We start from the raw sequence: 57,671 nt of genomic DNA on the forward strand, positions 1-57,671 counted from the left end.
CTAACTGCGTATTGATAGTAAACAGAACCTGCTGGGTGGAAACCAATTGAGTCAAATGCTGTTTGAGTACTTCCCCAAGCTTGCTTAGAAGCTCCGGGAGCAGTAGTAGGTCTGGCCGCGCAAAGTAAATAATTATCTGTTTCAGCAGCATACGATTCTTCTGCTGTTTTTATTGCATCTATATTTGCCTTTGCCTCGGAAGTTTTTGCTTTATACTGAAACTTCCTATACTGCGGTATAGCAATTGCTGCCAGAATAGCAATGATTGCCACAACAATCATCAATTCAATGAGCGTAAAACCTTTGTTTTTCTTTCTTAATTCATGCCATTTTCTAAACATCTTAACACCTCCTTTAATTTTTTTATTTTTATTTATTTTATTTTCTTATCACCTCCTTTCTTTTGTTTTTCATCTCGTCTTTTTCATCTTGTTTGTCCATTTTTTAAATAAGCAAGTTTTGTGCCATTTTTTATTTTAGATTTTTAGTGGATTTTTGAGAAAGCAAATGGACTAAATTGACAAAATTTGTCACTTTTTTGGCAAGCCTTGTCAAAGACTTTGATTGTGTATATAGAAAAGGTTAAATTTTTGTAAGGAGGAAAACAATGAGAAAGGCTTTGTTTTTTGTGATTTCATTTGTATTTTTAAGTTTCAATTTGAATGCGGCTTCTTTTAAAATAGCTATTGTGGATCTGCAAAAGGCATTAAATCTTTGTGAGGCAGGAAAAGCGGCTAAAGCAAAATTGGCTAAAAAATTTGAGGCTATGAGGAGAGAGCTTGAGGCAAAACAAAAAGAGTTAGAAGAATTAAAAAAAGAATTAGAAAAACAAAGCTTGATGCTAAGTCTTGAGGCAAAAAGGGATAAGGAAAGGGAATATGAAAGAAAATTAAGAGATTTTAGAGATTTATATGAGGATTATAAAGAAGAGATGAATATAGCTGAGCTTGAAGCAGTAAAACCTATTTTAAATGATTTAAAGGAGACAGCTGAAGAGATTAGGAAAAAAGAAGGATATGTAATTGTTCTTGAAAAGAATACAGCTGGAATTATCTGTTATGAAAAAGAGGTAGATATTACTGATAAAGTTATTAAGCTTTATAACAAAAAATGGAAAGCAAGACAGAAAGGGGAAAAATAATGAAGTTGAAAGAAATTGCTGATTTCCTTCAAGCAGAACTTATCGGGGATGGTGATTTAGAAATTAGTGGTTTAGCTCCAATTGAAGAAGCAAAGGAAGGAGATATTACTTTTGTTGCTAATCCTAAATATAAAAAATACTTGGTAACGACAAAGGCTAGTGCTGCTATTGTATCTTTGGATGTAAAAAAAGCACCTATAGCATTAATTAGAACAAAAAATCCTTATTTAGCCTATGCCTTAATCGCACAGTTGTTTTATAAATGGCCATATGGATTTAAAGGTATAAGTCATCAAGCATTTATTGCAGAAGATGTATATTTGGGAAAGGATGTAACTGTTTATCCCTTTGTTTGTATTGAAAGTGGGGTAGAAATTGGTGATGAAACAATAATTTTTTCAGGTGTTTATATTGGGCCAGATGTAAAAATTGGAAAAAAAACTATTATTTATCCTAATGTAGTTATTATGGCCGCTTGTGAGATTGGCAACCATGTGATTATTCATAGTGGAGCAGTGATTGGTAGTGATGGTTTTGGGTTTGCTCCTGATGATAAAGGAAGATATGTAAAGATTCCTCAGTTAGGAAAGGTTAAAATTGAAGATGATGTGGAAATTGGTGCTAATACTACAATTGATAGGGCGGCTATAGGAGAGACAGTAATTAAAAGGGGGACAAAGATTGATAATCTTGTTCAGATTGCTCATAATGTGCAAATTGGTGAAGATAGCATTATTGTAGCTCAGGTAGGTATTGCAGGTAGTACAAAAGTAGGCAATAAAGTAACACTTGCTGGTCAAGTTGGTATTGTTGGTCATATAGAGATTGGTAATGGGGTGACAATAGGTGCAAAAAGTGGAGTGCCTAGGTCTGTTCCACCTGGTGTGGTTGTGGCTTCTGGTGTGCCAGCTATGCCATATCGGACATATCTTAAAACTATGTCAATTTTGCCTAAGTTGCCAGAAGTTGCGGCCAAATTAAAGAAAATAGAGAAAGAATTGGATGTTTTAAAAAATAAGGTTGGGGTGAAAGATGAAGAAGAGAACTCTTGATGTTATGGAGATTCAAAAATATTTACCCCATAGATATCCTTTTTTATTAGTTGACCGTATATTAGAGATAGAGCCAGGTAAAAGGATTGTTGGTTTAAAGAATGTTACATTTAATGAACCATTTTTCCAAGGTCATTTTCCTCAATCTCCAATCATGCCTGGTGTTTTAGTAATAGAGGCAATGGCTCAAGTAGGTGGTGTCTTAGCCTATCAATCTGCCCCAGAGGCAAAGGGTAAGTTGATTTATTTTGCTGCTTTGGACAAAGTAAGGTTTCGCCGTCCTGTAGTACCTGGTGATCAGCTAATCTTAGAGTTAGAGATGTTAAGGCAGGGTTCAAAGGTATGTAAGATGCGTGGAAAGGCTTTGGTAGATGGTCAAGTTGTAGCTGAAGGGGAATTGACTGCTATTTTAGCTGAATAAAATGAAAAAGATTCATTCTACTGCCATCATTGATAAATCAGCAGAGATTGCTGATAATGTAACTATTGGGCCATATTGTATTATTGGGCCAAAGGTAATTGTTGGTGAAGGTACGGTTTTAGGTTCTCATGTAGTAATCCATTCCCATACAAGAATCGGAAAATATTGTCAAATATATTCATTTTCCTCAATTGGTGCTCCACCTCAGGACTTAAAATATAAGGGTGAAGAAAGCTGGGTAGAGATTGGGGATTACAATATCATTAGAGAATATGTTACTATTAATCGAGGGACAGTTGCTGGTGGAGGAATAACCTCTGTTGGCAATTATAATTTAATTATGGCTTATGTACATATAGCCCATGATTGTAAGATTGGTAATCATGTAATTTTAGCCAATGTAGCTACTCTTGGTGGTCATGTTGAAATAGAGGATTATGCTATTGTAGGAGGTATTGTTGCTGTTCATCAATTTGTAAAAATAGGTGCTTATTCTATTATAGGTGGTGCATCAGCTACTGTAAAAGATATTCCTCCTTATGTTATGGCTTCAGGAAATCGAGTAAAATTATATGGTTTAAATGTTATAGGTTTAAAACGTCATGGATTTAAGTTGGAAGTGATTAATGCCCTTAAAAAGGCATATAAAATCTTAATTCATGCTCCAATTACCCTTAAAGAAGCTATTAAAAGAATTAAAGAAGATAATATTTTTTCTCTTCCTGAAGTTGCTCATTTTGTCAAATTTATTGAAAATTCTAAAAGAGGAGTTCCAAGACGGTGGGAGAAAAAATAGGTTTAATTGCAGGTAATGGTCAATTTCCTATTTTATTTGCTAAATCAGCCAAGGAAAATGGTTATAAAGTAATAGCTGTTGCTCATATTGGTGAGACAGAGCCTATTTTAAAGGATTATGTAGAGCAGATAGAGTGGATTAAGGTAGGTCAATTGGGAAAATTGATAAAGATTTTTAAAAAAGCAGGAATAAAAAAATTGGTATTGGCAGGAGGGATTAGTAAAAGGCGGCTTTTTACAGAAATTTTTCCTGATTTAAAGGCATTGAGTCTTTTAGCTCGTTTAAGACATAAGCATGATGATGCTGCATTAAGGGCAGTAGCTGAAGAGTTGGAGAAAGAAGGTTTTGTTGTATGTCCATCCACATTGTTTGTTCCCTCTTTATTAGCAAAAGAAGGTTGTTTAACAAAGAAAAAACCAACAAAAGAAGAAAAAAAGGATATTGAGTTTGGTTGGAAAATGGCAAAAGCTATTGGTGAATTGGATATTGGTCAATGTGTGGTTGTAAAAAGGCAAGTAGTAGTAGCAGTTGAAGCTGTTGAAGGGACTGATGAGACTATAAAAAGGGGAGGAAAATTGGCTAAAGAAGGGGCAGTAGTAGTTAAGGTAAGTAAGCCTCATCAAGATTTACGGTTTGATGTGCCAGCTGTTGGAAAGAAAACTATAGAGACAATGGCATCAGTAAAGGCAAAGGTGCTTGCTATAGAGGCAGAAAAGACTTTAATTTTTGATAAAGAAGAGATGATTTCAACAGCTAATAAATCAGGGATTAGTATTGTTAGTTTAAGAGAACTATAAATGCTAAAAGTAGGTGTTATTGGTGTAGGTTATTTAGGGCAATTTCATGCAGAAAAATATGCTCAATTGCCAGATGTAAAATTAGTTGGTGTAATGGATATAAAAAAGGAGAGGGCAAAGGAAGTAGCTAATCGTTTTCAATGTATTGCTTTTGATTCCCTTGAATCTCTTTTAAAAGAAATAGAGGCAGTAAGTGTAGTAGTACCAACAAAATCTCATTATGAAGTAGCAAGCATTTGTTTAAATAAAGGAAAGCATGTGCTTCTTGAAAAACCAATGACAGAAACACTTAAACAGGCAGATGATCTTATTGCCCTTGCCCAAAAAAAAGGAGTGGTTTTTCAAATCGGACATTTGGAAAGATTTAATCCTGCTGTAATTGCCCTTTTTAAATATTTAAAAAACCCTTTATTTATTGAATCTCATCGTTTAGGTTTTTCTTTAGAAAGAGGAATAGATGTAGATGTTATTTTGGATTTAATGATTCATGATTTGGATATTGTTTTAACTGCTGTAAATGCAAATGTTGTAGAAATTAGAGCAGTTGGAGTACCAGTAGTGTCTGAAAAAATAGATATTGCTAATGTGCGTTTAGAGTTTGAAAATGGCTGTGTAGCCAATTTAACAGCCAGTCGTATTTCTGGAAAGGATATGCGTAAAATTAGATTTTTTCAAAAAGATGCATATTTTTCCCTTGATTATATTAAAAAAGAATTAGTTATTGTTAGACGACAACAAGGTTTTTTACCATTTTCTTATAAATGTTTACATTTTGAAGGTGATCAATTAAAGGAAGAAATAATTAGCTTTATTAAAGCCATTAAAGATAATAAACCACCTGTAGTTTCTGCTCAGGATGGTCGTAGGGCACTTGCCTTAGCCCTAGATATTAATCAGCATATTCAAAAAAGGTTAAAATAATGGGAAATTGCATTTTTATGGTAGCAGGAGAAGCATCTGGTGATTTGTATGGGGCGCGTTTGATTGAGGCATTAAAAAAAGAATTGCCTGATATAGAGATTCGAGGAATAGGTGGGCCATGTATGCGTTCAGTAGGTCTTTATCCTGTTTATGAGGCAGAAAAACTTACAGTAGTTGGTATGACAGAAGTATTTTATCATCTAAAACATATCTATCTTGCATGGCAAAGGGCAAAAAAAGATTTTTTAAGCCATTCATTTAAAATTTTTGTTCCTATTGATTATCCAGACTTTAACTTGCGTTTGGCTTCATATGCAAAAAAATTAAATATTCCAGTGTTTTATTACATTAGTCCTCAAATTTGGGCATGGCGTAAAAATCGAGCTAAAAAGATTGCCTCTTTAGTAAAAGAAATGGCTGTTATTTTGCCATTTGAAGAAGCATTTTATCGCCCATTTGGAGTAAGGGCAGTTTTTGTTGGTCATCCCTTGCTTGATATCATGCCTCTTTCAGAAGTTAAAGATGAAAAAATAATTGGTATTTTGCCAGGAAGTAGACCAAGTGAAATAAGATATATTTTGCCAATTATGCTTGCTGCTGCTTGTTTAATTTATAAGAAGCGACCAGAATTTAAATTTATTTTACCAATAGCTCCAACTTTAAAAAAAGATTATTTGTATAATATTATTAAGAATGAGAAATTAAATGTTCCCATCGATTTAGTAAAAGATGAAAATTATAAATTAAGAAGGCGTTGTTGTTTTCTTATTGTTGCCTCTGGTACAGCCACACTAGAAACTGCCATTCTTTTAAAACCTTTTGTAATTGTTTACCGACTTTCATCTATAAGTTATATTTTAGGTAAAAGGCTTGTAAAAATTCCATATATTGGACTTGTAAATTGGGTGGCAGGCAAGAAGATAGTCCCAGAATTTGTTCAATATCAGGCAAAACCAGAATTAATAGCAAAAATGGTTCTTGATTATTTAGCTCATCCAGAAAAAATAAAAAAAATGAAAGAAGAATTGAAAAAATTACGTGCTTGCTTAGGTACACCTGGTGTTGCTGAACGAGTAGCAAAAAGGATAAAAAGGTTTTTAATAACATGATTCAGGTTTATTCTCGACTTTTAAAATGGGTCAAACCTTATTGGTTCTATCTCTTAATAGCTATGTTTTGTATGTTAATAGTGGCAGGAGCAACTGCAGCTACTGCCTATTTAGTTAAACCAGTACTTGATAAAATTTTTTTTGAAAAAAATTTAAAAATGCTTACTTTTCTTCCTCCTTTAATTGTTTTGCTCTATGCCATTAAAGGTATTTTTTGGTATTTACAGACTTATCTTATGAATTATGTTGGGCAAAGAGTTGTTTGTAATTTAAGGGAAAAACTTTATACCCATATACTTGAATTGCCACTCTCTTATTTCCAACATCATCATACTGGTTCACTTATGAGTCGTATTCTAAATGATGTTACTTTAATTCAAGGAGCAGTTTCTGGGGCAGTAACACGACTTTTTTGCGATACTTTTACTATTATTGGTCTTATTGGTGTAGTATTTTATCGAGATTTTATACTTGCTACTATTACTATGATTGTATTTCCCTTAGCTATTATGCCTGTTTTGCGGATTGGAAGAAAGATAAGGAAAATCAGCACTTCTTCTCAAGAGGAAATGGGAGAACTTTCTTCTCTTTTAAATGAAACATTTTCAGGAGCAAGGATTGTTAAGGCATTTGGTATGGAAGATTATGAAAAAAAACGATTTCAAAAAATTAATAATAAACTCTTTCGTTGGTATATGCGGGCTATAAGTATGCAGGCTATAAGTTCACCTCTTATGGAATTTTTGGGAAGTATTGGGATTGCTACAGTTATAGGTTATGGTGGCTATCAGGTAATTAAAGGGGTTTCTACTCCTGGAAATTTCTTTTCCTTTATTGCTGGTGTGATGATGCTTTATCGACCAATAAAGGGATTAAGCAATGTTTATAATACAGTTCAACAAGGAGTAGCAGCTGCTATTAGAGTTTTTGAAGTCCTTGATACGGAAAAGGAAAAAAAGGATGATGCAGGAATAGAATTACCTCGTTTTAAAGATTCAATTATATATAAACAAGTTTGGTTTAAGTATCCTGGAGAAGAAGAATGGGTATTAAAAAACCTCAATCTTGTTATTAAAAAAGGCGAAAAAGTAGCTTTAGTAGGGCCAAGTGGGGCAGGCAAGACAACAATTGTCAATCTATTACCTAGATTTTTTGATACAGATAAAGGAAGGATTATCATTGATGGTCATGATATTAAAGCAGTAAATTTACGTTCTTTAAGGTCTCAAATTGCTATTGTCAGTCAAGATACTATTCTCTTTAATGATACAGTTAAAAATAATATTCGTTATGGACGTCCTGATGCTACAGATGAAGAAATCATAGCTGCTGCTAAAGCAGCATATGCTTATGATTTCATTAAAAAACTTCCTCAGGGATTTGATACTATCATAGGAGAAAAAGGTATTAGGCTTTCAGGTGGAGAGCAACAGCGGATTTGCATTGCTAGAGCAATTTTAAAAAATGCCCCAATTTTAATTTTAGATGAAGCTACTTCTTTTCTAGATACAGAATCTGAAGCAATGGTGCAAAAAGCTTTAGAAAATCTATTAACAGACCGCACTGCTTTAATCATTGCTCATCGTCTTTCCACCATTGTCAATGCAGATAAGATTGCTGTAGTCAATAATGGTCATATTGTTGAAGAAGGAAAGCATAAAGAGCTTTTAGCCAAAAATGGATTTTATGCAAAGCTTTATAAGATACAGTTTAAAAAGGAATGAAAAAAGATTTTTTAATTACCAAATCGCCTCAAGAATTATTCAAGTTATATTCTTTATTTCCTCAAATGGAAAAAGAAACTGTCTTTTTAGAAGAGGCATTGGGTCGTGTATTAGCTGAAGATACATCAGCCTCTGAAGATTTGCCAGGTTTTAAAAGGGCAACAATGGATGGATATGCAGTGAAAGCTAAAGATACATTTGGTGCTTCAGAGAGTGCTCCTATTTGGTTAAAAGTGATTGGTGAAGTAAAGATGGGTGAGATACCTGAATATAAATTAAATAGAGGAGAGGCAGTAAAAATATATACAGGAGGTATGTTACCAGAAGGGGCAGATGCTGTTTTAATGTTAGAATATACTCAAATTATTGATGAGGAGACAATAGAAGTCTTAAAGCCTGTTGCTCCTCTTGAAAATATTATATTAGCAGATGAAGACTTTAAAAAAGGAGAATTGATATTAAAAAAAGGTCATAGATTAAGACCTCAAGATATTGGAGTGTTTGCAGCATTTGGTCTAAACTATGTTCCAGTTTATAAAAAGCCTACTGTAGCTATCATTTCAACAGGGGATGAAGTAGTACCTATAACAAAAAAACCTAAATTGGGAGAAGTGCGAGATGTAAATACATATACACTTTCTGCTTTAGTAAAAGAAAGTGGAGGGATACCTTTACCAATGGGTTTAGTAAAAGATGATTTAAATCTTTTAAAAAAAATTTGTAAAAAAGCTATTGAAAGTGCAGATGTAGTATTGCTTTCAGGAGGAAGTTCTATTGGGATAAGAGATTTTACTTTAGAAGTAATTTCCTCTTTTCCTGATAATGAAATTTTATGTCATGGGGTGGCTATTAGTCCTGGTAAACCTACAATATTTGCAAGAGTAAAGCAAAAGGCTATATGGGGATTACCTGGTCAGATAACTTCAGCTATTATTGTTTTTATGGTTTTAGTAAAAAAATTTCTTCAATGGATAAGTGGTGAGACAGAGATAATTTTAAAAGAATTTAAGACAATAAAAGCAAAAATGGAAGTAAATATAGCCTCAGCACAGGGTAGGGAAGATTACATAAGGGTAAGAGTATTTAAAAAAAATGGTATTTATTTTGCCAAACCAATATTAGGAAAATCAGGTCTTATTAACACTTTGATAAAAGCAGATGGATTAATAAAGATTGATTTAAATGCAGAAGGTTTGGATAAGGGAGAGGAAGTGGAGGTGATTTTGTTTTGAAACGCCACATTTATCTTAAAATGAAACCTTTAAAAGAAGCACAAAATCTATTTTTTTCTGCCTTTAATTTTGATAACTATCTAAAAAAAGAAATTATTCCGACAAAAGAAGCATTGGGAAGGGTAACAGCAGAGCCTATTTTTGCCAGATTTTCTTCTCCTAATTTTCATTGTGCTGCCATGGATGGTTATGCTGTAAATGCTTCTATGACTTTTGGTGCTACTTTAGAACATCCAAAAAGACTTTTAATAAATAAAGAAGCATTTCCAATAAACACAGGTTATCCTTTACCAGAAGGGACAAATGCTGTCATTATGATAGAGGATATTGTTGAGGATGGTGAAGAGATAGAAATAAAAAAGGCAGTTTATCCCTGGCAAAATGTAAGAAAAGTAGGAGAAGATATTGTAGCTACTGAGCTTATTTTACCTCCCTTTCATCGTATTACTCCTTATGATATTGGTGCCCTTTTAGAAGCAGGTATTTTTGAAGTTTCTGTTAAAGAGAAACCAAAAGTGATTATCATTCCAACTGGCAATGAGATTGTCCCTATTGAAGTTGTAATGAATAGGGGAATCAAAAAAGGAGAGGTAATAGAATCAAATTCTTGGATGCTTAAGGCATTACTAGAAAGTGTTGGGGCTTTGTGTGAAATATGGCCAATAGTGCCAGATGATTATGAAATGCTAAAAGAAGCAATAAAGAAATCAGTTGATTCTAAAGCTCATATAATTGTTATTTTGGCAGGCTCATCAGCAGGTAGTAAGGATTTTACAGCTACAGTGCTAGAAGAACTGGGTGAGGTATTAGTGCATGGTGTAGCAATGATGCCAGGAAAACCTACTATTTTGGCTAAAATAAATGAAAAACCTGTTATTGGGAATCCTGGTTATTCTGTCTCTTCAATAATTTCTTTTGAAAAATTTGTTTTACCTTTACTTTCTATTATGCAGGGTTTTTTTTATGAAAAAAGACCCCAAATAAAGGTATTTTTAAGTAAATCTGTACCTTCAAAATTAGGGATAGAGGAATTTTTGCGTGTAAAAATAGGAAAAGTTAATGATAAAATTATAGCTACTCCTTTACCTCGTATGGCAGGCTCAATTACTACCCTTACAAAAGCTCATGGCATTATTCAAATCCCTGCCCAAGCTGAAGGTATTAATGAAGATAAAGAGATAGAAGCAGAACTGCTTGTGCCAGAGGAAGAAATTTTAAACACTATTGTTATTATTGGAAGTCATGATTTGACTATAGACCTTTTAGCTACAGAATTAAAAAAGAAAAATCCTTTTTTAAACATATCTTCTAGCAATGTGGGTAGTCTTGGTGGATTGATAGCTTTAAAAAAAGACAAGGCTCATCTTGCCACTTCTCATCTTTTTGACCCAGAAACAGGTATTTATAATTTAACTTATATTGATCGTTACTTAAAAGATATACCAGTAAAAGTAATAAACTTAGTTATTCGTCATCAAGGGCTTATTGTCAAAAAGGGTAATCCTAAAGGTATAAAGGGGATTGAAGACCTTACTCGATCTGACATTGTATTTGTCAATAGGCAGAAAGGAGCAGGCACACGCATTTTATTAGATTATAAACTGGCTCAATTGGGTATTAATCCTAATCAGATTAAAGGCTATGAACATGAAGAATTTACCCATATGGCTGTAGCAGTAGATGTTTTAAGTGGTCGAGCAGATGTAGGATTGGGTATATATGCAGCAGCAAAGGCATTAGATTTAGATTTTATTCCAATTGCCATTGAGGAATATGATTTAGTCATTCCAGAAAAATTTTTTCATTTAAAAAAGATTCAAACTCTATTAGAAATAATTAATTCAAAGTCCTTTAAACAAGAAGTAGAAAAAATGGGGGGATATGAGACAAAAAAAACAGGGATGATAAAGAATTAAATGGAATTAGATATTAAAAAAATTAAACAATCACTTTGGCATCATTTATATAAATTAGCTGAAGAGATTGGAGAAAGAAGCATTTATAAATATTCCAAATTAAAAGAAACAGCCAATTATATTATTTCCTGCTTTAAGGAATTGGATTATCAAGTTGAGACTCAACAATATGATTTTATGGGAAAGATACTAACAAACATAATTGCTATGCCAAGATGCTTAATAAAAAATTACATAATTTGTGCACATTATGATAGTGTAGCAGGCTCGCCTGGTGCAGATGATAATGCTAGTGGTATTGCTGTTATATTAGAGCTTGCCAGGCTTATAAGAGAGATTGATTTAAAAGAAGTGCCTGTTAAATTTATTGCCTTTACTGCTGAAGAACCACCTCTTTTTGGTACACATTATATGGGAAGTTATGTTTATGCAGAAAGGGCAAAGGCTAATAAAGAGAAAATAGATGGAGTAATTTGTTTGGAAATGGTTGGCTATTTTACTAATAAAGAAAAAAGCCAAAAGTTTCCTTTTCCATTACAATTTTTTGGCTATCCAAGGATTGGAAACTTTATTGCTGTAATTGGAAATAGGCGTTCTAAAGAACTTGTAGAAAAAATTGTTTCTGCTTTTAAACTAAATCCTGCGTTACCTGTAGAATCATTAACTGTACCAGGTAATGGCTACATTCTCTATCCTGTTCGTCTAAGCGATCATGCCAATTTTTGGGATAAAGGTTATAAGGCAATTATGCTTACTGACACTGCCTTTTATCGAAATCCAAATTACCATACTAAATATGATAAACTTGAAACATTAAATTTAGATATGATGACAGAATTAGTAAAAAGTTTGATGTATTTTATTTTAAAAGTCCAATGAATGTTTCTTGACAATTAAAAGCGCTGTGTTATTTTTGGGCAGCTAATTCAGATAGAGGTTTAAAAATGGAGAAAATTGATTATAAGGCAACACTTAATTTACCTAAAACTTCCTTTCCAATGAAGGCTAATCTTAAACAAAGAGAACCTGAATTTTTAAAAAAATGGGAAAAAATAAATATTTATCAAATGATAAGGAAGGCTTCAAAAAATAGACCTCTTTTTATCTTGCATGATGGCCCTCCTTATGCAAATGGTCATATTCATATGGGTACAGCTTTAAATAAAGTATTAAAGGATTTTATTGTTAAGTCTAGACAGATGCTTGGTTTTGATTGTCCTTTTATTCCAGGTTGGGATTGTCATGGTTTACCTATTGAACATAAAGTTGATCAAGAACTTGGAGAAAAAAAGAAAGATATGACTCCTTTAGAAATCAGAAAACGTTGTCGTGCATATGCAGAAAAATATATCAATATTCAACGTGAGGAGTTTAAACGGCTTGGTGTGTTTGGTGAGTGGGGAAAACCTTATATTACTATGGATTTTAAATATCAAGCAACAATTGTGAGAGAATTTGGTAAATTTTTAAAAAGTGGAAATGTTTACAGGAGCAAAAAGCCTGTTTATTGGTGTGCACATTGTCAAACAGCCCTTGCTGAAGCAGAAGTAGAATATTATGATGAAAAGAGTCCTTCTATATTTGTTAAGTTTCCACTTGTTTCTGATATAAGTAGAATTTATCCAGAATTAAAAGGAAAACCTATTTCAATTCTTATTTGGACAACTACTCCCTGGACATTGCTGGCAAACTTAGCTATTGCTTTAAATCCTCAAGCAGATTATGCAGCAGTGGAAGTGAATGGAGAAGTTATGATCTTAGCTGAAAGGCTTGTTCCTTTATGTTTTGAAGAGTTTGGAATAAAAGATTATAAAATTTTAACAAGACTCTCTCCTTTAGAATTAGAAAAAAAAGAGGCAAAACATCCTTTTTTAAATAGACATTCTATTTTAATTCTAGCAGATTACGTTACTTTAGACACAGGTACAGGTTGCGTACATATTGCTCCTGGTCATGGTCAAGAAGACTATGAAAGTGGTTTAAAATATGGTCTTGAGATTTATGCTCCAGTAGATGAAAAAGGTTGTTTTACAAAAGATGTACCGTTTTTTGCTGGTCAATTCGTGTTTGATGCCAATCCTCTTATTAATAAAAAATTAAAAGAAATTGGGGCACTAGTTTATGAAGATGAATTAATTCACAGTTATCCACATTGTTGGCGCTGTAAAAAGCCTGTAATCTTTCGAGCTACTGAGCAATGGTTTATCTCTGTAGAAAAAAATCAATTACGGGAAAAGGCACTTTCTGCCATTGATAAGGTGAAATGGATTCCAAAATGGGGAAAAAATCGTATTCGTTCTATGGTAGAGGTAAGACCTGATTGGTGTATTTCTAGACAAAGAGTTTGGGGAGTGCCTATTACTGTTTTTTATTGTAAAAATTGTGGAGAGATATTAAAAGACGAAAAAGTTATTGAACATATTGCTAAAATATTTGAAAAAGAAGGGGCAGATGCCTGGTTTAAGTATGAAGAAAAGGATTTATTGCCATCTGAAACTAAATGTCCTATCTGTGGTTATGAAGAATTTAAAAAAGAAATAGATATCTTAGATGTTTGGTTTGATTCAGGCATAAGTCATGTGGCTGTATTAGATGAGCATCATTATTGGCCAGAACAGCGCTGGCCAGCAGATTTATATCTTGAAGGTAGTGATCAACATCGTGGTTGGTTTCAATCTTCCCTTCTTACTTCTGTTGGTACACGTAATGCACCTCCTTATAAAGCAGTTTTAACTCATGGTTTTGTCGTAGATGGAGAAGGAAGAAAGATGTCTAAATCTTTGGGAAATGTTATTTATCCAGAAGAAATCATTAATCAATATGGTGCTGAGATTTTACGCATGTGGGTAGCTGCTTCTGATTATCAAGATGATATTCGTCTTTCACAAGATATTTTAAAACAATTGGCTGAGGCCTATCGACGTATTCGTAACACTGCTCGCTTTTTATTAGGAAATCTTTATGACTTTTCTCCAGAAAAAAATTTTATACCATATCAACAAAGACTTGAATTAGACAAATGGATATTACATCGTTTACAATGGCTTATTGAAAGATTGCGACGTGCTTATGAAAATTATCAATTTCACATAATTTATCATAGTTTGCATAGTTTTTGTGTCAATGATTTGAGTGCTTTTTATTTAGATGTTTTAAAAGATAGGCTTTATTGTTCTTTTCCAGATTCTTTAGAAAGACGTTCAGCTCAAAGTACTCTCTGGGAAATCCTTGAAGTTATTGTGCGTTTGATGGCACCGGTTTTAAGTTTTACTGCTGAAGAAATTTGGCAGCATTTACCATCTATAAGAAATCGCAAAGAAAGTGTATTTTTAACCACATTTCCTGAAGTAAGACAGGAATATCAAGATGAAGCATTGATTGAAAGATGGGAAAAATTGCTTTCTGTAAGAAATGAGGTTTTAAAGGCTTTAGAAATAGCTAGAAAAGAAAAATTAATAGGTCATTCTTTAGATGCAGAGGTTTCAATAGTTGTTCCAAATAACTTAAAAGCTTTAATGGAAAAATATTTGGAAGAATTACCTACTATTTTCATAGTTTCACAGGTGAAATTAGTAAATGAATTAGAAACAGTTACCTTTAAAAGCGAAGAAATGCCTGGATTAAATATTATGGTGAAAGCTTGCAATTATTCAAAGTGTGAACGCTGCTGGCAAAGGAAGGAAAGTGTTGGTAAAGATAAAACATATCCTGAATTATGTGAAAGATGCATACAAGTAATGAAAAGATTAAAAAATGAATATTAAAATGTTTTTTATTATAATTGGTGCTACATTATGCCTTGACCAAATAACAAAATGGCTTGTTATAAATAATATTCAACCTTACAAAGAAATAATAAAAATTAATTCATTTTTAAATCTAGTACATATTCGCAATACAGGTATGGCTTTTGGTCTTTTTTCTGGAAAGGGAGACCTTGTTCAAGTTTTTTTTATTATATCTAGCTTAATAGCTGTAATAGCCCTTTCCTATTATCACTTTACTTCAAAAATTTTTTTTCTTAAGACAGTTGCCTGTAGTCTTATTATTGGAGGCGCTTTAGGTAATCTTATAGACAGATTATTTTATGGCAATGTAATTGACTTTATTGATTTTCATATCGGAAAATACCATTGGCCAGCTTTTAATATAGCTGATAGTGTCATTTCTATAGGTGTATTTTTGCTTTTTCTTTGTTTTTATCGTGAGAGGGATTAATAATGCATCCAATTTTTTTTCGTTTAGGACCAATTACTATTTATACTTATGGTATTTTTGTGGCAATTGGTTTTTTAGCTGCTTTTACTTTGATTTTAAAAGAAGCAAAAAAAGAAAGTCTTTCCTCTAATCTTATTTCTGATTTAGTTTTTTGGATGGTTATTTCTGGGATTATAGGGGCAAGACTATTATATGTTATTTATGAATTTCCTTCTTTTTTAAAAAAACCTTTGACAATATTTGCACTTTGGAAGGGGGGATTGGTTTTTATAGGAGGGATAGTGGGAGGACTTTTAACTATGATAATTTATGTTAAGCGTAAAAAATTAGATTTTTGGCAATTAGTTGATATATTTGCACCAGGATTAGCTTTAGGAGAGGCATTTGGGCGAATTGGCTGTTTTTTTGCTGGTTGCTGATATGGAAAACTGGCCCACGTGCCTTGGGCTGTTGTTTTTAAGGATCCAAATTCTTTAGCCCCTCTTAATATTCCTCTTCATCCTACTCAACTTTATCATAGTTTTTCTTGTTTTTTAATTACAATTATCTTAATTTGGCAAAAACATCGCCAATTTAATATTCATCTTTTTAACCCAGATAAACCTTATGGTCAAATCTTTGCTCTTTATCTTATCCTTCATAGTATCCATAGAATCATTGTTGAGTTTTTCAGAGGTGACTATCGTCCTCTCCTTTTTACTGGATTTTCATTTACTCAAGGATTATCTGTATTACTTATCATTACTGGCCTTTTAATCTATATTAAAAAAAGATGAAAGCATTAGCTTTATTTTCTGGTGGATTGGATAGTATGCTTTCTGTTTTAATCTTGCGAAAACAGGATATTTTTGTAGAAGGTGTATATTTTGAGACACCTTTTTTCACAGCAGAACGAGCTATAAAAAGTGCAAGAAGGATAGATTTACCTTTACGAATCATAGATATTACTGATGAAATGCTTAAAATTATTAAGGTTCCTAAATTTGGTTATGGTCAAGGCTTAAATCCATGTCTTGATTGTCACCTTTTTATGTGCAAAAAGGCATGTGAAATAAAAGAAAAAGAAAGCTATGATTTTATTGTCACTGGTGAAGTATTAGGACAACGTCCATTAACACAAACAAAACAAGCCCTTTTAATAATTAGTAAAAATTGTCCCTGTAGTGATTATATAATTAGACCATTAAGTGCAAAGGTTTTGCCTTTAACTATTCCTGAAATAATGGGTTGGGTAGATCGGGATAAATTTTTTGGTATAAAAGGACGTTCTAGGAAAGAACAAATAAGACTTGCAAATGAATTTGGTCTTAAGGACTATCCTTCACCAGCAGGTGGTTGTCTTTTAACAGATAAAAATTTTTCAAAAAGATTAAAAGATTTGTTTGAATATCAAGAAAATATTTCCCGCAGGGATTTGGAATTGTTAAAAATTGGTAGGCATTTTCGTTTAAATTCTAAAACAAAGGCTATTGTAGGACGTAATCAAAAAGAGAATAAAACTATTATTTCTTTAAGTCTCCCTAAAGATACAATTATTCAAGTTACTGGTTATCCAGGTCCAGTAGTTTTATTGCCAAATGGAGGAGATGAAGAAGGAGAATTAATTGCTAAATTATTAGCAGCAACTTATAGCGATGCTCCAGAAGGGAAAGATGTTAAAGTAAGAATAAAAAAAGAAATGAATATAAAAATAGAAACTGCTCAATCTTTATCAAAAAATGTTTTACGTAAATACCTTATTGGTCATCTTGACATTGAATAGTAAAAATGTTAATTTTTGAATGTGGGCCGTTAACTCAGTTGGTAGAGTATCGGCCTTTTAAGCCGAGAGTCGCAGGTTCGAGTCCTGCACGGCCCACCATGTCCCCATCGTCTAGCCAGGTCCAGGACACCGGCCTTTCACGCCGGCAACAGGGGTTCAAATCCCCTTGGGGACGCCATTTTCTTCCCTCCTTGACAATAAATAAATGCTGTGGTTTTGTGAAGAATAATGGGGTAAAATTTTTTATGTTCTCTAAGTTTTGGCAATGGTTATTGTTAATTCTTGCCACATACAATATAAGTTTTGCTAGTAATGCAATTCTTAAAGATATTATTGTTACTACCTCTCATAAAGAATTGTTAGTTTATTTTACTGTTGAAGGCTGTTTTACTCGTAAAATGGAAGAAGCTATCTTAAATGGTATTCCTATAACCTTTACCTTTGATATTGTATTAGAAGAAAGAAAAACATTTTGGCCAGATAAAAAAATTGTTGATTTTAAGATTTATCATACCATTAAATATGATCAACTAAAAGGTGTTTTTATAATAGAACGTTCGGAAAAATTGGGAGAAATTACTTCTAGAGATTTTATTTGGGCAAAAAAATTAATGGCTGAAGTTGAAACAGCAGTGGCTCCTTTGTCTTCCCTTAAAAAAGGACATAAATATAAATTAAGCCTTAAAGCAAAATTAAAAAAAGTAAAATTGCCCCTTTATCTCCATTATATTTTCTTTTTTACTTCTATGTGGAATTTTGAAACAGATTGGTATAAAGTAAATTTTGTTTATTAGATGAATATAAAAGAATTAAAAAAGCGTAAAAGAGAAGGAATTCTTATCCTTTTTCTGATCCCATTAATTGGATTTTTGATCTATATTGAAGGAAGGCTTTTTAGTTTAGATTTTGAAGTTAGTTCTAGTAGTATCCTTTTTTTTATATTAGTTAATATCAACATCATTCTTCTTCTATTATTAGTCTTTCTTGTATTTAGAAATCTTGTAAAGTTAATTGCTGAACGAAAAAGGGGCATTATTGGTAGTAAAATTAGGACAAAACTTGTATTGATTTTTGTCAGTTTTTCTCTTTTACCTACCATTATTATCTTTGGTATTGCTGTTAAATTTGTATTTTCTGCTTTTAATTATTGGTTTGATAAAAGAATTGAACAAGCTATTACAAAGGCTCTTGAAGTAGGTCATTTCTACTATCAACAAACAACAGAAAACATTTTAAATTATGCCAAATTTCTAGAAAAAGAAATTCTAAAAGAAGGAAACTTTGATTTTGATACAGAAGAAATCAGAAAAAAACTAGAAGAGTATGATTTAAATCTTTTTCAACTTTATGATAGTGAACAAAAATCTATTTTCATATTATTACGAAATCCCCTTCAAGGAAATTTTGATTTTAAAACTGAAATAGAACAAATGTTAAAGGAAAATAAACCTCTTACTTTAATTAAATCCTTACCTCAAGGTGAGCTTGTTTATGGAATTATTCCTCTTTTTCTTGAAAATCGACAGATTGGAACGTTGGTTATAGGTAAATGTCTCCCTCTATCATTGGTAAATAAGCTTGAAACAGTAAGAAAAAGTCTTGGTGATTATAAACAATTAGCTTTAGTGGTTGCTCCTTTAAAGATTAGTCTTCTTACCATATTTTCCATTGTTACTTTATTATTATTCTTTATTGCAACTTGGGTAGGTTTTCATTTAGCCAAAGCAATAACTACTCCAATACAGGCATTAGTAGCAGCTACACAAAAAGTAGCTCAAGGAAATTTAGATGTACGCGTTGAAACAAAAGCTAAGGATGAAATAGGGATGCTAGTCAGCTCTTTTAATACAATGATGGATGATTTAAAAGCTGCTTATTTGGAAATAGAAAGACGTCATAAATACACTGAAACTATACTAAAAAATATAAAGACTGGTGTTATTTCAACAGATGCTTCAGGTCGCATTACTACAGTAAATTTGGCAGCAGAAGCCATTTTAGGCATAAAAACAGATAAAATAATAGGGAAAAATTTTGAAGAATTAACAGTAAGATTTCCTGAATTAGGTGAGATAATTGAAGCAATAATCAATAGAGAGAAAGAAAGAATAGAGAAACAAATAAGACTAAAAATAAAAGATCAAGTTCTTACTTTATTAATAAGTGCTACTCTATTACGGGATAAGGAAGGCAGACCTTTAGGTATAGTTTTTGTATTTGATGATATTACTCAATTGGAAAAGATGCAGCGAATGGCTGCTTGGAGAGAGGTAGCTAGACGTATTGCGCATGAGATTAAAAATCCACTTACTCCTATTCAGCTTTCTGCCCAAAGATTACGTCGTCGTTATGCTGAAAGATTGGGTGAAGAAAGTATATTTAATGAATGTACAAGAATGATTGTAAAACAAGTAGAAGAAATAAAAAGAATGGTAAATGAGTTTTCTAATTTTGCTAGATTACCAGAAGTTACACCTACTTTAAATGACCTTACAGAGGTGATTGAAGAAGCAATAAGTGTCTATCGCACTGCTCATCCTCACATTGTTTTTAAATTTGAAAAAATTAATAAATTGCCTGTTTTTCTTTTTGATCGAGAACAGATGAAAAGGGCATTGCTCAATTTGCTTGATAATGCTGTTGCCTCTATTAAAGATCGAGGTCAGATAGATATTGTTACATTTTATGATGCTGGACTTAAAATGGTTAAAATAGAGATAAAAGATACAGGCGAGGGCATCCCTTCAGAGTTAAAAAATCGTTTATTTGAACCCTATTTTTCAACAAAAAAGACAGGAACAGGGCTTGGTTTGACGATTGTACATACTATTATTTCTGATCATCATGGTTTTATCCGTGTAAGAGATAATGAGCCTAAAGGTACTGTATTTGTCATTGAACTTCCAGTAAGGAGATGATAATATAAAAATCAAGATGGCTTATCTTGTACTTGTTGTAGATGACGAGAAAAGTATTTGTGAGGCATTGACAGGGATCCTTTCTGATGAAGGTTATGAAGTCATTACCGCTTTTAATGCTGCTGAAGCGTTTAAAAAAGTAGAAGAAGAGATTCCAGATATTGTTCTGTTAGATATCTGGTTACCAGATATAGATGGGCTTGAAGTTTTACGTCGTCTAAAAAAAGACTATCCTTATCTTCCAGTAATTATGATTTCTGGCCATGGTAATGTAGAAATAGCAGTTAAGGCGATGAAGCTTGGTGCTTACGATTTTATTGAAAAACCTCTATCATGGGAAAATACTATTCCACCAGTAATGAATGCTTTAAAGATGTCTTCTCTGCGAGAGGAAAATATTGCTTTAAAAGGAAAAGCATTAAAATGTGAACTTATTGGCGAAAGTGAAGCAATTAAAAAAGTAAAGGAATTGATCAAAAAAGTAGCACCAACTAATGCGTCAGTACTTATTAGAGGAGAAAATGGTACAGGTAAAGAGTTGGTAGCACGGGCTATCCATTATTATAGTCGTCGTGCTCATGGGCCATTTGTGCCAGTAAATTGTGCAGCTATACCAGAAGAATTAATAGAAAGCGAATTATTTGGTCATGAAAAAGGTGCTTTTACTGGCGCTCATACTCGAAAAAAAGGTAAATTTGATTTAGCTCATGGTGGCACCCTTTTTTTAGACGAAATTGGTGATATGAGTTTGAAGACACAGGCAAAGGTGTTGAGGGTGATTGAAGAGCAGAGGTTTGAGCGTGTAGGAGGTACAAAGACTATAGAAGTGGATGTGCGTATTGTAGCAGCAACAAATAAAAAATTGGAAGAAGAAATCAACGCAGGAAATTTTAGAGCAGACCTTTATTATCGTCTTAATGTTGTACCAATAGAAATTCCACCACTGCGTGAGAGAAAAGAAGATATTCCTTTGTTAGTTGAAGAATTTTTAAAAGAATTTGCGACTGAAAGTCATTTAGGTTTAAAGGAAATTGAGCCAGAGGCTTTAGAATTACTTAAACAATATGATTGGCCAGGCAATGTAAGAGAATTAAGAAATATTATTGAACGGTTAGTGATTATGACACCAGGTGCTGTTATTACAGCAAAGGATATTCCAGAAAGTATAATTCAACGAAAAAATAATCTGGATCTTTTCTCTTTAAACAATTTTAAAGAGGCAAAAGCACTTTTTGAACGTGAATTTTTGCGCAAAAAACTTCAAGAGTTTAAAGGTAATATAACACTCACAGCCCAAGCTATTGGGCTTGAAAGGAGTTATCTTCATAAAAAATTAAAATTTTATGGATTACAATAATATCCAATTTTCACCAAATATTTCTTTTAATTTTTCTCTCATTCTTTTTTGATGAGTGCCAGGCCAATAAATGCGTTTACATTTGGGACAGAATTTAAATTGAGAAAAGCTATGAGCAACATATTCAGGAATAGTTAATAATAATTCATTTTTTTCCTTTTTAACAAGTGGAGTATTGCAAACAATACATCGGGAAAATAAATAATAAGGTTTTAAATTATATTTGTTTACAATCTCTTTTAATTGTTCTGGCCATTTATCTGATTGTACAAAATAAACTGCTTTTCCTTTTAGATGTCGGCAATTTTTCCATTGACCTCGACGTGTCAAAAAGATATAACCATTTTCTAAATAATAAAAAAGGATATGAATTTCTTTTATGTTGGCATAAATTGCATCATAACCTAAAATACGAAGCCAGCGAGCAAGTTTACCGAGCATAATATCTACTAAAAATTTTTCCATGCTAAAATTTTTACTATAATCGAATAATTCTGCAAATTGTTATTTGACATTTAATTCAAAAATTGCTAATGGTTGAATATGGCAAAAAGAAAAGTTCAGATTTTAAGAATTGAAAATTTTCCAAACAATCAATTTTTTGAGCATCTTTTAAAAGGTACACAGTTTTTCCATAATCAAAATTATGAAAGGGCGATAGAGGAGTGGTCTGCTGCTATAAAATTACGTTATCTTGAGCCAATAAATTTAGAAAAAATTGAAGGGAGAAGAATTTTTGGCAGTACTTTAGAAATTTTACCTTTTATTTATTTTCTTTATGCTATCCATAGCAATTTCCTTACAGGAATAGGAATAGTGAAGGGTGAGGATATTACAAAAAAACTTATTTTTAGAGAGGGTGCTTTAGTATTTGCCAGTAGTTCTAAAAAAGAGGAGAGGATAGGAACTTTTATTCTTAAGAAAAAGATGGTTTCACCAGAGCAATTAGAAACATTGGCTAAAGAGGCAAAAATACGTGGTAAAAGATTGGGAGGTTATTTAGTAGAAAAGAATTTCATTTCTATAAAAGTATTAGAAGAAGTTTTAACACTTCAGATTCAAGAGATTGTAAGTGATATTTTCTCTTGGGGAAAAGGGCAGTTCTATTTTGCTGAAGGTTTTATAAATGAAGAGCCTATTGTGCATTATGCTCCATTAGAAATTGCTTTAATTGCAGCAAGAAGGTGTCTTAGTTTTAACCGTTTTCGTGAACAAATTCCTAATAATAAAGTAATTTTTCGTCTTTCCCCTTATGTTGAAGAAGAAAGAGAAAAAATTATGCAGCAATTAGATGCAAATGAGCAATTTATTTTTTCTTTAATAGATGGAACAAGAAACATAGATCAATTGATTAAATTTAGTGGGGGTGATGAAGTATCTGTAATAAATATTTTATATCGTTTTTTAGTTAGGGGTTGGATAAGAAAGACTAGAGAAGTAGGAGAGTATGAAGATAAAGAATTTGCTGAATTATTAAAGGTTTTAGAAACATTGTTTGATATTTTTAAAGTTATAAATCAGTCTCTTACTAATGAAATGGGAATAAAGGCTCAGGAGGTGATAAGAAGAGCAAGGAAGTTATTAGAACCGGATCATCAAAAAATTTTTTTCGACCTTTCACTTGAAGAACCCGATAAATTAAATATGAGAATTATATTTAAAAATATTGCTACACATTTTCCTGCTCCACAACAAAGGTTGATATTTATAGATGCCTTTCAAGAGCTTTATTTAAAAATTTTAGAGGAGGCTGAAAAATTTTTAGGTAGAAGAATTATTCAAGAAATCGTTCGAGAGATTCAAAAAACAAAAGAAGATATTGAGAAATTTTATATACATACTGCTTTGAAGTCCCGTATATTAGGTGTTTTAGATACAATCGTAAAAAAATTTTTCTAATATTGGAGGCATTTTATGAAACTTGCATCTGATATTTCCCAAATTGTTCTTTTACTTTCTTTAACATTAACTGTCTATTTAGTTATTCTTATAGTTTTTTATTATGCTAGAGGGAAATATAAAGGGGGGATAATTGAGAGTGTTATTAATCTTATTATTGCTACTATAGGATTTTTGCTTGTTTCTGATACAGCTCTCTTTCTTGCATCAACTTATGATTTTGTTACAAGCTATACAATTCATGTCATTTTTAAAATTGTGGCTATGACCTGTTTGGCAGTCGGTGGATTGAAATTTTTTGTTAAATAAGCTATTCAGGTTGTATTCTAAAAACATTAAAAATAGCACCTTTTCTTTGTGCCTCTTCTACAATACGTAGATTTGTAGGTCTTAATTCAATATGCATTTCTTCTTTAACACCAATTTTTGACTCTTCAGAAAGAATGGCTTTGATTAATCCTTTTTCTAAAAGAATTATTCCTTGTTTTTTATCTTGAGGAAATTGCACTTCTATATAACCTGTAAATTTTTCATCTTTTAATTTAGCAATAAGCATCCCTAAATGGGAAAATTCAGCAGATAAATTTTTGTAAATTAATTTTACTGGATGAGAAAATACTTTTGTGAGAAGATTTACTGTTTCAGGAGGCAGTTTATATACAGTAATATATCCATTTGGATTTTTACGAGCAAGTGCTAAGATTTCTTTTACTGCTTTTTGTCCACTATATCTTTCTCCTTTAATCTCTTCTGCTCCACTGACAACATCTCCTTCCATTAAAAAGATTACACATTCTGCATTTGGGAAGATAAAATGAATTTGTCCAGTAAATTCATCCCTTTTAAGACTGAATAAAAATTTATCTATATCAATAAAAAAAGTCTTTAAATTTTTATAAACTATTTCACCTTTAGGTAATATCATTTGAAAAAAATTATCATACTTCAAAATAATATGTCAATGCAATCTTTTAAGACATTGTTTCAACTCTAAAGCATTTTTAACTGCATAACCAAAAGCATCGTTATTGAAGTAAATAAATACATCTTTGCCCTGTTTTAGACAATTTTTGATAAATATAGCATCAGCTTTAATCTCTTCTATAGTATAACAACCTGTATAAAGTCTTTGAGTAGGTGGGCCATGGCGCCTTATATAAATAAAGGGGAAGTCTATAGGTGGAGTGACTTTAAGCCCTGGCCAATCAGCATGACATATGGTCATTTTAAATTTTTTTAAAATTTCATAAACTTCAGTACAAAACCAAGAAAGGTGTCTAAATTCAAAGGCATGATATAAATTTTTATATGCATTAAGTTGTTTAAGAAAATACTTTAGTCTTTCTAAATCACATTTAAATCCTGGTGGCAACTGCCATAATATTACACCTAATTTTTCTTTCAAAAAAACTACTCTTTCAAAAAATTGGGACAATGGCTGTTCTATATCTTTTAATCTTTTAATATGAGTGATAAATCGACTTCCTTTAACAGCAAAAATAAAATGTTCAGGTGTACGATTATACCAGCTTAAAAATGCTTTTATCTGTGGTAATCGATAAAATGTAACATTTAATTCAACTGTATCAAAAAATTGACTATAATATTTAAGCTCTTGACTCTGTGGTAATTTGGCTGGATAAAATACTCCTTTACGCCAGTGAGCATAATGATAACCACTTGTTCCAATAAATAATTTACCTACCAAAACTAATTCCCTTTATCTCACCAATTCCAGTTAAACTAAATATAATCATAAACTTTTTATCATTGTAAATATCACTATAAGCAAATTCTATTCCCCAACATTGAGCTTCATAACGTAAGGAAAAGCGAGTTTCAATATCACGGTTATAATAAAAAGAATGACTATTATAAAAATGCATAGACCAATTTTTTATTAATTGCAAAAATATCTCTGTTCCCAAATCCTGTGTTTCATTAATCCGATATTGATAGTTAAACTTGATAAAATCACCTCGCTTTGTTATAAAGCGAAAGTGTGTATTAGTTTCTTTAACACCTTTACCATAAGGTGAAATAGTTACTTCTGTATCTAAATAAATTTCCCAAAAAGGTTTTAATTGAAGTTCTATTAAAATATCTTTAAAAGGACGACGTTTTTCTTTTGGGATGTCCTTTCTACGAGCTTCTTTGAAATCATATGTCTGACTAACAGAAAGACGCATCAATTCTTGCAATTGTCCTTTTCTTTCTATGAGTAAATATTGAGTGAGGCTATAAGTCACTTCATTATGTTTTAAAAGACGATCAATACCGTCAAAATAAGGTAAATCACTCTGGTCAACATCTGGTCTAAACCTATAAATTATTTTAGGCTCTAAATGATGAATAAATGAGCCTAGATAATAACGCCATAAATCTGTTTTTACTTCTATTGATGTTTCATAAAGAAAACGACTTAAATGTTCTTCTTTTAAAAAATAATTTGTCCTCATTAAACTAAGTTTAGGTAATATTTCAAAATATTTTGTTTTAAGAGGAAGGGAAAAAGTTGGAGCAAAATGGATTCTATGTCCTTTTATACCTCTTTGTCGCCAAAAATGTGTATAAATAGTGTCCCATTTAAGAAAAAAAGGTGTTTTCCATAATTTAGTATCCTGCCGTTTAAAGGATATTTGGGGTAAACGTTGTAATGTAAATTCATCCTGGCTTTTATCAAGATTTTGAGTATAATGAGCTTCAGCAATAATGCTATATTGTCCCCAGTTTTTTGTAAGACTTAAATTTGACTCTCTTATCAAGGCTGTTTCTTCAGTGCTTAAACCTCGATGAAAATATCGAAAAAATTCTTTGTCACAATAGCGATAGTTATTAAGACCTTCTGTAAACTCTTTGAGATAATCTTTATCGCTTACTAAATCTATATCTAATTGAGCATAAATTCCTCCAGGTAACATTTGATCTTGTTTTGAACGAAGCCACCAGCGATTTTTAGAAAAAAGCCTATCATGTAAATAATCAAAATAAAAAAAGCCTTTATCAGTTTCATTTAAAATATAACGAAATTCTATTCCTTGGAACCACCCCCGATTGCTTAAATAGCGTTGATAAAAAGTTGCATCTATATTAGGTTTTATATCCCAAAAAAAGGGTAGGGTAATATCAAAGCCATCACGTTCTGAATAACCAAAATAAGGGAAAAGGAAGCCTGATTGACGTTTTGTTTTAGCTGGAAGGATTAAATAAGGCATATAAGCAAGAGGGATACCTTTTGTCCAAAAACTGAGATGAGAAACTGTAGCCCAACCTTCAACAGTAACTCTCATCTTTTTGGCACGAAAACACCAAACTGGCTTTTCTCCATCACATGTTGTGATCTGGGCATTTTCAACAACATAAGTGCGTTTTCCTGTTTTTTTAATTTCTTTCCCCCTAATATAAATATGATTTTCACTCATAAAGGCTTCTGCCTGATAAAGGGTTCCTTGATAAGTATTAAGGTCAAATGTGCCAGATTCTGCTTTAAACCAATCTTTGCCTGTTTTAAAAAATACATTGCCTTCAAACACAGCTTTATTTTTATTCATATCAACAATAACTTTTTCTGCTTCTATCAATTTATCTCCTTGTTTTAAAACTACATTACCATAAGCTTCATAAACATTTTTAAGACGGTCATAAACAATTTTTTTAGCCTTTACAAAAACAGGTAAAGAAGTTTTTTTAAAGGTTTTAGCTAAAGTTGCAGAGGCTAAAATAAAAACTATTGAAATAGAGATTATTATTCTGGAATACATTTAATAAAAACCTCTCTCGCTTCGGCCACAGTATACAGGGAGCCTGTAATGAGAACAAGGTCATCTGGGTATGCGATGGAAAGGGCTATTTTTATAGCCTTTGGAATAGAAGGAATAGTTTTAATTTCTATTTTTTGATTATATTTTTGGACTATTTTTTTTAAAGATTCAGGCTCTGCTGCACGTTCTATTTTAGGAGCAGTTAAAATTAAAATATTTGCCAAAGGAAACAATATTTTTATCATTTTTTTTATATTTTTATCTTTCATAATACCTAAAATAAGAATCAAATTGTTAAATTGATAAAGAGAAAGCGTTTTTTTTAATGCTGATATTCCAGCAGGATTGTGAGCGCCATCCAAAACAACTTTTGGTTTTTCGTTTACTACTTCCCACCTTCCTGGCCAAGTAACTGTTTTTAAAGCAATTCTTATGGCTTTTTCTTCTATTAAAAAACCTTGATTTTCTAAAAGTTCTATTGCTCCCAGAGCTAAAGTAGCATTTTTTATTTGATGTGGCCCAAACAGATTGAGAGAAAGAGAAGGAATATATTTTTTAATACCAAGATAATTAAATCCTATTTTTGTTTTATAATGCTTTATGTCTTTACCTAATCGATAAATTGGGGCTTTCTTCATCTGACAAATCTTTGAGAATAAAGAAATAAGATGTTTTTGTGTTACGCCAGTAATAAGAGGTTTTTTTGATTTGATAATACCAGCTTTTTCAAAAGCAATCTTTTCTAATGAATATCCAAGCCAACGCTGATGTTCAAGGGCAATATTCGTAATAATACTTACCTTTGGCAATAAAAGATTAGTAGCATCAAGTCTTCCTCCCATTCCAGTTTCTATTACTGCTAAATCTACTTTATTTTCAGCAAAATAGATAAAACAAAGAAGGGTGAGGAATTCAAAATAAGTAAGCTCATTATTAGATAGATATTTCTTTATTTCTTTAACAAAAAAAGAAAATTCTTCCTTTGAAATAAGTTTACTATTTATTTGAATGCGCTCTCTTACAGAATGTAAATGAGGAGAAGTAAAAAGCCCTACTTTATAGCCTGCTGTTTCTAAAATCTTTGCTAAAATAACAGCAGTAGAGCCTTTACCATTTGTACCAGCAATATGAATAGCAGAAAAATGTAATTGAGGCTGACCAAAGTAAGAAAGTGCTAAAGCAATATTGTCTAATCTTGGTTTTATTCCCTTTGCCTGAAGTTTGTTAATAAAATTGATTGCTTCTTTATAATACATAAAGATTGAAATAAATATTACACTCTTTCCATTTTTGCAAGCGAGAGCTATATATTATATATGGAAAGGGACGAATATTTTATGAGATTAGCTATTAAAGAAGCCCTTAAAGCAGAGGCAGAAAATGAAGTGCCAGTAGGTGCTGTTTTGGTTAAAGGAGAAGAAATTTTAGCTATGGCGCATAATCAAGTGATTCAGAAAGCGGATCCTACAGCACATGCTGAAATATTAGTTTTGAGAGAAGCAGCATTAAAGCTAAAAAATTATCGCTTGCTAGATACAGAACTTTATGTTACCATTGAACCGTGTATGATGTGCGGTGGGGCTATTATTCAGGCAAGGATAAAGCGACTTATATTTGGTGCATTTGAGCCTAAAATGGGTGTATTCGGTTCACTCTATGATTTAAGTCAAGATAAAAGGATTAATCATCGTTTAGAAGTTAAAGCTGGGATTTTAGCAGAAGAAATCCAAACTATTATGCAACAATTTTTTAAAAAGCGGAGAGGTACCGAAGAGGTCATAACGGGGGCGACTCGAAATCGCCTTGCCCCTTAAAGGGGCACGTGGGTTCGAATCCCACCCTCTCCGCCAGGCGGAGAGATGCCCGAGTGGCCGAAGGGGCACGACTGGAAATCGTGTGTGCGTCTAAAAAGGCGCACCGTGGGTTCGAATCCCACTCTCTCCGCCATGAATTGGAATAAATTGGTAGCCGGGCCCTGTACGACGGAATCCCATGAACCCCGCCAGGCCCGGAAGGGAGCAACGGTAAGTGGGTAATTCCGTGTGTTGCAGGTAGCCTGGCTGCCATAACACTAACAGCCAATCCGTTTCTTATTTGTTATGTCTTATTTAGTATTAGCTAGAAAATGGCGTCCACAGAGTTTTGAAGAAGTTGTAGGTCAACTGCATGTTACTCAAACCCTTCAAAATGCCATTAAAGCAAATAGGGTACCTCATGCTCTTTTATTTTGTGGGCCTAGAGGTGTAGGTAAAACAACTGTTGCTCGCATCTTAGCAAAGGCTCTTAATTGTGAAAAAGGCCCTCTTCCTGAACCTTGTAATCAATGTGTTATTTGTCAGGAGATTGCCTCAGGTACATCAGTAGATGTGCATGAGATAGATGCTGCTTCTAATCGTGGGATTGATGAGATTAGGGAAATTAGAGAAAATGTAAAATACCTTCCTTCTAGAGGGCGATATAAGGTTTATATTATTGATGAAGTTCATATGCTTACAAAAGAGGCTTTTAATGCTTTACTTAAAACTTTAGAAGAACCACCTTCACATGTAGTTTTCATCTTTGCTACTACTGAACCTCATAAAATTCCAGCTACTATCCTTTCTCGCTGCCAACGTTTTCCCTTTAGACGTGTAAGTACACGACTTATTTATGAAAGAATTAAAAAAATTGCTTTAGAAGAAAAAATAGAAATCAAAGAGGCAGCTATCTGGTTGATAGCAAGGGTAGCAGCTGGAAGTTTAAGAGATGCCTTAAGCTTACTTGATCAAGTAATTTCTTTTACTCATCCTCCAATTGACATTAAACATGTGCAAGCTATTTTAGGTATATTTGACAATTCTTTTATTTTTGAAATTATTAAGGCTATCCTTAATCAAGATGTAAAAAAAGTTATGGAAATTATAGCAAGAATTTCTGAAGAAGGTGAAGATTTAAGAGAATTTTATTATCAATTAGTTTCTTATTGGCGTAATATGTTAATGCTCAAAATTAATCCAGAGACTTCATTGGTAGATTTACCTGATGATGAATTGATTGTTTTAAAAAATATGTCCAATCACATTTCACTTTCTCAATTAGAACAACTTTTTATGATGCTTTTAACAGAGGAAAATATGTTACGTTTTACTACACAACCTCGTTTTGTCCTTGAAGGTTTGCTTCTTAAAATGGCAGAATTTAGCCGTATTGTGCCTATTGAGACGATTATTGAGAAATTGGCTATGCCTTCTCTTGAAAAGAAAGTAGCTGAAGTAAAAGAAATTGAGGAAAAACCAATTGAACCTACATTTAAAGATGCACTTTTAAAAATCTTAAAAAGAGAGAGTCCAATACTAGCTATTATAGTAGAAAATGCTCAATTTAGTTTAAAAGATTCAATTTTAAATGTAAGTCTTTCTGATGCTCATGCTAAGTTATTAAAAGAGGAAGGTTTTTTAAAAATATTTAAAAAGGCATGTAATCAAGTGTTAAAAAAAGATTATGAATTAGTGATTGGAACAAATGATGGTGAAGAAAGATTGATTATAAAAAATCAACAAAAGGATTTTGATCTTTTAAAAGAAGTGTTAAAAATCTTTGGTGGGGAAGTTGTAAGAAATAAAAATGAGGTAAAAAATGAATATTAATCAATTGATGAAACAGGCAAAAAAGATTCAAGCAAAGATAGCTGAATTACAAGAAGAGATGGCAAAAAAGACTGTTGAGGCCTCAGTTGGTGGGGGAATGGTGAAAGTGGTAGCTAATGGTCGTCAAGAAATTGTTTCTATCAGTATTGATCCAGAGGTAGTTAATCCAGATGATGTGGAGATGCTTCAAGATTTAATATTAGCAGCAGTAAATGAAGCATTAAAGCGCTCTCAAGAAATGGTGGCAGAAGAAATGAGCAAACTTACTGGAGGATTACGCATTCCAGGATTATTTTAAAATAATCCAACTTTCTAAAGGAGATAGCAATGTATACAGAGGTTCAACAAAGAACTCTGGTTGAAAAGACACGTTCTCTTTTACAATACTTAAAAGAACACCCAGCTCGTAATATTTCTTTAAGCGAAGCAAAAAAGATTATAGATGATTTACGTACAGTTATAGTTTATCATGATTGGCGATATTATGTATTGAATGACCCAGTAATTTCTGACTATGAGTATGATACTCTTTTTCGTTATTTGGAATCTGTTGAAAAACGTTTTCCTCAACTTATTACTCCAGACTCTCCTACACAACGTGTAGCAAGTGATGTTACAAAGGTCTTTCCTGAGGTGCCTCATCTTTCTAAAATGCTTTCTTTAGATAATGCTTATGGTGAAGAAGAATTAAGAGATTTTCATCGGCGAGTTACTCAAGGGTTAGGCATTGATAATGTTGAATACATATGTGAACCAAAGTTTGATGGTGCAGGTATTGCATTAATATATGAAGGTGATTATTTAAAACGAGGTGCTACTAGAGGAGATGGTGCAAGAGGAGAAGATATTACTCCAAATATAAAAACTATACGAACAATACCATTAAAGGCTCCTTTTTCTCAATTTGGTATCCATCAAGTAGAAATTCGTGGTGAAGTAGTTATAAATAAAGAAGCTTTTCGTAAAATTAATGAAGAACGTTTAGAAGAAGGGTTATCTCCATTTGCTAATCCACGTAATGCAGCAGCTGGTTCATTGCGTTTACAGGATCCAAGAGAAGTAGCAAAGAAGAAATTAGATGCTTTTGCTTATCAAATCACTTATGCTATCGATAAGAATGGACAAGATTTATTAGGTAATAAGATAAGAAGTCATTGGGAAACTTTAAAAATCTTACGTGAATGTGGCTTTAAAGTAAGTCAAGAAGTACATTTATGTCAAGGTATAAAAGAGGTAATTTCTTTTTGCAAAGAATGGGAGAAAAGAAGAGATAAGTTTGATTATGAAATAGATGGAGTGGTTATTAAAGTGAATGATATTGTGTTTCAACAAAGGTTAGGAGAAACATCTCATCATCCACGTTGGTCTATTGCTTTTAAGTTTAAACCTAAACAGGCAACAACCCGTCTTTTGAGAGTAGTATTTCAAGTTGGTAGGGTGGGTAGCATTACTCCGGTAGGCGAACTTGAGCCAGTAGAAGTAGGAGGGGTTACTATTAGTCGAGTTTCTCTTTTTAATGAAGACTTTGTAAAGGAAAAAGATATTAGAGTAGGAGATACAGTATTAGTAGAACGGGCAGGTGAGGTCATTCCTTATATAGTAAAAGTTATTCCTGAAGCTAGAACAGGGAAGGAAATTTCTATTACTTTCCCAAAAAATTGTCCCTCTTGTGGTAGTCCTATTGTAAGATTGCCAGAGGAAGCTGCTTGGCGTTGCTTGAATATTCGATGTCCTGCCCAGCTGATGGAACGTCTTAAACATTTTGCTTCAAGAAGAGCTATGGATATTGAAGGATTAGGACATAGAACAGCAAGGGTGCTAGTTTTAAGTAAACTAGTAGAGGATGTGGGTGACCTCTATTACCTCACAGAAGAAAAATTGCTTGTAGAATTGCCCAAACGAATGGAAGCTATTGGAGAACCTAGACCTACATTTATTGGTGAGCTTAATACAAAAAAATTATTAAAAGGTATTGAAGCCAGTAAAAATCGCCCTTTACATCGGGTTATTTATGCTATAGGTATTCGCTATGTAGGCTATACTATAGCTAATTTATTAGCAGAAATGGTTAATTCTATAGATGAGTTAATGAATATACCTATGGAGAAACTTGAACAAACACCTGGTATTGGGCCAAAAATTGCTAGAAGTATAAAGGAATTCTTTTCTATATCTGAAAATATCAAAGTAATTGAAAAGCTGAAAAAAGCTGGTGTTCGTATGTCAAAAGAGGAGCTAAAGGGCCCATTAAGTGGAAAAGTGTTTGTCTTTACTGGTGCATTATCTTCTATGACAAGAGATGAGGCAAAAATGAAGGTAGAAGCATTAGGAGGTAAATCTTCTGATTCGGTCAGTCGAAAAGTAACTTATGTAGTAGTAGGTGAAAAACCTGGTTCAAAATTGGAAAAGGCAAGGCGTCTTGGTGTTAATATCATTAATGAAGAAGAATTTTTGAAAATGATTGGAGAAAGATAACTGATAAAATTTAAATTTTTCTTGGACCAAATATTTTTGTACCTATCCGAATAAGGTTTGCCCCTTCTTCAATAGCAATCTTATAAGAATCACTCATCCCCATAGATAAATAGCGCATCTCTACATTTGGAATATTTAATCTTTTTATCTCTTCAAATAATTCCTTTGTTAATCGGAAATAAGGGCGTAATTTTTCTGCATCATCTAACCAAGGCCCCATAGTCATTAAGCCCATAATTTTAATATTATTTAAAGGAGAAATACGTTTAATTAAATTTATCACTTCCTCTGGCATTACACCTGCCTTTTGTGGCTCTTTAGCACTATTAACCTCAATCAATATAGGCATTATCTTATTTATCTTTTTACATCTTTTATCAATCTCCTTTGCTAATTCATAACTATCTACTGTTTCAATCATATCAAATATCTCTACTGCCTTTTTTACTTTGTTTTTCTGTAAGTGACCAATCATATGCCATTTTGCCACTAAATTTACCTTTTCTTTTGCCTTCATTGCCTCCTGCACATAATTTTCCCCAATAATTTTAATGCCTGCCCTAATGGCTTCTTCTATCTCTTCTGGACTACGAGTCTTTGCTGCTGCCTCAAGTATTACCCCTTCTGGCAATTCTTCTAAAATAGCCTTTACATTCTCCCTAATCATTTTATACCTTTATAAGCTCTATAGACTGTATATTTTTAAAATTTTGGTCTCATAATAATTAATATCAGAGCATCATTTCCAAAAATTCCATATTTTTGCATAATATTGGGCAATTTTAACAGATCATTTTTTGTAATTTCCTTTATTTTTAAATTAAGACCATTCAAAAAAGTTATTATTAATTTTATATCCTCTGCAAGTTTTTTAACTTTTTCTTTATTAAAAGTATTTTATGAAATACCTCATCTATCACTCGTGTTTTATTTGTCCAAGTTCATTAAGTTTAAATACTTCCTTACTCATTCCATATAGATGATATATGAAGGCATTTGCATCAACAAATACAGCTTTTATCTTCTGTTATTTTTCTCACATATTCTTTATTTTTTGTTCTAAAAATACCAAAAAACTTTTCTGAATTTGTTTTTAAAGTATCTTGGTAGATCTCAAAAGCTTTTTTTTGTATCTCTTTATATGAAGGAATTTCTCCCTTTTTTTCGTCCATTAGCATTTTTATAGCCTTCTTTATGTATTCTTTTAATCCTAAAGGCACTTGAACTTTTCTTTGTTTTCCTTCTCTATTCCAAGCCTTACGAACAGGCAGATTTAATTCTTCCTTGACCTGAGCTATATAACAGGTCTTAAATGTTGCTGGAGAATTAATCATTTTCATAAAATCCCCTTCTTTTAAATACAGTTTCTTAAATTAGAGTATTTTAATATAGACTATTTTAAATTTATTTCAAGTAGTTAAAATTTTAATAAATCCACATAACTTGACAGCATCGTTAACTTATTATTATTTAAGGTTAACATGTTTTTAAAGGATATAATTCAGGAATTGAAAGATATTAAAAAAAATAATCTTTTTCGCTACTTAAGAGAAATAATATTATTAGATCCTATTCATGCCATTATTGAAGGGAAAGAGGTCACTTTGTTTTGCTCAAATAATTATTTGGGGCTTACTCATCATAAAGAGGTAATTAAGGCAGCAAATGAGGCTTTAGAAAGGTATGGTGTTGGTGCTGGGGCAGCAAGATTGATTAGTGGGCATAATCCTCTTTATAAAGAGCTTGAAAATGCATTAGCTGAATTTAAGCAAACAGAAAAAACTCTTGTTTTTTCTACAGGCTATACAACAAATATAGGAACAATATCTGCCCTTGTAGGCAGAAGGGATGCCATTTTTTGTGATAGATTAGCCCATGCCTCTATTATAGATGGTTGTTTTTTAAGTGGGGCAAGGTTTTTTCGTTTTAAGCACAATGATTTGGTACATTTAGAGAAATTGATTAAAGAGGCAAATGCTTTTAGAAGGCGACTTATTATTACAGAAGGTGTATTTTCTATGGATGGTGATATAGCCCCTTTACCAGAGATTTATGAAATAGCAAAAAAGTATGATGCCATTTTGCTTGTAGATGATGCACATGGAACAGGTGTGCTTGGAGAAGGAAGGGGCAGTTTGTTTCATTTTAATATTAAGGGAGAAAGAATCATTCAGATGGCTACTTTGAGTAAAGCCATTGGTGCATTGGGAGGATTTGTGGCAGGGAATAAAGACTTAATAGATTATCTTATTAATAAAGCACGTTCCTTTATTTTTACTACAGCATTGCCACCTTCTGTTATAGCAGCAGCAAAAAAGGCAATAGAGATTATAGAAAAAGAACCAGAGCATTTAAAAAGGTTAAAAGAAAATATTTATTTTTTAAGGAAAGGGCTTAATGACTTAGGATTTAAATTGCCATCTTATCCTACACCTATTATTCCTTTAATTTTAGGCAATGAAGAAGATGCTTTAGATTTAAGTAAAAAGCTTTTTGATGCTGGTTTTTTTATCCCAGCCATCCGTCCACCTACAGTGCCAAAGGGGAGTTCAAGATTGCGTATAACTATAAGCAGTGTACATAAAAAAGAAGATATTGAGAGCCTTTTAGATGCAATTGAGTTTTTTTATCACAGGAACAGACACAGAGGTAGGTAAGACAGTTGTATGTGCTATTTTAGGTCTTTCCTTTAAACAAAGAGGGATGAATGTTGGTTATTTTAAGCCTGTACAATCTGGGGCAAAAAATCTTTTACCACCTGATGCCATATTTTTAAAAAAGATGCTTGATTTAAAAGAGGATCCAAAGAGATTATGTGCTTATATATTTGAGCCAGCTACTTCCCCCCATTTAGCCGCAAAATTAGCCAATATAGAAATAGATCCCATTTATATTAAAGAACAATTTGAAAGATTTAAAAATCAATATGAAGTCCTTTTAGTAGAAGGGGCAGGAGGGATTTTTGTTCCATTAAAGAAAGATTTTTTTATAAAAGATTTAATCAAAATGCTTGATTTACCTTTAATTATTGTCTCAAGACCATTCCTTGGCACTTTAAATCATACCTTCCTTACCATTGAATGTGCAAAAAAGGCAGGAATAAAGGTTTTAGGTGTAATAGTTAATAAAGTACCATTTAAAAAAGATAAAATAATTGAGGACAATATAGAGACGATTAAATGGAAGGCAAATGTTTTAGCTGTAATCCCTGAGATTGATTTAAAAAAAGAATTACTTTTAGAAGTGGCTAAAGAGATAGAGATTTAAATGAAAGAGATTGAACATTTAAGATACATAGATACACATATTATTTGGCATCCATTTACACAGATGAAGGAGTATGAGAATGAGAATGCACCTATTATTGTAGCAGGTGAAGGAAATTATTTAATTGATATTGAGGGGAGACGTTATTTGGATGGTGTTTCTTCTTTATGGGTAAATATTCATGGACATAGGGTAAAGGAGATAGATGAGGCAATAAAGAGACAGCTTGATAAGATTGCCCATTCCACCCTTTTAGGTATTGGTAATGTGCCTTCCATTCAATTGGCAGAAAAGCTTATAAAGATTACACCAAAATGTCTTACCAAAATATTTTTTTCAGACAATGGTTCTACTGGAGTAGAGATTGCCTTAAAGATGGCATTCCAATACTTTCAAAATATTGGAAAGAAAGAAAAAAAGAGGTTTCTTTCCTTTTATAATGCATATCATGGAGACACTTTAGGAGCAGTTGGTGTAGGGGGTATCTCCCTTTTTCATCAAATTTATGGAGATATTGTTATTTCATCTATAAAGGTACCTTCTCCCTATTGTTATCGCTGTCCTTATAAGAAAGAGCCATTAAATTGTAATAAAGAATGTTTTAAAGATTTAGAAGAAAATATAAGAAAATATGCATCTTCTTTAGCTGCTGTTATTATTGAGCCCATTATTCAGGCAGCAGCAGGTATGATTGTTTTTCCTAAAGGATATTTAAGGTTTTTAAGAGAACTATGTAATCATTATGAAATACTGCTTATCTGCGATGAAGTAGCAACTGGTTTTGGCAGAACAGGTAAGATGTTTGCCTGTGAACATGAGGATGTTTGCCCTGATTTTATGGTCTTAAGCAAAGGGATTACAGGTGGATATCTACCTTTAGCAGCGACATTAACAACAGAAGAGGTCTATCAGGCATTTTATGATGATTATGAAAAGTTAAAGACATTCTTTCATGGTCATTCTTATACAGGCAATCCTTTAGGATGTGCAGCTGCTATAGCAAATATAGAACTATTTGAAAAAAATAAAGTAATAGAAAGACTTTCTCCTAAAATTGATTTGCTCAAAAAGGAGCTTGAAAGATTTTTTGAGCTTAAGCATGTAGGGGACATAAGGCAGGCAGGTTTCATGGTTGGGATAGAGCTTGTAAAGGAAAAAAGAAAAAAAACTCCTTTTCCTTTAAAGGAGCGTATAGGGCATAAAGTCATTAGAGCAGCAAGAAAAAGGGGATTAATTATAAGACCACTTGGTGATGTGATTGTTATCCTTCCACCATTAAGTATTAGTGAAGAAGAATTAAAGTTTCTTTGTCATGTAGTTTATGAAAGTATAAAGGAAGTAACAGATGGAATGTAAGATATTTTTAAAAAATGTTTTAGATACACCCACCTATTTTTTATCTCCTCCTTCTGCCAAAGATAATGCCATTGTTTTACATGGTTATGGAAGTAATAAAGAGGAGATAATTGGTTGTGCCTTAACAATAGCAAGGGCAAATTTTAATGTATATGTGCCTGACTTACCAGGTCATGGAGAAAATAAAGAAACATTTAATTTAAAGACATTAAAAAAATTTGTTGAAGGACTTAAAAGATTTGAATTTAAATTAGCTCTTGGTCATAGCCTTGGGGCAAGGATTGTCTTTCAGCTTCCTTGTGAAAGGATTATCTTAATTTCCCCTCCTTTAGAAGCTATATTTGATGGGACAAAAAAAGAACTTTTAACTATTTTAAGAGCAAGAAGGGTAAAAGAAGAAAAATATTATGAAGGTTTAAGAGATGCCTTGAAATCATTGCCAATAACTTTTAAAGCATTTAAGGAAATTTTGTTTATTTATGCAAAAAATGATCTTTTAACTGTCAAAGAGGCAGCAAAAAGGGCAAGGGTATTAAATATAAAAATAGAAATTATCCCTGATGCAAATCACAATGATGTTATTTCATCTCAAATTACTTTTAAAAGGATAAAAGAATGGTTATCCCATTCTCTTTATTAGCTGATTTATATGAAAATAAAATAAATTTTTGGTTTTATTATTATATTGCAGATGCCTTATGTAAATTAATAAAAGATTTTTCTTTCAAAAATATTTTAGAGCTTGGAGCAGGTACAGGTATCTCTACGCAGGTTTTAAAAAGATACTTTCCTAAGGCAAAGATTTTTGCTACTGATCCATGTATAGAGATGTTGAGATTAGCAAAAAATAAGAATTTAAATAATGTAGATTATCTTGTTTTAAAAGCAGAGGATGTTATTTCTCTTAAAGAAAAATATGACCTTATCTTTGGTAACTTTTGTTATCATTGGTTTGAAAATGGTACAGCAATTAGATTAAAAAAATGTCTTAAAAAAGATGGTGTTTTAGCCTTTTCTATACCAATCAATTGTGCAGATGGTCTTTTAGGAAATAAGTTACTTTTAAATGTTTATCGCAATTTAAAAAAACATTATCATTTTTCTCATAGACCTTCATTGAGGTTTAAAGAGATATTAAAAGAGTTTAAGGACTTTAAATTATCTTACCATTTTCTCTCTTTTTCTGAATCTTATTCTGCTAATGAATGGTTTAAAATCTTATATAGTCGTGGTTCATGGCATTATCTTTTTAAAGGATATATAAAAGAGGCAAAAGATTTTTGGTTAAAATATGAAAATAAAAAAGAAATACCTTTAAGATGGCATATTTTACTTTTAATTGGGATTAATAATGGAAAATCTTAAACTTATTGAAGAAATAGCAAAAAGGATATTAAAAGGTAAAGATATCTCCTTTGATGATGCTTATTATTTAATGAAAATAAAAGGGGCAGATATTTATCATCTTCTTGCTTGGGCAAATCAGATAAGGGAGAAATTTAAAGGTAAAATAATAAATTTTTGTGGTATTATCAATGCAAAGTCAGGAAAATGCAGTGAAGATTGTGCCTTTTGTGCCCAATCAATTTATCATAAAACAAAAATAAGAGTTTATCCTTTAATGAGTGTTAAGGAGATTGTTTCTGAGGCAAAAGAGAGGATAAAACAAGGGGCAAAAAGAATAAGTATTGTAACAAGTGGACGAAAAGTAAATAATGAAGAATTAAAGATAATCTGTGAGGCAATAAGATATATAAAAGATATGGGGGTATTTAGCTGTGTATCTTTAGGGTTACTTGATAAAGAAGCACTTTTAAAATTAAAAGAAGCAGGTTTAAATCGTTATCATCACAATCTTCAAACATCAGAGGATTTTTATCCAAAGATATGTACAACTCATAGTTATGAAGAAAAAATAAATACTATAAAAGATGCAAAAGAAATAGGGCTTTCTGTTTGTTGTGGTGGCATTATGGGGATGGGAGAAAAAGAAGAGGATCAAATAAAATTAGCATTTTTATTAAAAAAATTAAATGTAGATGCAATACCAATAAACTTTCTTCATCCAATTGCTGGAACAAGATTGGAACATTTAAAACTTTTAACTCCACTTAATTGCTTAAAGATTATTGCCATTTATCGTTTTATTTTGCCAGATAAAGAGATTATTATCTGTGGTGGAAGGGAATTAAATTTAAGGCAATTACAAAACTTTATGTTTGTTGCTGGAGCAACTGGCACTATTGTTGGAAACTATCTCACTACAAAAGGACGCACCCCAGAGGCAGATATAGAATTGGCAGAGGATATGGAGTTAAAAATTAAATAACTCTGTTTCCCAAAATCCTGGGAAGGATTTTTTTACACAATCTGGATTTATGATTTCAATCTCTGGTACTTTAAGTCCAGCAATAGCAAAACTCATAGCAATACGATGGTCATTATACGTTTCAATAATGGTTCCATGTGGTTTTCCACCCTCAATAATAAGACCATCCTTTTTTTCTTCTACATTTATACCTATCTTTTTTAACTCATTAGCTAAAGCATGGAGACGGTCACATTCTTTATAACGTAAATGGGCAACATTTTTTATTTCTGTAACACCTTTTGCAAATGCAGCTACTATAGCTAAAGTAGGTACTACATCAGGCATATTGTTCATATCAACACTGATCCCTTTTAAATCTTTACCTATTACTTTTATTCCATTTTCTTTTATTTCAACCTTACAGCCCATTTTTTCTAAGATCCAAACAAATCCTATATCTGCTTGAGCAGAATCAGCATTAATTGGGCTTACTGTAATTTCACCTTTTAAAATAGCAGCTGCTGCCCAAAAATAAGATGCAGTTGAACAATCACCCTCAATGATATAATCTCTTGCCTTATAATTACCCTTTGGCACAAAAAAATATTGATAATCTTTATTTTCTACTTGGATACCAAAATCCTTCATTACTTTAAGAGTTAAATCTACATATGGTTTTGAAGAAAGTTTTCCTTTTACTTCAATAATACAATCATTTTCTGCATAGGGGGCAGCTAATAAAAGACCTGAAACAAATTGGCTACTAATAGATGCATCTATCTGTGTTTTTCCACCTTTAATACCATCTGCCTTAATAATCACTGGAGGACAACCATTGTCTTTTTCTGTATAAGCATCTACTTTCCATATCTTTAATGCATCAATTAAAGGTTGAATTGGTCTTTGTTGCATGCGTTCATTGCCTGTCAAGATAAATTGCCCTTTTCCTAAAGCACAAATGGCTGTTAAAAGACGCATTGATGTACCTGAGTTTCCTAAATAAATTGGATTTTTAGGAGAAGATATCTTTCCATTCTTACCATATATTTTAGCTGTATTATTTAAGGTTTCTATTTTAATACCCATTTGCTTTAAAGCAGATATGGTCAATAAGGTATCTTCAGCTAAAAGCAAATTTTTAAGTAAAGATTCACCTTCTGCCAAAGCAGCAACAATCAATGCCCTATGTGTTAAACTCTTTGAACCAGGAACATTGATATCTAATTTTATCCCTTCATTTAAGGGAAGGATTTTTCTTTTCATTTTTCAATACTTCTTTTGCTACTTTAAACATCTCTTCTACTGGTGCCTCCTTTCCTGTCCACAATCTAAATTGTTCTGCCCCTTGATAAACCAGCATCTTTAACCCTATTACTGTTTGACAACCCATTTCCTCTGCTTCTCTTAAAAGTCTTGTTTTTAAAGGATGATAAACAATATCCATAACTAAAGAAAAATTTTTAAGGATATCCTTTTTTAAAGGAGTATCTTCTATCTTTGGCCACATACCTACTGGTGTAGTATTGATTAATCCATAAGCCTTTATTTCTGAAGCCTTTTCTAAAGGTAATGCCTTTACCTTAAATTCATTTGCTAAGGCTAGCCCTTTTTCATAAGTCCTATTTAAAATAATTATTTCAGCTCCTTCCTTTTTAAGTCCATAAACTACTGCCCTAGCTGCTCCACCAGCACCAAGGACAATAAATCTTTTCTTTGAAATTTCTCCTTTTTCTTTTAAGGAAAGGATAACACCTAACCAGTCAGTATTAAAACCAAAAAGCTTTCCATCTTTATTTACCACTGTATTTACTGCCCCAATCTCTTTTGCTGTTTCATCTATTTTATCTAAAAAAGACATAATTTCTACTTTATGTGGTATAGTCACACTTAGCCCTTTAATGCCAAGTGCCCTTACTCCCTTTATAGCTGATGCTAAATCATTTACTTCAAATGCTACATAAATAGCATTAAGATTATAATAATTAAATGCTATGTTTTGGATGATAGGACTTAAACTATGCCTTACTGGATAACCAATTACAGCATAAACATCTGTTTCTGCATTAATCATTTTTCCATAATAGTCTCTTCTACTTTAATGCCAAAATGGCGACCTGCCTTTTCTATCGCTACAACTACTTCATCACCTGGTTTTAACTGCACTACAGAAATAGGTTTACCTTTAGGGGTGGTAAGACGGATTGTCTCAGCATTTTGCAATATAGTAGAAATTGTTTCCCCTTCTACCTCTGCCTCAACTAATAAAAGTGGACGCCTTTCTACCTTTACCCTACCTACTACACCAGGTCTAGTTTCACCTTGATGATTCACAATTAATACTTCATCTCCTGCCTTTAATTCAGAAAGATACTTTGTCTTCCCACCTATTACTCTGATATAGGCATGTACTGGACCTGCATTTACCCTAAATGGTCTTGGAGTAACATAAGGATTCTCTACATTTTCTGCATGGACAAGGAATAATCCACCACTGCTATTTCCCACAAGCATACCTTCTCCAATAGCCATTAAATCACATGTATCTACACAAACACGATAACCCATCCCCAGTTGTTTAATATTTTTTACTTTAGCCACTTTAACTTCTATCTTCTCTGACCACCTTTTTACTAAATCCAAAATCTTTTTTACCTCACTAATATCCTTTGTATTTACTACTACTCCATCTACACCTCTTTCTAATATTCCAAGTAAAGTTCTAGCTTCTTCTGCAGTGCTTGCCTCAGCAAAGAGATTTGTTGTTTGGGCAACAAGGTTTTCTAATGGAATAATCTTCCAATCTTTAGCTGTGACAACAACAATCTTTTCCTTTGTTAATTTTAAAATCTTTTCTTCATCTTCTTTACTTTTTATCTCATAAAAAACCACATCTTTATCAATCTTTATATCTCCATCTGCTGCTACTGTTTTCATCCTTCCCAAAGCCTTTACTGCTTCAGTCTTTCCTTCTTCTACTACAATGGCATCTGCCCCACCCTCAATAGCGGTAGTAACTAATTTTTTCTGCCAAGGTATAACTTTTACCCATACTTTTTTCATCTTAATCCTCCAATTCTTTCATAGCTTCCTCAACACTTATATTTTCATGGACTATCCTAGCGATAGCCCTTACTATCTTTCTTGGATCTTTATGTTGGAAGGCATTCCTTCCAATAGAAACACCTGCACCACCTGCTTCTATTGCCCCCTTTACCATTTCTAAAACTGCTTTATCTGAATCCATTTTTGGCCCGCCAGCAATCACTACTGGCACTGGACAGCCTTCAACTACCTTTCTAAATGTCTCTGATGAACCTGTATAAGATACTTTTACTACATCTGCCCCCAATTCTGCCCCTAATCTTGCACAATGGGCAATAATATCTGGATCATAACTATCTTTAATCTTTGGCCCTCTTGGATAAACCATGGCTAATAAAGGCATACCCCATTCTAAAGCCTTCTGTGCAACTTCACCAAAATCCCTTAACATTTCCCTTTCATTCTCATCACCAAGATTAACATGGATAGATACACCATCTGCTCCTAATTTTATCGCCTCTTCTACTGTACAAACAAGTGTCTTTGTATTTGGATGTGGAGATAAAGAAGTGCTACCAGAAAGATGAATAATTAAACCTACATCAGGGCCTCCACCTCTATGACCTGCTGTTACAATTCCTTTATGAATAACAATGGCATTTGCTCCCCCAAGCGCTACTTCATTGATTATTGTCTTCATATCTGTTAAACCTAAAATAGGACCAACAGTAACACCATGATCCATAGGTATGATTACAGTCTTTCCTGTTTCTCGATTAAAGATCCTTTCTAACCGTATCCTTTTTCCAATCTGTTTCCCTGCTAAAGCAATTCCCATTTTCAACCTCCTTTTCTATTTTAAAATAAAAAAGCCGTGAAGGTTCACTCCACGGCTTTTCTATTTCAGCCGTGGGCGCCTGTTTGGTCTGCCCACGGCCTTTCTCCTTTTTATAGTTTCAAAAGACAGTGGGCAGACCCCACTTATAATAATAAAAATAACCGTATTTTAAACCTACCTTCTTCATCTCTTTTTCAATCCGAGTCTATTAACATGCAAAAAAAATGTTGTCAATACCATTTTTTTCTTTTATAAAATCTAAAATAATGTTAATTGTAAAATGTGCTAAATGTAAAAGAAAAATATTTAAATATTTAAAAATCGGAAAGGGGCGTTTATTACGTTGCTGGAAGGAACGGATAATTAAAAATTATAGTGTGCAAGAAGGTATTAAAGTTAAATGTCAATGTGGTAATGTGATTGGCATTGATAAAGGAAGATGGATAAAAATGAAACAAAATGCTTTTATTTATTCAGGTACAGTAATAAGGAAATAGGAGTAGTGAGATGTATTATAGGATGTTAAAAGGAACAAATTTAAAAGTATCTGAAATTGGTTTAGGAACGTGGGTTTTAGGAGGTTGGCTTTGGAGTGGAATAGATGAAAAAGAAGCTATAAATACAGTAAAAGAAGCAATAGAATCAGGTATAAATCTTATAGATACTGCTCCTGTTTATGGATTTGGTAAATCAGAAGAAATTGTAGGCAAAGGAATAAAAGGTTTTGATAGAGAGAAGATAATCATTGCTACAAAAGTAGGGCTTGAATGGGATGAAAATGAGAGAATTAAAAGGAATTCTTCAAGAAAAAGGATACTTAAAGAAATAGAAGATTCTTTAAAAAGATTAGATATTGAATATATTGATATTTACCAAATTCATTGGCCTGACAAAAAGACTCCTTTTAAAGAAACAATGGAAACCATGATGGAGTTAAAAGAAAAGGGACTTATAAAATATATTGGAGTAAGCAATTTTTCTGTTGAACAGATGGAAGAATGTAAAAAATATGGAGAATTTAATATCTTACAGCCACCTTATAATTTCTTTGAAAGAGAGATACAGAATGAAATTTTGCCCTATTGTATTAGAAATAATATAGGCATTTTAGCTTATGGCGCACTTTGTCGAGGTCTTTTAACTGGCAAATTTAAAGGGGATGAAACATTTGGGGAAAATGATATAAGGCATTTTGACCCAAAATTTCAAGGAGGTACATTTAAAAAATATGCAGAATTGGTTAAAAAGCTTGATGAAATTGCGCAATCTATAGGAAAGAGAGTGAGCCATTTAGCAATAAGATGGCTTTTGCAACAAAACGGTGTAGATGTAGCTTTAGTAGGAATGCGGAATAGAAAACAACTTAAAGAGAATCTTAAAGCTACAGATTTTGTTTTAGAAAAATCTATTATAGAAAAGATGGAAAAAATATTTAAAGAATCAAATGTGCCTATATTAAGCCCAAAATTTATGGCACCGCCAGATTAAATTATAACAAATCGCGGATTGCCATGTCTTTAACAACTTGCTCAATTATATCTGCTCCAATAATCTTTTTGTCAGTTGCATAGCCTTCGATTAAGGCATGATCACAAATAATGTTTATTATCCTTGGTATACCTTTGGAATAAGTATAAATTCTGTCAATTGCTTGTGCATTAAATATATTGCTTTTCCCACCAGCTTTGATAAGTCTGGTTTTGATATAATTTTCAGTTTCTTTTCGATTAAGTGGATTAAGGATAAATCTTAAGGCTATACGTTGACGCAGTTGTCTCAATTTTGGTGTATTTAATTTTTCCCAAAGCTCAGGTTGACCACAGAGGACAATTTGAAGAAGTTTTTGATTATTTGTCTCTAAATTAAGTAAAAGTCTGATTTCCTCTAAAAGGAGTGGACTTAAATTATGCGCTTCATCAACAACAATGACTACTGCTTTTTGTTCTTCTAAACATTGAGTTAAAAATTTATTTAAGGATATAAGAAAATCTGCTTTATTATTAGGTCTAGATAATCCTAGTCCTTCACAAACCAAATGAAAGAATTCAATTGGTTCTAAAATAGAATTAAAAATAAAAGCAGAAAGACCTCCAGTATGTTTTAGATAATTTAAAAATGACTTTAAAATTGTAGTTTTCCCAACACCTACTTCACCGGTAAGAAGAATAAGCCCTTTTTTCCCTCTTACACCATAAATCAATTGAGCTAATGCTTCACGATAAGATTCTGTAAGATAAAGAAAATCAGGGTCAGGCGTAAGATTAAATGGGTCTTTAGTAAAACCATAAAAATGCTTGTACATTTATAAGCATTTTTTCGAATATTTGTTGTATTGTCAAGCTTTTATTTTGTACCTGTTGACAAAAAAAAGGTTTGAGGTTATAAGCTCGCTATGTTCTAAAGGAATAGAGGTTAAGATGTTTGGCTGGCAAGGTAAATTATTACGTATTGATTTAGAAACAAAAAAGATTTCAATAGAGGATTTAAAAACAGAAGATCTGTTAGACTTTCTTGGAGGTAGAGGTTTAGGAGTAAAATTTTTTACTAATGAAGTAAATGCAGATATAGATCCATTTGCTCCAGAAAATAAAATTGTTATTGCTGTTGGTCCTCTTACTGGCACAGGAGCAAGCAGTGCATCACTTTGTTCAATTGTCACTAAATCTCCTTTAACAAATACCATTATTAGTGCACAAGTAAAACTTTATTTTGGGGCAGAATTAAAGGCTGCAGGTTATGATGTTGTTATTATTGAAGGTAAAGCACTTTCTCCTACTTTAATATCTATTAAAGATGATGATGTATCTCTTTTACCAGCTGATTTTTTATTTGATAGACCTACAGATGAAGCTTTGTCTCTTTTTCAAATTTCCTTTAATGATCCTTGGGTAGCTAGAGAGACAAGATTTTTACATATTGGACCAGCTGGACAAAAACATTTGCCATTAGCAAATTTAATAACTGATGGTCTTCCTGTTGCTAATAGTGTTGGTATTGGGGCTGTTTTTGGCAGTAAGAATTTAATAGGTATTGCAGTAAGAGGTACAAAAGATATTTTGCTTTATGATGGGGAAGTCTTTTTTAAAACCGTTTTTAAAGATCTTGAAAATCTTTCTGAAAATTTAAAAAGTTTTTCAGATTTATCCACTTATTTAGTCTTTGAAGATTTTATAGAACATAACATATTAGCCTGTTGTTATTTTATACAACCATTTGCTAGTGAAGTAACACTTTCTCAAATAAAGGAAATTTGGAAAAGACATCGTGGTTGTTTTTCTTGTCCTATAGCATGCTTAAAAACAACATTAAGAGGGGATTTCCTACCAGAAATAGATGCTTTTATGTCTCTTGGGCCTCTTTGTGGCATTTATGATGTGAAAAGTATTTCAAAGATATACGCACTTTGTATAAAATTGGGATTAGACCCAGTTGAGACAGGGCTTAGTATTTCTTGTGCTATGGCTATGAAAGAAAAAGGTTTATTTGATGATGAATCTGTGCCTTTTTTTGGTGATAAAAAAGCTATTTTAGAGCTTATTCCAAAAATTGCCAAAAAAGAAAGTCCCTTGGCCAATGGTGCTTTTAAATTATGTCAAGAACTTAATAATCCTGATTTATTTTTGGGAGTGAAAGGAAGAAGTATAGTTTTTGACGTAAGAAATCACCATTATTTAGGTTTAGTTTATGCTACATCAAATTGTGGTGCTACTCACCTTAATGGGTTTGTTTTTACTAAAGAAAATTATGATGAGATTCCTCAAAAGGTTAAATTAATGCAAGATAAAATTGCTGTTTTGGAAAGTTTAGGAATATGTCCTTATATTTTAAAAGGAATTTCTTTAGAGAATTTATTAACTGTTTTTCAAGCAACTACTGGAGTTACCTTAACTAAAGAGGAATTTCTTAAAAAAGGTGAAGAAATTTATCAAATTGAGCATAATTTTAATGAAAAGGCAGGAATAAAGCGTGATGCTGATATGCTTCCAGTAAAATTTTCTTTCCCTGAATTTGAGAAAATACTTGAGTCTTATTATAAATTAAGAGGGTGGTAAATGGAAAGAATTCGTATAGATCATACAAAGTGTACTGGTTGTCGTTATTGTGAATTAGCTTGTTCTCTTAATCATCTATCAACTGCTTTTAATCCAAAAAAAGCAAGGATTCGAGTATTGAAAGAAGGTAAAAGATTCTTCCCAGTAATTTCTGGTCCTCACACTGAAGCAGCTTGTAATATTAAAGTAGACTTAGTAATTGGTGAAAAAGTTTATGATTTTTGTGATCTCTGTCGTGCTGCTTGTCCTTATAAAGGGGTGTTTAAAGACCCAGTAACAGAGATTCCATTACAATGTGATTTTTGTGGAATAGATGCCCCTGGGCCTGCTTGTGTAAAGTGGTGTCCCAGTGGGGCATTAACATTAGTAGAAGTTCCATCTTATTATTAAAGGAAATTTAAAAAATGAGTTTAAACAGTTATATGCCTCCAATAGGGGCAGTAATGATTATTGGAGGTGGTATTGCTGGTATTCAAGCGTCACTTGATTTAGCAGAGGCGGGTTTTAAAGTATATCTAGTGGAGAAGAGTCCTTCCATTGGGGGAAAAATGGCTCAGTTGGATAAGACTTTTCCTACAAATGATTGTTCTATGTGTATTCTATCACCAAAACTTTCAGAATGTGGTCGTCATATAAATATTGAAATTATCACATTAGCAACAGTAAAAGCTATTTCTGGAGGCCCTGGACATTTTAATGTTGTTCTTCATAAGGAGCCACGCTATATAGATGAAACTTTATGTACCAATTGCGGTTTATGTATTCAATATTGTCCTACATTAGTACCTGATAAATATAATGAAAGTTTTTCCTATACTAAATGTATCCATTTGCCTTTTACTCAAGCTATTCCTGCAGTGCCTGTGATTGAGCCAGATTATTGTCTTTTTCTTAAAGATCAAATGTGTCAAATTTGCACACTTGTTTGCACTTATAAGGCTATTGATTTTAAACAAAAACCAGAAGATAAAGAGATTGAAGTAGGGGCTATTATCCTTGCTTCAGGTTATGAAATATTTGATGCAAGAATAAGAGGAGAATTTGGTTATGGTCGTTATTCAAATGTGATTACTGCCCTTGAATTTGAACGTTTGATTTCTGCCAGTGGCCCTTATTTTGGTCATCTTAAAAGACCATCAGATAGAAAGATACCAAAAAGAATTGCTTGGATTCAGTGTGTTGGTTCAAGAGATAGGGCATTAAATCGTGGTTATTGTTCTTCAGTATGTTGTATGTATGCTACAAAAGAAGCCATATTAGCAAAGGAACATATTCCTGAATTAAAAGCAACTATCTTTTTTATTGATATTCGTGCCTTTGGTAAAGGCTATGAACAATATTATGAAAGGGCTAAAAAACAATATGGAATAAATTATGTAAAAAGTCATATTTCTACTATAAAGGAAGATCCTCGAACAAAAAATCTTTTAATTACTTATCTTAATGAAGAAGGGCAAAGAAAAGAAGAAGAGTTTGATTTAGTAGTGCTTTCTGTTGGCTTAGGGACATCATCAGAAATTAAAAGATTGGCTAAAGTTTTAGGAATTAATTTAAACCATTATTGTTTTTGCTCTACTAATCCATTTACACCAGTTGAAACAAATCGTCCAGGTATTTATGTATGTGGTGTTGTTAGTGCTCCTAAAGATATTCCTGAAACAGTAATGGAAGCAAGTGGAGCAGCAGCAGCTGCAGAAGCACTATTAGCAAAAGCTCGTTATAGTCTAACTTGTAAAAAAGAAATAGTGCCAGAAAAAGATGTTTCTCAAGAGGAACCAAAAGTTGGTGTATTTGTCTGTCACTGTGGTACAAATATTGCTGGAGTACTTAATATATCAAAATTGGTAGAATTTGCAAAAACATTACCTTATGTAGTTTATTCTACTGATCTCCTTTATGCTTGTGCTATAGATGCTCAAGCAAAGATAAAAGCAGCTATTACTGAACATGATTTAAACCGTATAGTAATATGTGCCTGTACCCCCCGTTCTCATCTTCCTCTTTTTCAAGAAGTAGCACAAGAGGCTGGGCTTAATCCTTATCTTGTAGAAATGGCTAATATTAGAGAACATAATAGTTGGGTACATAGTCGAGCTGGTGAGTTAGCAATGGAGAAGGCAAAAGCTGCTATTTATATGGCTGTGGTAAAAGCAATTAGATTAAAACCTTATAAAGCTCAAGAATATTCAGTAAATAAATCAGCATTAGTAGTTGGCGGTGGCATTTCTGGAATGACAGTTGCTTTAGAATTGGCTGCCCAAGGCTTTAATGTATATCTTGTAGAAAAAACAAATCAACTTGGAGGGGTAGCAATAACAAAATATAAAACTATTGAAGGAGAGAATGTCCAAAATTTTTTAAAAAATTTAATTGAAAAAATAAAAAATGAAGAAAAAATTAAAATTTATTTAAATAGTGAAGTAATAAAAAGTGAAGGGTTTATTGGAAACTTCTTGACGCAAGTCAAAGATCATGTTACGGGCGAAATAAAAGAAATTAAACATGGGGTGACGATTATAGCTACTGGAGCACAGGAATTTAAACCCTATGGTTTTTATTGTTATGGAAAACATAAATGTATCCTTACTGCAAGAGAATTAGAAGAAGAAATAGCAAAAAATAAAGAACAATTTAAAAAAGTAAAAGAAGTTGTCATGATTCAATGTGTAGGGTCAAGAGATGAAGAAAGACCTTATTGCTCACGAGTTTGTTGTACATTAGCTATTCAAAATGCTCTTAATTTAAAAGCCATAAATCCTAATATTGAGATTTATATCCTTTATAGAGACATTCGCACTTATGGTTTTAAAGAGGATTATTATGCTAAGGCACGTCAATTTAATGTTAAATTTATTCGATTTGAAAAGGAAAGACCACCATTGGTTTCTGTTGAAAACAACCAAATAAAAGTGCAAGTATATGAACCTGCTCTTAAAGAAGAAATAGAATTGAATCCGGATTTTCTTATTTTGAGTGCAGCTATTACACCAAATCCTGATAATGAAAAACTTTCTCAAATTTTTAAAATTTCTCTTACACAAGATAAGTTTTTTCTAGAAGCCCATATGAAATTGCGTCCAGTGGATTTTGCTACAGATGGGATATTCTTATGTGGATTAGCCCATGGCCCTAAATTTATTAGTGAAAGCATTGCTCAAGCAAAGGCAGCTGCTAGTCGAGCAGCTACAATATTGACAAAACCTGTATTAAAAGGTGAAGCACTTATTGCTGAAGTATATGATGAGAAATGTGATGGATGTGCTTATTGTGTAGAAGTATGTCCTGCTAAAGCAATAAAATTGCTTGAATATATTCATAAAAATGAGGTAAAAAAAGTGGTGGAGGTTAATGCCTCTTTATGTAAAGGATGTGGTAATTGTATGGCTACTTGTCCAAAACAAGGTATCATGGTAAGAAATTTTACTTTAGATATTTTCTCAGCCATGATCGAGGCTGCTTTAACTCCACCAACCTAAAAGGAGGGAATAAATGCCAAAACGGGTTGGTATAGAAGTATCAATTGCTGTAGCAGAGGCAGTTAAATTATGTAATGCAGATATTATTTGTGCTTATCCCATTACTCCACAAACTCATATTGTAGAGCATCTTTCAGAATTAGTAGCAAATGGTGAAATTGATGCGGAATTCATCCCAGTTGAGTCTGAACACAGTGCAATGAGTGTTGGCATTGGTGCTTCTGCTGTAGGTGCAAGAGTATATACAGCTACAAGTGCTCAAGGATTAGCTTTAATGCATGAGCTTCTTTATATCGCTTCATCTATGCGGCTTCCTATTGTTATGACTGTTGTTAATCGTGCACTTTCTGCCCCAATAAGTATCTGGAATGACCACAGTGATATTATGGCAGAAAGAGATATAGGATGGATTCAAACATTTGCTGTTAATGGACAAGAGGCTTATGATCTTACTTTTCATGCATTTAAAGTGTCAGAAGATGAAAGAGTACTATTGCCTGTTGTTGTAAATTTGGATGGTTTTATTTTAAGTCATATGATTGAGCCTATTGAACTAGCGGAAAAAGAAATGGTAGATAAATATTTGCCTCCTCGTAAACCAGTTCTAACTTTACATCCTGATAAACCTATTACTATGGGGCCAGTGGGTATTCCAGAGATTTATTCAGAGGCGAGAAAACAATTAGAAGTAGCATTATTAAATTCAAAGCCTGTAATTATTGAAGCATGGCAAGAATTTGCTCGTATATTTGGAAGGAAATATCAGCCTATTGAGACTTATAGAATAGAAGATGCAGAGGTAATTTTAATTACTATGGGTTCATTAACCGAAACAGCTATGTTAGCTGTAGATGAATTAAGAGATAAAGGAGAAAAAGTGGGTCTTGTTTACATCCGTCTATGGCGTCCATTCCCTCATGAAGAATTTTGGGAAGCAGTAAAGAATGCAAAAATATTGGCTATATTAGATAGAGCTATTGTTTATGGAACTAACAGTGGCCCAGTTTATACAGAGATTAGATCATCTCTTTATGATGTAAAAGAAAAACCTTTTATTCAAGGATTTGTTGCTGGATTGGGAGGACGAGATGTGCCAGTAGAAAGGTTTTTTGAGATGGTGGAAATAGCAAGAAAGGCAGCTAAAGAAGGGAAAGGGCCACAATATATTCATTTAGATGTTAGGGAAGAATAATGACTGGCTGGCAAGGTAAACTTTTAAGGATAAATTTAGGTAGTGGTTTAATAGAAACAGAGCTTCTTGCTGAAGATCTTTTAGAAAGTTATCCAGGTGGTTGTGCATTAGCAAGAAAATTAGCTCAGCTTGAAAATATTTCAACAGAAAATAACAAAATAATTATTGCAGCAGGTGCCCTTAATGGTACTGGTGCGCCAGCAGCTGCTTTTTGTGGAATAGCTGGTTATGTTGACGATGTAGTATGTGTTTCATTACCTTTGCATTTTGGTGCAGAGATAAAATTTTGCGGTTATGATGTTTTAATAATTGAAGGTAAAGCAGATGGATGGAGTTATGTTTTAATAGGTGAAGATGTAAAAATCTTACCTATTGAAGAATTAGCAGATTTAAATCCTTTAGAAATAGAATCCATTATTCGTTCTGCTTTTGATCAATGGCGAGCAAGTGAGACAAAGATAATAAGTATTGGAGATGCAGAAAAATTTTCTCCTTTATTAGGGCTTGTAACTGATGGTTTTGTTGTTAATTATACTGCTAAATTAGCAAGTGTTTTTGCTGAAAAACATCTTAAAGCCATTGCATTGCGAGGAATATTTGATCTTAAATTGGCAAGACCTTCAGAGTTTAATCAATTAATAACTGAAGCAATAAAAGATTTTCGAGATAAACAAAAAAATTTTGAAGAAAAATTTTATAATATATTCCAAAAAGTAAATATACCTCTTTTTTCTCGAATTTATGCAAATGAAGCAGAAAAGATAGCTTGTTTTGGTTGTCCGATTGCCTGTTTGCGCAAGAAAAAAGAAAAATTTTTACCTGATTTTATAGCTATTTATTGTCTTAATAGAATGATGGGGATTAATTCTATACAAGAAGCTTTAAGTCTTTATGATTTTTGTACCCAAGAAGGTATTGATCCTGTGGCACTTGGTCTTTCTGCTCGTATTCTTATTGAATTAGGAAGGAGTGGTAAGTTTGAAACACCTCCTTTAAGAGCTGGTGATAAAAAACACATTTTGCATCTATTAAAAGATAAAGATTCTCTTTTACATAAGAAAGCTAATTTGCTTGCTAAAGAATACGAAATGGAATCAGAATTTAAAGAATTAGAAGATAGTTTAAAACGGATAGAAAAAATTATTTTTTCTGATATTGATGGATATGATAATAAAATAAAAGTAATTGATGCATTAGGTTTTTGCCCTTATATTTTGTATTTATTTCCTTATGAATTATTAGTTGAAATGTATCAAGCAGCTACTGGAAAGTTATTAAAGGAGTAAATATGGATCCCAGAATTTATCGAATGCGTGTAGATACAAATAAATGTACTGGCTGTAGGCATTGCGAGATAGCCTGTTCTATTGTTCATACTGGAGAAAAAGCAAATTATCATCGATCAAGGATTCGAATCATTGCTTTACAAGATAGATTTTTACCTTTAATAGCTGGTCCTTATGTAGATGTGACAGAAGAATGTGCTTCAAAAAAACTGGTAGTTATAAATGGAATGCTTTATGATCAATGTATTATCTGCCGTGCCTCTTGTCCTAATAAATCTATTTTTAAGGAACCTGATAGTGGATTTCCTTTAAAATGTGATTTTTGTGGTTTTAGACAAGAAGGGCCGGCTTGTGTTCAAGCTTGTGCTACTGGTGCATTGAGTCTAGTGAAGGTTAGAGAAGGGGAGTAATGTGAGTTCTTTTTTAGAAGAAGTAAATCGCCGTAGTGGAGAAGAAGTGCAGCTTTGTTTTCAATGTTTTAAGTGTACTCTAGGTTGTCCAGTAGCATTTGCTATGGATTATTCACCTCATCAAATCATGCGATTAATACAGATGGGATTTAGGGAAAAGGTTTTAAATAGTCATAGTATTTGGATATGTGCAGCTTGTGAAACTTGTACTACCCGTTGTCCAAATGGTATAGATATTGCGCGGGTAATAGATACATTGCGGCAGATCTCTTTAGAAGAGAATAAAGTGGCAGAAAAGGATATTGTAGTATTTCATAAATCTTTTTTAGAAACAATACGTCGTCATGGTCGTTTATATGAACCTGAATTCATGATGTGGTATAAAATTAGGACAAAACATTTTTTTGATGATATGCAGTTAGCATCTGAAATGTTTAAAAGGAAAAAGATTTCTTTTAAAATTAATCGGGTGAAAGATTTAGAAGAAATAAAAAAAATCTTTAGAAGGGCAAACTTGTGGAGAGGATAGCTTATTATCCTGGATGTACTTTAGAGACTACAGCTAAAGAATTTGATATAACAAGCCGGGCAGTTTGTCATCATTTAGGTATAGAATTAATAGAAATACCTGATTGGAATTGTTGTGGTGCTTCTTCAGCACATGAGACTAATAATTATCTTGCTATTGCGTTACCTGCTCGTAATTTATTAAAAGCTGAAGAATTAGGTCTTAATGTAGTAATCCCTTGTGCAGCTTGTTTTAATCGATTAAAAATGGCTGAAAAAGCTCTTAAAAATAATTATTTAGAATTTTCTTATCAAGGAAAAATTGAAATTTTTGATTTATTACGTTTTTTAGCTCAATCAAAGTATTTAAAATATTTAAAACAAAAAGTAATAAAACCATTAAAAGGATTAAAAGCAGTAGCATATTATGGCTGTTTAATTTCAAGACCACCAAAAATTACAGATCACCCTCAGCCAGAAAATCCTATGGAAATGGAAAAAATTTTAGAAGCTATTGGTGTGGATTGTCTTGAGTGGTCATATAAGACAGATTGTTGTGGGGCAAGTCTTGTTTTAGGCCGAATAGATATTATTTATCAATTAGTTAAAAAACTTTATGAAAAGGCGTTAGAAGTAGGTGCTTCATGTATAGTAACAGCTTGTCCCTTATGTCATGCAAATCTTGATTTACGTCAAAGGGAAATTAATGAAAAATTTCATGAAAATTATTATCTTCCAATATTTTATTTTACTGAACTTATGGCCTTAGCCTTAGGGCTTAAAGGCAAGGAAATATGGTTTAGAGGACATTTGGTAGACCCAATGCCTTTATTAACAAAGTACTTGTGAGGTTAGAACTATGCTTGAGATAAGAGTTCATGGAAGAGGAGGGCAAGGTGCGGTAACTTGCACAGAATTAATAGCTAAAGCAGCTATTGCTGAAGGTAAATATGCACAAGCATTTCCCAGTTTTGGGCCAGAAAGGAGAGGGGCACCAGTAATGGCCTTTATACGAGTTTCTGATGTGCCAATCCGAGTAAGACAGCGAATATACAAACCAGATGTAATAGTTGTACTTGATGATTCTCTATTAGGATTGCCTGGAGTGATAGATGGTTTAAAAGAAAATGGAGTTATTGTTGTTAATTCTCCTAAATCTCCTGAAGAATTAAAAAAAGAATATAAATTTAAACAAAAGGTGGCTACAGTAGATGCTACTAAAATTGCTTTAGATACTTTGCGTGTTCCTATTACTAATACAACTATGCTTGGTGCTTTAGTAAAAGCAACAGATGTAGTAAGTATAGAAGCATTAGCTGAGACACTAAAAGAAAGATTTGGTCGTTTAGCTCAAAGAAATCAAGAAGCTATGGAAAGAGCATTTAATGAAACAAAAATAATGGAGTAGGCCTATGATAAGTTGGCAGAAATTAAATTTAGGGGCAGCTATTACTGAACCAGGAAGTGCTCGCCAATTCCTTACAGGAGACTGGCGTACACAGCGACCTATTCTTGATAAAGATGCTTGTATTAAATGTGGTAGATGCTGGGTTTATTGTCCTGAAGCTGCTTATGAAACAGATGAAGAAGGCTATTTTAAGTGCAATCTTGATTATTGTAAAGGTTGTGGTATCTGTGCACAAGAATGTCCAGTAGGAGCTATTACTATGGTTTTAGAAGAATAATTTTAAGGAGATAGATATGGCAGTAGCAAAGGATTTTACAGGTTTTAAGGCTAGAGAATTGCCTAAAGAAGAATATTTTAGTCCTGGACATAGAGCTTGTCAGGGATGTGCAGGTGCACTAGCTGTAAGATTGATTCTAAAAGCAGTAGGTAATAGAGTTATTGTAACTAGTGCTACAGGATGTATGGAGATTATCTCTTCACCTTTTCCACAAACAGCTTGGGAAGTACCTTGGATACATGTAGCTTTTGAAAATGCTGCAGCTGTTGCTTCTGGCATAGAAGCTGGGCTTAAAGTGCTCATGCGTAAAGGTAGATTGAAAGAGGAAAAAATATTTGTATTAGCGATTGCAGGTGATGGTGGAACAGCAGATATTGGTTTACAGGCACTTTCAGGTGCTTTAGAAAGAGGGCATGATTTTGTCTATATCTGTATTGATAATGAAGCCTATATGAATACTGGTATTCAAAGGTCTTCTTCTACTCCTTATGGTGCACGTACAACCACATCTCCGGCTGGCAGAAAAAGCATTGGCCAGATGACTTGGAAAAAGAATGTAGCTGAAATTGCAGTTGCACATCATATTCCCTATGTTGCTACAGTATGTCCTAGTTATTATCTTGACTTGATGAATAAGGTAAAAAAAGCTGCTCTTACACCAGGCCCAGCTTATATACATTGCTTAGCTCCTTGTCCTACTGGTTGGCGTTGTGCTCCTAATTTAGCTATTGAAATTGGTCGTTTGGCAGTAGAAACAGGGGTTTTCCCTCTTTATGAAGTAATAAATGGAGAGTATAAAATTCAGTATCCTCATCGTCGGTTAAAACCTGTGCGTGAATATCTTCAATTGCAAGGGCGCTTTCGCCATTTAACAGATGAATACATTGAAATAATACAAAAAAGAGTTACAGAAGATATGGCTAAACTTAGAGCATTGGAAAAATTTGGTAGTTTTTATAAAAATGTGATAGCCAATCTGTAGTATGCCTTTTTCTAATCTTAATTCTATTTTATCTGCTATTGAAAAAGAAATAGATATTCATCTCCATGCTCAAACTCCACTTGCAAAAAAAATAAGTGAATATGTTTTAAAAAGTGGAGGTAAAAGACTTAGACCTTTATTG

55 protein-coding genes, 4 tRNA genes, 1 other RNA gene and 2 pseudogenes (1 of these 62 running past the window's edge) are annotated in these 57,671 nt (G+C 32.6%); 49 read left to right on the top strand and 13 right to left on the bottom strand.

What is annotated here, in order from left to right:
* On the bottom strand, positions 1-341 hold a 341-nt coding region (locus LWW95_06210), incomplete at its 3' end, for a prepilin-type N-terminal cleavage/methylation domain-containing protein (protein MDL1956628.1).
* Between the two features lie 266 nt (positions 342-607).
* On the opposite strand from LWW95_06210, the gene LWW95_06215 reads away from it, so the two are divergent.
* The 20 genes and pseudogenes from LWW95_06215 to LWW95_06310 all read left to right on the top strand — a co-directional run bounded on the left by LWW95_06215 (position 608) and on the right by LWW95_06310 (position 21,364).
* Positions 608-1,141, top strand: a complete 534-nt coding sequence (locus tag LWW95_06215; protein ID MDL1956629.1) for an OmpH family outer membrane protein — start codon at positions 608-610, stop codon at positions 1,139-1,141.
* Complete coding sequence (gene lpxD / locus LWW95_06220) at positions 1,141-2,193, top strand: UDP-3-O-(3-hydroxymyristoyl)glucosamine N-acyltransferase (GenBank protein MDL1956630.1); 1,053 nt, start codon at positions 1,141-1,143, stop codon at positions 2,191-2,193. Before LWW95_06215 ends, lpxD begins: the two co-directional genes overlap by 1 nt.
* Positions 2,174-2,614, top strand: a complete 441-nt coding sequence (gene fabZ, locus LWW95_06225; GenBank protein ID MDL1956631.1) for a 3-hydroxyacyl-ACP dehydratase FabZ — start codon at positions 2,174-2,176, stop codon at positions 2,612-2,614. Before lpxD ends, fabZ begins: the two co-directional genes overlap by 20 nt.
* 1 nt (position 2,615) lies before the next feature.
* Positions 2,616-3,410 (top strand): acyl-ACP--UDP-N-acetylglucosamine O-acyltransferase, encoded by a 795-nt coding sequence (gene lpxA, locus LWW95_06230; GenBank protein MDL1956632.1) that lies wholly within the window; start codon positions 2,616-2,618, stop codon positions 3,408-3,410.
* Positions 3,395-4,207, top strand: coding sequence for a UDP-2,3-diacylglucosamine diphosphatase LpxI (lpxI, locus tag LWW95_06235; protein ID MDL1956633.1), 813 nt, complete (start codon positions 3,395-3,397; stop codon positions 4,205-4,207). Before lpxA ends, lpxI begins: the two co-directional genes overlap by 16 nt.
* A complete protein-coding gene (locus tag LWW95_06240) occupies positions 4,208-5,128 on the top strand; it encodes a Gfo/Idh/MocA family oxidoreductase (protein ID MDL1956634.1) in 921 nt (306 codons plus the stop codon). It abuts the gene before it with no gap.
* Positions 5,128-6,237, top strand: coding sequence for a lipid-A-disaccharide synthase (lpxB, locus tag LWW95_06245; GenBank protein MDL1956635.1), 1,110 nt, complete (start codon positions 5,128-5,130; stop codon positions 6,235-6,237). Before LWW95_06240 ends, lpxB begins: the two co-directional genes overlap by 1 nt.
* A complete protein-coding gene (gene msbA / locus LWW95_06250; GenBank protein MDL1956636.1) occupies positions 6,234-7,961 on the top strand; it encodes a lipid A export permease/ATP-binding protein MsbA in 1,728 nt (575 codons plus the stop codon). The genes lpxB and msbA overlap by 4 nt, the downstream gene beginning before the upstream one ends.
* The gene (locus LWW95_06255; protein ID MDL1956637.1) at positions 7,958-9,193 is read left to right on the top strand and encodes a molybdopterin molybdotransferase MoeA; all 1,236 of its coding nucleotides are present in this window, start codon (positions 7,958-7,960) and stop codon (positions 9,191-9,193) included. Before msbA ends, LWW95_06255 begins: the two co-directional genes overlap by 4 nt.
* A 20-nt stretch (positions 9,194-9,213) precedes the next feature.
* Entirely contained in the window at positions 9,214-11,109 is a 1,896-nt protein-coding gene (locus LWW95_06260; protein MDL1956638.1) for a molybdopterin biosynthesis protein, read from the top strand.
* Positions 11,110-11,988 (top strand): M20/M25/M40 family metallo-hydrolase, encoded by an 879-nt coding sequence (locus LWW95_06265; protein MDL1956639.1) that lies wholly within the window; start codon positions 11,110-11,112, stop codon positions 11,986-11,988.
* A 74-nt stretch (positions 11,989-12,062) separates the two neighbouring features.
* Entirely contained in the window at positions 12,063-14,873 is a 2,811-nt protein-coding gene (ileS, locus tag LWW95_06270) for an isoleucine--tRNA ligase (GenBank protein MDL1956640.1), read from the top strand.
* 1 nt (position 14,874) lies between these two features.
* Positions 14,875-15,327, top strand: a complete 453-nt coding sequence (gene lspA, locus LWW95_06275; GenBank protein MDL1956641.1) for a signal peptidase II — start codon at positions 14,875-14,877, stop codon at positions 15,325-15,327.
* 2 nt (positions 15,328-15,329) lie between these two features.
* Positions 15,330-16,103: pseudogene (lgt, locus tag LWW95_06280) on the top strand (prolipoprotein diacylglyceryl transferase).
* Positions 16,100-17,089 (top strand): tRNA 4-thiouridine(8) synthase ThiI, encoded by a 990-nt coding sequence (locus LWW95_06285; protein ID MDL1956642.1) that lies wholly within the window; start codon positions 16,100-16,102, stop codon positions 17,087-17,089. Before lgt ends, LWW95_06285 begins: the two are co-directional and overlap by 4 nt.
* Positions 17,090-17,112: 23 nt before the next feature.
* A tRNA-Lys gene (locus LWW95_06290) sits at positions 17,113-17,188 on the top strand.
* 1 nt (position 17,189) lies between these two features.
* Positions 17,190-17,267: transfer RNA gene (locus LWW95_06295), tRNA-Glu, on the top strand.
* A 67-nt stretch (positions 17,268-17,334) separates the two neighbouring features.
* Positions 17,335-17,883, top strand: a complete 549-nt coding sequence (locus tag LWW95_06300; GenBank protein ID MDL1956643.1) for a DUF4390 domain-containing protein — start codon at positions 17,335-17,337, stop codon at positions 17,881-17,883.
* Complete coding sequence (locus LWW95_06305) at positions 17,884-20,007, top strand: ATP-binding protein (protein MDL1956644.1); 2,124 nt, start codon at positions 17,884-17,886, stop codon at positions 20,005-20,007.
* A 16-nt stretch (positions 20,008-20,023) separates the two neighbouring features.
* Positions 20,024-21,364 carry a sigma-54 dependent transcriptional regulator gene (locus LWW95_06310; GenBank protein ID MDL1956645.1) on the top strand — a complete coding sequence of 447 codons (1,341 nt, stop codon included), beginning with the start codon at positions 20,024-20,026 and terminating at the stop codon, positions 21,362-21,364.
* On the opposite strand, the gene LWW95_06315 is transcribed toward LWW95_06310, so the two are convergent.
* The gene (locus tag LWW95_06315) at positions 21,356-21,829 is read right to left on the bottom strand and encodes a Mut7-C RNAse domain-containing protein (protein ID MDL1956646.1); all 474 of its coding nucleotides are present in this window, start codon (positions 21,827-21,829) and stop codon (positions 21,356-21,358) included. The two genes, LWW95_06310 and LWW95_06315, sit on opposite strands and share 9 nt — an antisense overlap.
* A 78-nt stretch (positions 21,830-21,907) precedes the next feature.
* Between LWW95_06315 and LWW95_06320 the strand changes: the two genes are divergently transcribed.
* Both LWW95_06320 and LWW95_06325 read left to right on the top strand, forming a co-directional pair.
* Positions 21,908-23,263 carry a DUF4388 domain-containing protein gene (locus LWW95_06320; GenBank protein MDL1956647.1) on the top strand — a complete coding sequence of 452 codons (1,356 nt, stop codon included), beginning with the start codon at positions 21,908-21,910 and terminating at the stop codon, positions 23,261-23,263.
* A gap of 15 nt (positions 23,264-23,278) precedes the next feature.
* Positions 23,279-23,572 (top strand): hypothetical protein, encoded by a 294-nt coding sequence (locus LWW95_06325; GenBank protein ID MDL1956648.1) that lies wholly within the window; start codon positions 23,279-23,281, stop codon positions 23,570-23,572.
* A 1-nt stretch (position 23,573) separates the two neighbouring features.
* Here the strand turns inward: LWW95_06325 and LWW95_06330 are convergent, their stop codons facing one another.
* Genes LWW95_06330 through LWW95_06345 form a run of 4 tightly spaced genes read right to left on the bottom strand, consistent with a single transcriptional unit; the run spans position 23,574 to position 28,280 of the window.
* Complete coding sequence (locus LWW95_06330) at positions 23,574-24,188, bottom strand: hypothetical protein (GenBank protein ID MDL1956649.1); 615 nt, start codon at positions 24,186-24,188, stop codon at positions 23,574-23,576.
* Positions 24,189-24,221: 33 nt separating this feature from the next.
* A complete protein-coding gene (locus tag LWW95_06335; protein MDL1956650.1) occupies positions 24,222-24,971 on the bottom strand; it encodes a DUF72 domain-containing protein in 750 nt (249 codons plus the stop codon).
* Positions 24,961-27,024, bottom strand: a complete 2,064-nt coding sequence (gene lptD / locus LWW95_06340; GenBank protein ID MDL1956651.1) for an LPS assembly protein LptD — start codon at positions 27,022-27,024, stop codon at positions 24,961-24,963. The genes LWW95_06335 and lptD overlap by 11 nt, the downstream gene beginning before the upstream one ends.
* Positions 27,009-28,280 carry a bifunctional folylpolyglutamate synthase/dihydrofolate synthase gene (locus LWW95_06345; GenBank protein ID MDL1956652.1) on the bottom strand — a complete coding sequence of 424 codons (1,272 nt, stop codon included), beginning with the start codon at positions 28,278-28,280 and terminating at the stop codon, positions 27,009-27,011. Before LWW95_06345 ends, lptD begins: the two co-directional genes overlap by 16 nt.
* 60 nt (positions 28,281-28,340) lie before the next feature.
* Here LWW95_06345 and tadA point away from each other — a divergent pair.
* From tadA to ligA, 7 genes and pseudogenes are all read left to right on the top strand, one after another.
* Positions 28,341-28,787, top strand: a pseudogene (gene tadA / locus LWW95_06350) (tRNA adenosine(34) deaminase TadA).
* Positions 28,783-28,874: transfer RNA gene (locus LWW95_06355), tRNA-Ser, on the top strand. Before tadA ends, LWW95_06355 begins: the two are co-directional and overlap by 5 nt.
* Positions 28,875-28,877: 3 nt before the next feature.
* Positions 28,878-28,971 (top strand) — tRNA-Ser (locus LWW95_06360).
* Between the two features lie 19 nt (positions 28,972-28,990).
* Positions 28,991-29,089: signal recognition particle sRNA small type (gene ffs / locus LWW95_06365), an RNA gene on the top strand.
* A 34-nt stretch (positions 29,090-29,123) separates the two neighbouring features.
* A complete protein-coding gene (dnaX, locus tag LWW95_06370) occupies positions 29,124-30,650 on the top strand; it encodes a DNA polymerase III subunit gamma/tau (GenBank protein MDL1956653.1) in 1,527 nt (508 codons plus the stop codon).
* Positions 30,640-30,948 (top strand): YbaB/EbfC family nucleoid-associated protein, encoded by a 309-nt coding sequence (locus tag LWW95_06375; protein MDL1956654.1) that lies wholly within the window; start codon positions 30,640-30,642, stop codon positions 30,946-30,948. Before dnaX ends, LWW95_06375 begins: the two co-directional genes overlap by 11 nt.
* A 29-nt stretch (positions 30,949-30,977) precedes the next feature.
* Entirely contained in the window at positions 30,978-33,125 is a 2,148-nt protein-coding gene (ligA, locus tag LWW95_06380) for an NAD-dependent DNA ligase LigA (GenBank protein ID MDL1956655.1), read from the top strand.
* Between the two features lie 10 nt (positions 33,126-33,135).
* Here ligA and LWW95_06385 read toward each other — a convergent pair whose 3' ends face one another.
* Positions 33,136-33,792, bottom strand: coding sequence for a YggS family pyridoxal phosphate-dependent enzyme (locus LWW95_06385; GenBank protein MDL1956656.1), 657 nt, complete (start codon positions 33,790-33,792; stop codon positions 33,136-33,138).
* Positions 33,793-34,126: 334 nt separating this feature from the next.
* Positions 34,127-34,465, bottom strand: coding sequence for a hypothetical protein (locus tag LWW95_06390; protein MDL1956657.1), 339 nt, complete (start codon positions 34,463-34,465; stop codon positions 34,127-34,129).
* A 141-nt stretch (positions 34,466-34,606) separates the two neighbouring features.
* On the opposite strand from LWW95_06390, the gene bioF reads away from it, so the two are divergent.
* From bioF to bioB, 6 genes are read left to right on the top strand one after another with little or no spacing between them, the layout of a single operon-like run.
* Complete coding sequence (bioF, locus tag LWW95_06395; GenBank protein MDL1956658.1) at positions 34,607-35,782, top strand: 8-amino-7-oxononanoate synthase; 1,176 nt, start codon at positions 34,607-34,609, stop codon at positions 35,780-35,782.
* Positions 35,736-36,392 (top strand): dethiobiotin synthase, encoded by a 657-nt coding sequence (gene bioD / locus LWW95_06400; GenBank protein ID MDL1956659.1) that lies wholly within the window; start codon positions 35,736-35,738, stop codon positions 36,390-36,392. The genes bioF and bioD overlap by 47 nt, the downstream gene beginning before the upstream one ends.
* Positions 36,393-37,748, top strand: a complete 1,356-nt coding sequence (gene bioA / locus LWW95_06405) for an adenosylmethionine--8-amino-7-oxononanoate transaminase (protein MDL1956660.1) — start codon at positions 36,393-36,395, stop codon at positions 37,746-37,748.
* Positions 37,738-38,388, top strand: coding sequence for an alpha/beta hydrolase (locus tag LWW95_06410; GenBank protein ID MDL1956661.1), 651 nt, complete (start codon positions 37,738-37,740; stop codon positions 38,386-38,388). Before bioA ends, LWW95_06410 begins: the two co-directional genes overlap by 11 nt.
* Positions 38,364-39,113, top strand: coding sequence for a methyltransferase domain-containing protein (locus tag LWW95_06415; protein MDL1956662.1), 750 nt, complete (start codon positions 38,364-38,366; stop codon positions 39,111-39,113). The genes LWW95_06410 and LWW95_06415 overlap by 25 nt, the downstream gene beginning before the upstream one ends.
* Positions 39,100-40,077: a biotin synthase BioB gene (gene bioB, locus LWW95_06420; GenBank protein MDL1956663.1), complete on the top strand. Its 978-nt coding sequence runs from the start codon at positions 39,100-39,102 to the stop codon at positions 40,075-40,077. Before LWW95_06415 ends, bioB begins: the two co-directional genes overlap by 14 nt.
* Here the strand turns inward: bioB and aroA are convergent.
* From aroA to LWW95_06440, 4 genes are read right to left on the bottom strand one after another with little or no spacing between them, the layout of a single operon-like run.
* On the bottom strand, positions 40,063-41,322 hold the full coding sequence (aroA, locus tag LWW95_06425; protein ID MDL1956664.1) for a 3-phosphoshikimate 1-carboxyvinyltransferase: 1,260 nt from the start codon (positions 41,320-41,322) through the stop codon (positions 40,063-40,065). The genes bioB and aroA overlap by 15 nt on opposite strands.
* Positions 41,294-42,130, bottom strand: a complete 837-nt coding sequence (locus tag LWW95_06430) for a shikimate dehydrogenase (protein ID MDL1956665.1) — start codon at positions 42,128-42,130, stop codon at positions 41,294-41,296. Before LWW95_06430 ends, aroA begins: the two co-directional genes overlap by 29 nt.
* The gene (locus LWW95_06435; protein MDL1956666.1) at positions 42,127-43,119 is read right to left on the bottom strand and encodes a 3-dehydroquinate synthase II; all 993 of its coding nucleotides are present in this window, start codon (positions 43,117-43,119) and stop codon (positions 42,127-42,129) included. The genes LWW95_06430 and LWW95_06435 overlap by 4 nt, the downstream gene beginning before the upstream one ends.
* A gap of 1 nt (position 43,120) precedes the next feature.
* Positions 43,121-43,939 (bottom strand): 2-amino-3,7-dideoxy-D-threo-hept-6-ulosonate synthase, encoded by an 819-nt coding sequence (locus tag LWW95_06440; protein MDL1956667.1) that lies wholly within the window; start codon positions 43,937-43,939, stop codon positions 43,121-43,123.
* A 266-nt stretch (positions 43,940-44,205) separates the two neighbouring features.
* On the opposite strand from LWW95_06440, the gene LWW95_06445 reads away from it, so the two are divergent.
* Both LWW95_06445 and LWW95_06450 read left to right on the top strand, forming a co-directional pair.
* The gene (locus LWW95_06445) at positions 44,206-44,436 is read left to right on the top strand and encodes a hypothetical protein (protein ID MDL1956668.1); all 231 of its coding nucleotides are present in this window, start codon (positions 44,206-44,208) and stop codon (positions 44,434-44,436) included.
* 10 nt (positions 44,437-44,446) lie between these two features.
* A complete protein-coding gene (locus tag LWW95_06450; protein MDL1956669.1) occupies positions 44,447-45,427 on the top strand; it encodes an aldo/keto reductase in 981 nt (326 codons plus the stop codon).
* Position 45,428: 1 nt separating this feature from the next.
* On the opposite strand, the gene LWW95_06455 is transcribed toward LWW95_06450, so the two are convergent.
* Positions 45,429-46,241, bottom strand: a complete 813-nt coding sequence (locus tag LWW95_06455) for an AAA family ATPase (GenBank protein ID MDL1956670.1) — start codon at positions 46,239-46,241, stop codon at positions 45,429-45,431.
* A 115-nt stretch (positions 46,242-46,356) separates the two neighbouring features.
* Here LWW95_06455 and LWW95_06460 point away from each other — a divergent pair, with 115 nt between their 5' ends.
* The 12 genes in view from LWW95_06460 to LWW95_06515 are tightly spaced (at most 16 nt apart) and all read left to right on the top strand, a layout consistent with a single transcriptional unit that may run on beyond the window.
* Positions 46,357-47,991 (top strand): hypothetical protein, encoded by a 1,635-nt coding sequence (locus LWW95_06460; GenBank protein MDL1956671.1) that lies wholly within the window; start codon positions 46,357-46,359, stop codon positions 47,989-47,991.
* The gene (locus tag LWW95_06465; protein ID MDL1956672.1) at positions 47,992-48,381 is read left to right on the top strand and encodes a (4Fe-4S)-binding protein; all 390 of its coding nucleotides are present in this window, start codon (positions 47,992-47,994) and stop codon (positions 48,379-48,381) included. It begins immediately after the preceding gene.
* A 14-nt stretch (positions 48,382-48,395) separates the two neighbouring features.
* Complete coding sequence (locus tag LWW95_06470) at positions 48,396-51,467, top strand: FAD-dependent oxidoreductase (protein ID MDL1956673.1); 3,072 nt, start codon at positions 48,396-48,398, stop codon at positions 51,465-51,467.
* Between the two features lie 13 nt (positions 51,468-51,480).
* Entirely contained in the window at positions 51,481-52,659 is a 1,179-nt protein-coding gene (porA, locus tag LWW95_06475) for a pyruvate ferredoxin oxidoreductase (GenBank protein ID MDL1956674.1), read from the top strand.
* Positions 52,659-53,945 carry a hypothetical protein gene (locus LWW95_06480; protein ID MDL1956675.1) on the top strand — a complete coding sequence of 429 codons (1,287 nt, stop codon included), beginning with the start codon at positions 52,659-52,661 and terminating at the stop codon, positions 53,943-53,945. Before porA ends, LWW95_06480 begins: the two co-directional genes overlap by 1 nt.
* Positions 53,946-53,947: 2 nt before the next feature.
* A complete protein-coding gene (locus LWW95_06485; GenBank protein ID MDL1956676.1) occupies positions 53,948-54,355 on the top strand; it encodes a (4Fe-4S)-binding protein in 408 nt (135 codons plus the stop codon).
* Between the two features lies 1 nt (position 54,356).
* Positions 54,357-54,884 carry a 4Fe-4S dicluster domain-containing protein gene (locus LWW95_06490; protein ID MDL1956677.1) on the top strand — a complete coding sequence of 176 codons (528 nt, stop codon included), beginning with the start codon at positions 54,357-54,359 and terminating at the stop codon, positions 54,882-54,884.
* On the top strand, positions 54,872-55,711 hold the full coding sequence (locus tag LWW95_06495) for a CoB--CoM heterodisulfide reductase iron-sulfur subunit B family protein (GenBank protein ID MDL1956678.1): 840 nt from the start codon (positions 54,872-54,874) through the stop codon (positions 55,709-55,711). The genes LWW95_06490 and LWW95_06495 overlap by 13 nt, the downstream gene beginning before the upstream one ends.
* A 10-nt stretch (positions 55,712-55,721) precedes the next feature.
* Positions 55,722-56,270 (top strand): pyruvate ferredoxin oxidoreductase subunit gamma, encoded by a 549-nt coding sequence (locus tag LWW95_06500; GenBank protein ID MDL1956679.1) that lies wholly within the window; start codon positions 55,722-55,724, stop codon positions 56,268-56,270.
* Positions 56,271-56,274: 4 nt separating this feature from the next.
* The gene (locus LWW95_06505) at positions 56,275-56,547 is read left to right on the top strand and encodes a 4Fe-4S binding protein (GenBank protein MDL1956680.1); all 273 of its coding nucleotides are present in this window, start codon (positions 56,275-56,277) and stop codon (positions 56,545-56,547) included.
* Between the two features lie 16 nt (positions 56,548-56,563).
* Positions 56,564-57,529 carry a pyruvate synthase subunit beta gene (locus LWW95_06510; GenBank protein MDL1956681.1) on the top strand — a complete coding sequence of 322 codons (966 nt, stop codon included), beginning with the start codon at positions 56,564-56,566 and terminating at the stop codon, positions 57,527-57,529.
* A gap of 1 nt (position 57,530) precedes the next feature.
* Positions 57,531-57,671, top strand: partial view of a polyprenyl synthetase family protein gene (locus tag LWW95_06515; GenBank protein MDL1956682.1) — the beginning only. 816 nt of this gene lie beyond the right edge of the window; only the first 141 of its 957 coding nucleotides appear in the window; its start codon is at positions 57,531-57,533; the stop codon falls past the right edge of the window.

This window comes from Candidatus Desulfofervidus auxilii, from assembly GCA_030262725.1.
GTDB lineage: Bacteria > Desulfobacterota > Desulfofervidia > Desulfofervidales > Desulfofervidaceae > JAJSZS01.

Bases quoted from the DNA above. Each gene is read 5' to 3' on its own strand.
- LWW95_06375 (MDL1956654.1), top strand. From the start codon at position 30,640: ATGAATATTAATCAATTGATGAAACAGGCAAAAAAGATTCAAGCAAAG.
- LWW95_06505 (MDL1956680.1), top strand. From the start codon at position 56,275: ATGATAAGTTGGCAGAAATTAAATTTAGGGGCAGCTATTACTGAACCA.
- aroA (MDL1956664.1), bottom strand. From the start codon at position 41,322: ATGAAAAGAAAAATCCTTCCCTTAAATGAAGGGATAAAATTAGATATC.
- LWW95_06285 (MDL1956642.1), top strand. From the start codon at position 16,100: ATGAAAGCATTAGCTTTATTTTCTGGTGGATTGGATAGTATGCTTTCT.
- LWW95_06435 (MDL1956666.1), bottom strand. From the start codon at position 43,119: ATGAAAAAAGTATGGGTAAAAGTTATACCTTGGCAGAAAAAATTAGTT.
- bioF (MDL1956658.1), top strand. From the start codon at position 34,607: ATGTTTTTAAAGGATATAATTCAGGAATTGAAAGATATTAAAAAAAAT.
- lptD (MDL1956651.1), bottom strand. From the start codon at position 27,024: ATGTATTCCAGAATAATAATCTCTATTTCAATAGTTTTTATTTTAGCC.
- lspA (MDL1956641.1), top strand. From the start codon at position 14,875: ATGTTTTTTATTATAATTGGTGCTACATTATGCCTTGACCAAATAACA.
- dnaX (MDL1956653.1), top strand. From the start codon at position 29,124: ATGTCTTATTTAGTATTAGCTAGAAAATGGCGTCCACAGAGTTTTGAA.
- LWW95_06315 (MDL1956646.1), bottom strand. From the start codon at position 21,829: ATGGAAAAATTTTTAGTAGATATTATGCTCGGTAAACTTGCTCGCTGG.
- lpxB (MDL1956635.1), top strand. From the start codon at position 5,128: ATGGGAAATTGCATTTTTATGGTAGCAGGAGAAGCATCTGGTGATTTG.
- LWW95_06500 (MDL1956679.1), top strand. From the start codon at position 55,722: ATGCTTGAGATAAGAGTTCATGGAAGAGGAGGGCAAGGTGCGGTAACT.
- LWW95_06260 (MDL1956638.1), top strand. From the start codon at position 9,214: ATGAAACCTTTAAAAGAAGCACAAAATCTATTTTTTTCTGCCTTTAAT.
- LWW95_06305 (MDL1956644.1), top strand. From the start codon at position 17,884: ATGAATATAAAAGAATTAAAAAAGCGTAAAAGAGAAGGAATTCTTATC.
- LWW95_06265 (MDL1956639.1), top strand. From the start codon at position 11,110: ATGGAATTAGATATTAAAAAAATTAAACAATCACTTTGGCATCATTTA.
- LWW95_06215 (MDL1956629.1), top strand. From the start codon at position 608: ATGAGAAAGGCTTTGTTTTTTGTGATTTCATTTGTATTTTTAAGTTTC.
- LWW95_06300 (MDL1956643.1), top strand. From the start codon at position 17,335: ATGTTCTCTAAGTTTTGGCAATGGTTATTGTTAATTCTTGCCACATAC.
- LWW95_06455 (MDL1956670.1), bottom strand. From the start codon at position 46,241: ATGTACAAGCATTTTTATGGTTTTACTAAAGACCCATTTAATCTTACG.
- LWW95_06440 (MDL1956667.1), bottom strand. From the start codon at position 43,939: ATGGGAATTGCTTTAGCAGGGAAACAGATTGGAAAAAGGATACGGTTA.
- bioB (MDL1956663.1), top strand. From the start codon at position 39,100: ATGGAAAATCTTAAACTTATTGAAGAAATAGCAAAAAGGATATTAAAA.
- LWW95_06390 (MDL1956657.1), bottom strand. From the start codon at position 34,465: ATGAAAATGATTAATTCTCCAGCAACATTTAAGACCTGTTATATAGCT.
- LWW95_06325 (MDL1956648.1), top strand. From the start codon at position 23,279: ATGAAACTTGCATCTGATATTTCCCAAATTGTTCTTTTACTTTCTTTA.
- fabZ (MDL1956631.1), top strand. From the start codon at position 2,174: ATGAAGAAGAGAACTCTTGATGTTATGGAGATTCAAAAATATTTACCC.
- lpxD (MDL1956630.1), top strand. From the start codon at position 1,141: ATGAAGTTGAAAGAAATTGCTGATTTCCTTCAAGCAGAACTTATCGGG.
- bioA (MDL1956660.1), top strand. From the start codon at position 36,393: ATGAAAGAGATTGAACATTTAAGATACATAGATACACATATTATTTGG.
- LWW95_06445 (MDL1956668.1), top strand. From the start codon at position 44,206: ATGTTAATTGTAAAATGTGCTAAATGTAAAAGAAAAATATTTAAATAT.
- msbA (MDL1956636.1), top strand. From the start codon at position 6,234: ATGATTCAGGTTTATTCTCGACTTTTAAAATGGGTCAAACCTTATTGG.
- LWW95_06480 (MDL1956675.1), top strand. From the start codon at position 52,659: ATGACTGGCTGGCAAGGTAAACTTTTAAGGATAAATTTAGGTAGTGGT.
- LWW95_06460 (MDL1956671.1), top strand. From the start codon at position 46,357: ATGTTTGGCTGGCAAGGTAAATTATTACGTATTGATTTAGAAACAAAA.
- LWW95_06510 (MDL1956681.1), top strand. From the start codon at position 56,564: ATGGCAGTAGCAAAGGATTTTACAGGTTTTAAGGCTAGAGAATTGCCT.
- LWW95_06415 (MDL1956662.1), top strand. From the start codon at position 38,364: ATGGTTATCCCATTCTCTTTATTAGCTGATTTATATGAAAATAAAATA.
- bioD (MDL1956659.1), top strand. From the start codon at position 35,736: ATGCAATTGAGTTTTTTTATCACAGGAACAGACACAGAGGTAGGTAAG.
- LWW95_06345 (MDL1956652.1), bottom strand. From the start codon at position 28,280: ATGTATTATAAAGAAGCAATCAATTTTATTAACAAACTTCAGGCAAAG.
- LWW95_06485 (MDL1956676.1), top strand. From the start codon at position 53,948: ATGGATCCCAGAATTTATCGAATGCGTGTAGATACAAATAAATGTACT.
- LWW95_06310 (MDL1956645.1), top strand. From the start codon at position 20,024: ATGGCTTATCTTGTACTTGTTGTAGATGACGAGAAAAGTATTTGTGAG.
- LWW95_06410 (MDL1956661.1), top strand. From the start codon at position 37,738: ATGGAATGTAAGATATTTTTAAAAAATGTTTTAGATACACCCACCTAT.
- LWW95_06470 (MDL1956673.1), top strand. From the start codon at position 48,396: ATGAGTTTAAACAGTTATATGCCTCCAATAGGGGCAGTAATGATTATT.
- LWW95_06465 (MDL1956672.1), top strand. From the start codon at position 47,992: ATGGAAAGAATTCGTATAGATCATACAAAGTGTACTGGTTGTCGTTAT.
- porA (MDL1956674.1), top strand. From the start codon at position 51,481: ATGCCAAAACGGGTTGGTATAGAAGTATCAATTGCTGTAGCAGAGGCA.
- LWW95_06385 (MDL1956656.1), bottom strand. From the start codon at position 33,792: ATGATTAGGGAGAATGTAAAGGCTATTTTAGAAGAATTGCCAGAAGGG.
- LWW95_06450 (MDL1956669.1), top strand. From the start codon at position 44,447: ATGTATTATAGGATGTTAAAAGGAACAAATTTAAAAGTATCTGAAATT.
- LWW95_06320 (MDL1956647.1), top strand. From the start codon at position 21,908: ATGGCAAAAAGAAAAGTTCAGATTTTAAGAATTGAAAATTTTCCAAAC.
- ligA (MDL1956655.1), top strand. From the start codon at position 30,978: ATGTATACAGAGGTTCAACAAAGAACTCTGGTTGAAAAGACACGTTCT.
- LWW95_06430 (MDL1956665.1), bottom strand. From the start codon at position 42,130: ATGATTAATGCAGAAACAGATGTTTATGCTGTAATTGGTTATCCAGTA.
- LWW95_06330 (MDL1956649.1), bottom strand. From the start codon at position 24,188: ATGATATTACCTAAAGGTGAAATAGTTTATAAAAATTTAAAGACTTTT.
- LWW95_06240 (MDL1956634.1), top strand. From the start codon at position 4,208: ATGCTAAAAGTAGGTGTTATTGGTGTAGGTTATTTAGGGCAATTTCAT.
- LWW95_06255 (MDL1956637.1), top strand. From the start codon at position 7,958: ATGAAAAAAGATTTTTTAATTACCAAATCGCCTCAAGAATTATTCAAG.
- lpxA (MDL1956632.1), top strand. From the start codon at position 2,616: ATGAAAAAGATTCATTCTACTGCCATCATTGATAAATCAGCAGAGATT.